Origin of the sequence: Enterobacter cloacae complex sp. IR5401 (assembly GCF_049238425.1) — a bacterium.
Taxonomy (GTDB): Bacteria; Pseudomonadota; Gammaproteobacteria; order Enterobacterales; family Enterobacteriaceae; genus Enterobacter; species Enterobacter hormaechei_C.
The window spans coordinates 1-56,123 of record NZ_JBMKHN010000013.1 but is presented as its reverse complement, the minus strand read 5'-3'; the positions used below and the strand labels follow the sequence as shown (position 1 = coordinate 56,123).

The following is a 56,123-nucleotide window of genomic DNA, read 5'->3' as shown; positions in this document are numbered from 1 at the left end:
GCCACTCTACCAAGGCGTTCGACCCAGCCAAAAAACTGACCGCAGAAGAAGCGGAAAAAATCAAAACGCTGCTGCAATACAGCCCGTCCAGCACCAACTCCCAGCCGTGGCACTTTATAGTTGCCAGCACTGAAGAGGGTAAAGCGCGCGTGGCAAAATCCGCGGCGGGCACCTATGTGTTTAACGAACGCAAAATGCTGGATGCCTCTCACGTGGTGGTGTTCTGCGCGAAAACCGCGATGGACGATGCCTGGCTTGAGCGCGTTGTCGATCAGGAAGAGGCTGACGGCCGTTTCGCCACGCCAGAAGCAAAAGCCGCGAACCACAAAGGCCGCTGCTATTTTGCCGACATGCACCGCGTGGATCTGAAAGATGACGACCAGTGGATGGCGAAGCAGGTTTACCTGAACGTCGGCAACTTCCTGCTGGGCGTGGCCGCGATGGGCCTGGATGCGGTACCCATCGAAGGATTTGACGCCGCGATCCTCGATGAAGAGTTTGGCCTGAAAGAGAAAGGCTTCACCAGCCTGGTGGTGGTCCCGGTCGGGCATCACAGCGTGGAAGATTTCAACGCCACGCTGCCGAAATCTCGCCTGCCGCTGAGCACGATTGTGACTGAGTGCTAAGCGCTTCTGGCACGCCGGCTATCGGCGTGCCCGTTTTCAGTAAAGCGTTATCTGCGGATGCTTTACCCCACACACCAGCGCATAACGCGTTAATGTATCGAGACTCGCCCGGGTAATATTTGCTTCCATTCTTGATACCGTCGGGGCGCTGACGCCCATCCGCTCCGCCACCTGGGCGCGCGTCAGACCAGCATGATTGCGCCATTGCGCCAGCATCTCCCGCAGACGCTCCTTGCGCTCTTCTGCATCAAAGGAAGCCTGAACTTCTGAATCGCTTAACAGTTCAGCTCTGAGTTCATCCCAGTCAATAATCTTCTTGCTCATCCAACATCTCCTGTTGTCCTTTCAGTGCCAGACGGAGTTCAGCAGAGGGCGTTTTTTGCGTCTTCTTGATAAACACCCGCAGGCAATGAGAGGATCTCCTCCCTGATTGCCGCATGAACGATAAGTCTGAACACTGTATTTCATCCCTGATAATATTAGCATGTAAGGCAATTTGCATTAAAGGCTAATTTTGCCTTTCGTGATTCACCTTACCAGCTTATTCCAGGCAGGACCGGATCAGCGTTGATTCCCTGAAAGCCCCTCGCAAAAATTTATATCCCCTGCTCCGCCAGCCACGCCATCGCCCTCTCCCCTGCCTCATCCACGGGTAAATAGACCAGCAGCCGCGATCCGTTTCGCGGGGCGGAGTACCAGTACATCTGCTGGAGATGAAAATCCCCCAGCTCGGGATGGGTGAACAGCTTGAGCTGGTTCTCCACGCCGCGCACGTCGTTACGCTGGTGCCACAGGGTTTTGAACTCTTCGGACACCGCAAAAAAACGCGCCAGCTTCGCTTCCCAGAGCGGGTCGCCACGGTGCTCAGCCATTGCCGCGCGGAAGTAGGAGACGAAAATCGGCAGCACGTCGTCACGTTTGCCGAGCCGCGCGCGCCACGCCGGATGGGTAAGGAACAGGTAAATACAGTTGCGATCTTCCGGCGGGATAGCGTTGAAATCGACGCCCATCAGGTGTCCGAAGCTGTCGTTCCACGCCACGATATCAAAGTTCGGTTTCTGAATGCTGGCGGGTTTCGGCATCAGGGTATCCAGCAGGCGACGCGTGCCTTCGCTGATCCCCTCGCAGCACACCGCCTGCGGGGCTTCGCCCGGCGGCAAACCGGCAAGCACAAAAAGATGCCGGGCTTCGGTCGGGGTGCATTGCAGCGCTTTTGCGATGGCGGCCATCACCGCGCTGGACGGATTGACGTCCCGGCCCTGTTCCAGCCAGGTGTACCAGGTCACGCCGACATCCGCGAGCATCGCCACCTCTTCCCGGCGCAGGCCCGGCGTGCGGCGGCGGCCGCTGCGCGGTAAGCCGAGGCGCTGCGGATCGAGGCTTTCGCGCCGGGCACGCAAAAACGCGCCCAGCTGCTTGCGGGTGTCATCCTGGAGAGAGGTGACAGGTTCAGACATCAGCGCCATAACATCTCCTGCATGGTAGTGCCAGTACCAGTATAAGTAAGAACTGGTACCCGTTTATCAGATGATTGATGCTACGACTCTACGCTGTTTGACGCAATGGAGTCACCATGAATACGTCAGTTGTTTCACCGGGTCGTGCGGGCCTGATATTGCTGTTAACCGGCCAGATGCTGCCGTTGATTGATACCTCAATCACCAACGTGGCGCTGGATTCCATCACCCATTCGTTACACGCCACCGCCACCGAACTGGAGCTGATCGTCGCCCTCTACGGCGTGGCCTTTGCCGTCTGCCTGGCACCCGGCAGCAAGCTGGGCGATAACCTTGGCCGCCGTCGCCTGTTTATGTGGGGCGTGGCGTGTTTTGGCCTGGCCTCACTGCTGTGCGGCATGGCGGGCAATATCGAACAGTTGCTTGGCGCGCGCATTATTCAGGGTGCGGGCGCCGCGCTGATCATGCCGCAAATTCTCGCGACGTTGCATGTGACGTTAAAAGGAACGGCACACGCCAAAGCGATCAGTCTGTTCGGCGGTATCGGCGGAATTGCGTTTATCGTCGGCCAGATGGGTGGCGGCTGGCTGGTGTCGGCGGACATCGCCGGGCTTGGCTGGCGCAACGCCTTCTTTATCAACGTGCCGATTTGTCTGGTGGTGCTGGCGCTGAGCCGTCGCTACGTGCCGGAAACCCGCCGCGACACGCCGTCGCGCATTGACTGGACCGGGACTGTCCTGCTGACGGCAATACTGTGCTGTCTGCTGTTCCCGATGGCGCTCGGCCCGCAGTGGCACTGGTCGTGGCCGCTGAAGGCCGCACTGCTGGCGATTGTGCCGCTGGTCTGTGTAATGGTGCTGAACGCGCGCAAAAAAGAGCGTGAGAATGCCCACCCGCTCATCGCGCCGCGCCTGTTGCAGCTGCGCAGCATCCGCTTTGGCGTGCTAATCGGGATACTCTTTTTCAGCGTCTGGTCCGGGTTCATGTTCTGTATGGCGCTGACCATGCAAAGCGGTCTGGGGATGGCGCCGTGGCAGTCCGGGAACAGCTTTATCGCGCTTGGCGTCACCTATTTTATTTCTGCCTGGTTCGCCCCACGCCTGATTGCCCGCTACAGCACCAGCGCCATCCTGCTGACCGGACTTGCGATTCAGCTTGTCGGTCTGGTGGCGTTGATCGCCACGTTCCGTCACTGGGGAATGCAGAATACCGCGCTGACGCTGGCCCCGGCCACCGGGCTGGTGGGTTACGGGCAGGCGCTGATTGTAAACAGCTTCTACCGTATCGGGATGCGTGATATTCAGCCTGACGACGCGGGGGCCGCGAGCGCGATTTTAAGCACGCTGCAACAGGCTGCGCTGGGGCTTGGCCCGGCCATTTTCGGCGCGATTTTGCTGCACGGGCTGCAAAATCATCACGGAGATTACACCCAGGCGGTCAATGTCTTCCTGATGGTGGAAACGGCCATGATGGTGGTGCTGGCGCTGGCCACGCTGCGTATGCGCCATCGTCTGTGTTTACCGGTCGTCAAGGCCTGTCCGGCGACAAAATAAAACTGCCTGAATTTGCATAATAGATCCGCAGCCGCCATTATGGGGCTGCATCAATACAGGAGACGTTATGCAGGAATTAATTGCTCAGGTTGAAGAGTTAGGGATTGAAATTAATCACACCACCTCTTTAGTGATTATCTTTGGTATTATTTTTCTTACGGCCATTATCGTTCATTTTATTCTGCACAAAGTGGTGCTGCGCGCATTCGAGAAACGCGCCCAGGCCAGCAGCCATTTATGGTTGCAGATCATTACGCAGAACAAGTTATTTCACCGTCTGGCGTTTACCCTCCAGGGGATAATCGTCAACGTTCAGGCGGTTCTGTGGCTGCAAAAAGGCAGCGAAGCGGCGGAATTACTTACCACCTGCGCGAAATTGTGGGTGATGGTTTATGCCCTGCTCTCCTTCTTCTCGTTGCTGGACGTGATTTTCAATCTGTCGCAGAAAATGGCCACCGCGTCACAGCTGCCGCTGAAGGGGATATTCCAGGGCATCAAGCTGGTAAGCGCCATTCTGGTGGGGATACTAATTATCTCCCTGCTGATCGGTCAGTCACCCGCCATTCTGATAAGCGGCCTGGGTGCGATGGCTGCCGTTCTGATGCTGGTCTTTAAAGACCCGATACTCGGCCTGGTGGCCGGTATTCAGCTCTCAGCCAACGACATGCTCAAGCTCGGCGACTGGCTGGAGATGCCGAAATACGGCGCCAACGGCACGGTGACCGACATCGGCCTGACCACCGTTAAAGTGCGCAACTTCGATAACACCATCACCACCATCCCGACCTGGGCGCTGGTGTCCGATGCGTTCATCAACTGGAGCGGCATGTCCGCCTCCGGTGGTCGCCGCATCAAGCGCAGCCTGAATATCGATACCACCAGCATTCATTTCCTCGACGAGCAGGAGCAGCAAAAACTGATTCAGGCGAAACTGCTGAAGCCGTATCTGGCGGCGCGTCATGAGGAAATTAACCTGTGGAATCAGCAGAACGGCGAAGGGGAATCGGTATTAAACCTGCGCAAGATGACCAATATCGGCACCTTCCGTGCCTACCTGAATGAATATCTGCGTAACCACCCGCGTATTCGTAAAGATATGACGCTGATGGTGCGCCAGCTCGCGCCGGATGCCAACGGGCTGCCGATTGAAATATATGCCTTTACCAACACGGTGATCTGGGCGGAATACGAAGATATTCAGGCCGACATCTTCGATCATATTTTCGCGGTGGTGGATGAATTTGGCCTGCGTATTCACCAGTCGCCAACCGGGAACGATATTCGCTCCCTGGCTGGCGTCATCGCGCAATAATCAGGTGCTGGCGCGGGAAATAAAGCGCCAGTCCATCATCACCCTTTCCGTGGGCGCGTCCGGGTTGTCGATCTTATTTAAGAGCAGATCGACCGCCTTGCGCCCGATATCCCGCGACGGCTGTTCGATGGTGGTGAGCGAAATCATGTCCGCCAGCTCCGTACCGTCAAAGCCGACCACGGCAATATCCTCCGGCACCCGAAGACCTGCCTGCTGAATGGCGCGCAGCGCGCCCGCCGCCAGCGTATCGGAAACGGCAAATACCGCATCCGGCGGATTATCTTTTAACAGGTTTTGCATCGCCGCCATACCCGCCCCGGAGCTGAGATCGCTGGCATACTCCACCGCCTGATAGTCCAGATCCCGCAGGTGGATCACGCTCTTGTAGCCGCGTTCGCGCAGGCGGGCATATTTGTAGCTGAGATCGTGGTTGATCATCGCGATACGCTTGCGGCCGCCGTCGGCCAGCTGGCTGACGGCATGCTGTGAAGCGTCCACATCATTGATGCCGACGCAGGAGACCGCGCCCGCATCGGCGTATTCAGCGCACTGTACCCACGGCGCGTTGCCAATCAGCGCGGCCAGTTCCGGCAGTTTCGAGAATGCATCCATGGTGATAATGCCGTCGACGATTTTGCCGGAGAGCAGGCTTAAGCCCGAGCGGGAGCGCTCAATATCCGAGCCGGAGTTGCACAGCAGAATGCGATAGCCGTTCTTTTCCGCCTCGGCTTCGATGCCCTTCACCACTTCGGCGCAGAACGGGTTGGCGATGTTCGAGACCATCACCAGGATCATATAGCTGCGGGCAGTGCGCAGCTGACGCGCCAGCAGATTGGGCTGGTAGTTACTCTCCTGGATCGCCTGCAAAACGCGCTCGCGGTTTTTCGCCTTTACGGTATCGCTGTTATTCAGTACGCGGGAGACCGTTGCCACGGATACCCCGGCCAGTTGAGCGATTTTCTGAATTGACATAGCGACGATACATCCTGCGGTTAGCGTTTTGTGCAGGCTACCATAAATTGATTGCCCGGCGAACCGGGCAATGCGTCAGTATTCCACGCGCACCCAGCGCTGCTGCTGATGACTTTTCACAATTGCATCAATGATATACATCACACTGGCGCCATCGTAAAAGGTGGCAAACTGCGGATTATCCGGCATCGCGCCCGCCTGCACGGCACGGTAAAACTGCGCCATCATATTTTTAAAGGCATCCGGCCACCCTTCAATGTGCCCGCCGGGGAAGTGGGCGCTGTCGGCCACGTCAGGGTTCATCAGGCCTGGATCGTCGGTGAGCGTCTGGTTTGCCCGGGCGCGATGGCCGATCCACAGCTGCTGCGGGATTTCCTGATCCCACGCCACCGACTGCTCGCTGCCGTTAATTTCAAAGGTCAGGCGGTTTTTTCGCCCCGCGCTCACCTGCGAGACGCTAAAGCTGCCCTTGCTGCCGTCGTCAAAACGGAACAGCACCGAGCCAAAATCTTCGGTGGTGACCGGTTTGACTTCATACTCCGCCTGCTCGTCATGGGAGAAGGTCTGGTGACCACCCGCGCTGGCCTTGCGCCTCGGCCAGACGATGGATAAATCAGCCATCACCTCGGTAATGCGCCTGCCTGTCACATACTGTACCGTATCGCACCAGTGGGAACCGATATCCGCCACCGCCCGCGACGCGCCGCCGAGCGCGGCCTCCACCCGCCAGTTGTAGTCGGTTTCCAGCAGCATCCAGTCCTGCAAATAGCTGCCGTGCGAGGCGAACAGCCGCCCGAGGGTGCCCGCGCGCATCATGCTCGCCGCCTGGCGCACCATCGCAAACTGACGATAGAGAAAGCTCACGCCATGCACCACGCCCGCCTGCTCTGCCAGCGCCACCAGCTCGCGCGCCTCGTCCGGCGTCATGCACAGCGGCTTTTCGGAAAACACGTGCTTGCCCGCGCGCAGGATCTGGCGGTTAATCTCCGCGTGCAGGTGGTTCGGCGTGCAGTTGTGCACCGCATGCAGATTGGGGTGCGCGAGCAGTTCTTCCACGCTGGCGTAAGCATGCGGGACATTTAGCTGGCGCGCCTTTTCCTGCGCCTTAACGAGCGAACCGTCGCAGAGCGCGACCACCTGCACAAACCCGAGACGCCTGAGCGCCTCGATGTGTGCCGGGCCAATAAACCCGCTGCCGATAATCCCGACGTTAATCATGGCTGCCCCCTGCGGCGAAATCATCAAACGCCCGTCCGGAAACGGGAATAATGTGGCGGCGGATAAATTCGCTGCCCTCACTCGCGCCGGTATCGCCATCCTTCAGGCAGCACTCCCACTCCAGCACCGCCCAGCCGTCGTAGTCGTACTGGGTCAGCTTGCTGAAGATGCCCTTAAAGTCGATTTGCCCGTCGCCGGGCGAGCGAAAGCGTCCGGCGCGGTTGATCCACGGCTGGTAGCCGCCGTAGACGCCGCTGCGCCCGCTGGGGCGGAACTCCGCGTCCTTCACGTGGAACGCTTTAATGCGCGCGTGGAAGATATCGATAAAGGCCAGATAGTCCATCTGCTGAAGCAGCATATGGCTCGGGTCGTAGAGAATGTTGCAGCGCGGATGGTTATCCACCAGCGCCAGAAAACGCTCGAAGGTCACGCCGTCGTGCAGATCTTCCCCGGGATGCAGCTCAAAGCAGACGTCCACCCCCTGCTCGCCAAAGGTATCCAGTATTGGCCGCCAGCGGGTTGCCAGCTCCTCGAATGCTTCCTGAAAACGCTGCTCGTTATGCGGCGGCCACGGATAGAAAAACGGCCACGCCAGCGAGCCGGAGAAGGTCGCGTGCGCCTTCAGCCCTAATCTGGCCGAAGCGACCGCCGCCTGCTTCAGCTTTTCCGTCGCCCACGCCCGGCGCGCCGCCTCGTTACCGCGCACGGCGGCGGGTGCGAAGTGGTCAAACGCCTCGCTGTAAACCGGATTCACCGCCACGAGCTGCCCTTCCAGATGGGTCGACAGCTCGCTGATAACCAGCCCGTGTGCGGCCAGCCTGGTGGTGATGTCGTCGCAGTAGGCCTGGCTCTCTGCGGCTTTCTCGACGTCAAAGATGTGCGGATGGTTGCAGGGGATCTGCACCGCCTTATAACCTTTACCTGCCGCCCATTCAGCAAGCCCGTCGAGCGAATTAAACGGCGCTTCTGCGCCAATAAACTGCGACAGAAAAATGCCCGGTCCTTTCATTGTCCTCATACCACCTCCTGAACGTTACGCCTTGTCATCGTCATACTTAAACGTGAGAAGGAAAATCAGCGCGATCGCCGCGGCAGCCACCGCCGGGATCCACCAGAATGTGACCCACGCCTGCGGCACGGTCTGTCCTGCCACCAGGCGGTTGTAGAGCGCGCCGGAAATCTGAGAGCCGAGCAGCATGCCGATGCCGTAGGTGAACATCACGATCATGCTCTGCGCCTGGCCTTTGACCTTTTCGCCCGCCACGCGGTCGGTATAGATAAAGCCGACGACAAAGAAGAAATCGTAGCAGACGCCGTGCAGCAGAATGCCGAGGTACAGCAGAATGCGCCCCTCTTCGCTGACGCCCAACGCGAACATGGCATAACGCACAAACCACGCCAGCATGCCGATCAGCAGCATGACTTTCACGCCCAGGCGGCGGAACAGCAGAGGAATAACCAACATGAAGACGATCTCAGACATCTGCCCGAAGGACATGGCGGTGCTGACGTCGGCAATGCCGGCATCCGCCAGATACGAGGCGGTGTAGGCGTAATAGGTGCCGAGCGGGACAGAGATCAGCATCGCGCAGACGGAGAAGACGAAGAAGTGGCGGGTTTTAAGCAGCGCGAAGGCGTCCGCGCAGAAGAGATCCCGCACCTTAACCGGCAGGCCTTTTGCCGGCGCTGGCGTGTGCGGCAGCGTCAGGCTGTAGACCGCCAGCAGCACGGAGCTGACCGCCGCCACCTGGAAGATGGTGACGCTGGACGCCACGCCGGTGACGCCGATGAAAATGCCCGCCGCGATCCAGCCGATTGTGCCGAACACGCGCACTACCGGGAAGGTTTTATCCACGTTCGCCAGGCTGTGAAACGCAATGTTGTTGGTCAGCGCCAGTGTCGGCATATAGCAGAGCGTGTAGCCAAACAGCAGGCCAATCAGCAGCGCGCCATTCTCAGCAATCAGCGCCCCCGGCACGAACCAGAGGATCACCGCGCCCGCGAGGTGCATCACCGCCATCACCTTCTGCGAGGCGAAGAAGCGGTCCACCAGCATCCCGAGCACGAACGGCGAAAGAATGGAAGCGATGGGCCCGGCAGAGAACGCGTCGCCAATCAGCAAAGACATGTTGTGCCGGGTCATCACCAGGCCAAGCGTGACCGACCAGCTACCCCAGATAAAAAATTGCAGAAACATCATCAGCGACAGACGCGGCACCAGCAGCCGGTGTTGCGTTATCGCCTTTTCACTACTCTCAGTTGACACCATGATAAGCCTCACCCGGAAAAAGTAATCGATTACAAAACAGTTCAGATAAAAAGTAATCGATTACAAAATAAAGATCCTGTGGATCGAAACGGAATTGGGAGGGGGGTCACGATAAAGGTGGAGTGATACTTTGTAGGCCCGGTAAGCGCAGCGCCACCGGGCGTGAAGGCAGGCAGTGTGGTGCGGTCTGGTTTGGTGCGGTCTGGTGCCCTCACCCCGTCCCTCTCCCACAGGGCGAGGGAGAAAACCGCGCTACTTTTTGCGCGAGAGCTTAAATGCAATAAACAGGAACACCACCCACACCGGCAGCAGCATCGCTGACAGGCGCATCTCATCCATGGTGCACATCAGCACCAGAATCAGGCCGAGGAAGGCGATACAGAGGTAGTTCCCCGCCGGATAGAGCAGCGCTTTAAACTGCGTCTCGCGCCCCTTGCGGCGCATCGCCGCGCGGAAGCGCAGGTGCGCCAGGCAGATCATGATCCAGTTAAGCAGCAGCGTGGCGACAACCAGCGCCATCAGCAGGCCAAATGCCTCTTTCGGCAGCAGATAGTTGATCAGCACCACCAGCGAGGTGATAGCGCCAGAAAGGAACAGCGAGTTGACCGGCACGCCGCGACGGCTGACGCGAGTGAGGAACTTCGGCGCGTTGCCCTGTACGGAGAGGCCAAACAGCATGCGGCTGTTGGAGTAAACCCCGCTGTTGTAGACCGACAGCGACGCCACAAGAATGACGAAGTTAAGCGCCGAAGCGACCACGTTGCTGTTCAAATCGTGGAAGATCATCACGAACGGGCTACTGTCAGATTTCACTTCCACCCACGGGTAGAGCGCCAGCAGCACCACCAGCGAGCCGATATAGAACAGCAGGATACGGTACACCACCTGGTTGACCGCTTTCGGGATGCTTTTGTGCGGATCGCGCGCTTCAGCCGCGGTGATGCCAATCAGCTCCAGCCCGCCGAAGGAGAACATAATGACCGCCAGCGAGAGGATCAGCCCTTTCCATCCAGTCGCCAGGAAGCCGCCGTGCTGCCACAGGTTATCGATCGTGGCGCGCTCGCCGCCGTGGCCGGAGAACAGCAGCCACAGGCCAAAGCCGATCATGCCGATAATCGCCAGCACCTTGATCAGCGCGAACCAGAACTCGGTCTCGCCATACAGGCGGACGTTAACAAGGTTAACGGCGTTAATGATGATGAAGAAGGCCGCGGCCCAAATCCACGTTGGCACGTCCGGGAGCCAGTACTGCATATAGATGCCGGCGGCGGTCAGCTCCGCCATCCCGACCAGCACGAACATCACCCAGTAGTTCCAGCCGGAGAGGAAACCTGCGAACGGCCCCCAGTATTTATAGGCAAAGTGTGCGAAGGAGCCGGATACCGGCTCTTCAACGACCATCTCGCCGAGCTGGCGCATGATCAGGAAGGCGATAATCCCGGCGATACCGTAACCCAGCAGAACCGCCGGGCCAGCCATTTGAATGGCGGGGCCGATGCCGAGAAAGAGCCCGGTACCGATCGCGCCGCCAAGGGCAATTAACTGAATATGTCGATTTTGCAAACCACGTTGCAGCGTCGGACTCTGATCCGACGAAGCTTCAGCGCTACCATGGCCTGAAGCGGATGACGCGTCTTTCACGCCCTACCCCTGTCTCTTTTTTAGAAGGGGCACGTTTTAACACTTCATGCTGGTGGTAGCAAGCTTAACGCCGGGCCAGCGCATGCGCCCGGCGGATAAACGTCACGACCCGATGATCCCGCCGTCCGCTTTGGTAATCACCACTGTTGACGATCGCGGACGCCCGTTCGGGCTGGCGTCTGGCCAGTTGGAAACAGCGCGCGGATTGGCCGGGTCGGTAATATCATCCCCGCCCTCCCCCGGATGCTGAATGTTGATAAACAGCGTGCGGTTGTCCGGCGTAAACGCAATGCCGGTGATTTCGCACCCGCGCGGCCCGGTCAGGAAACGGCGATACTCGTTGGTGCCCGGAATGGTGGCCACCATCTGGTTATTGCCCATCCCCTCGTAGGCTTTCTTATTGATGGTGCTGGAGGAAACGTCGGTCTGGATCCACAGCACGCCCTGGTGATCGAACGACAACCCATCCGGGCTGCCAAATGCCGCGCCCTGCATCGAGCCTTTGGCTTTGGGATCGTCGCCGTCGGTGCGCCCGGCCATGACCAGAATATCCCACTTAAAGCGTGCGGCGGCAGGATCGGCACCCTCTTCGTGCCAGTGCATGATGTGACCAAACACGTTATTAGCGCGCGGGTTGGCGGCATCCACCGGCGCCTTGCCCTCTTTACCGCGATCGCTGTTGTTGGTCAGCGTACAGTAGACGCTGCCGCTGGCGTGCGGATCGACGGCTATCCACTCCGGGCGATCCATTTTCGTCGCCCCCACCACGTCGGCCGCCAGACGGGTTTTAATCAGCAGATCGCCCTGGCTTGCAAAACCGTTGCTTTTATCCAGACCGTTTTGCCCGAAGATCAGCGGCAGCCAGTCGCCGCTGCCGTCCTCGTTGAACCTGGCGACGTACAGCGTGCCGGACGTCAGCAGCTGCATATTGGCTTCCCGGTTCGCGGGATCGTATTTTTTGTCGGAGACAAACTTATAGATGTACTCAAACTTCTGGTCGTCGCCCATGTAGACCACCACGCGATTATCGGCAGCGAGCGTGACGGCGGCCCCCTCATGCTTGAAGCGGCCGAGCGCGGTGTGCTTGCGCGGGGTGGAGGTCGGGTTGTAGGGATCGATCTCCACGACCCAGCCGAAACGGTTGGGTTCGTTAGGGGTTTTATCAACGCTGAACCGCTCATCCACCTCGTTCCAGCGGTACGATTCATCGCTGTCGCTGATGCCGTAGCGTTTTTCCAGCGGGTTGAGATCGGTTTTTTTGACAAAAATGTCCGACCAGTTCTCCTCGCAGGTGAGATAGGTGCCCCACAGCGTGTGGCCGTTGGCGCAGTTCTGCATGGTGCCCAGAACGCGTTCCCCCTGCGGGTCGGCGGCGGTTTTCATTAAATCCTGATGCCGCGCCGGGCCGGTAAGCTGCATCGGCGTATTGACGGTAATACGCCGGGCGAAGGAAGACGGACGCACCACCTCCCAGCCGCTGCCCGTTTTTTTCACTTCCACCACCGACACGCCCATCGCGTTCTGCCCCTTGCGGGCTTTGTCGAGACTCCAGTTCGCCGTACCGTCGGTAAACAGCATTCCGTTGTCGATGTACTCATGGTTCAGCGCCAGCAGTCCATGCTCCGGGTTTTGCGCCCCCTGCGGCAGGCTAAACCACGCCATGCCGTCGTGGTGCATGCCCGCCTGCACAGCCTGTTCGTCTGTGGTATTGCTGGCGTCCGGCTTAAAGGCCGGCATGTTGTCTTTGATCCCCGTCGGATCGCCCCAGCGATAGAACGGGCGGGCGATATAACCTTCCGGCACCCTGACCGTGTCTTCCGTAGAGACGTCGATGCTGGTAAAGCCCAGGGAAACCGCTTTTGCCAGCGCGGAAGGCTTCGATACCGCGGCAATGGCATTTTCGGGTGTGATCAGATACGGGAATGATACGGCAGCCCCCGCTACGGCCCCCATCTGGAGAAAACGGCGGCGCGAGAGGAACACTTCTGCAACCTCGGAGAATACCGGGTTAGCGCTGCGGTTACTGATATCGTCGCGATGTTCTTTTTTAAATACGGATTTGAGGGGTCTGCCCATAGCGGCTTCCTGTCATTGGCCAAGAGGTAAGGTTGTGGCGACCAGTGTAAGAAGCTTTTATTACAATTTTATAACACGACAACGAAGGGATTGGGGCGTCCCTGCCCCGGATAACGAGGTGGAACGCTTAGAACTCGTAGCCAACCGAGACCTTAAAGGTACGCGGCTCGCCCTGAGTAATGTAAGTACCGGAATCGTCCACGCTTGACCAGTAGTTCTCGTTGGTCACGTTGTCGATACCTGCCCGTACGGTCATCTGATTTTCATTGTGGTTCACCGCGAAGCGATAGCGCATGCCCAGATCCAGCGTGGTGTAGCTGTCCAGCTTTTTGCTGTTCGCAAGATCGGCATACTGCGTGCCGGAGTGGTTAACGCGCGCGGTCGCCGTCAGGCCTTCAATCGGCTTGATATCGTACTCTGCGCCCAGCACGGCGTAGAAGCTCGGAATACCGATCGCATCGTTGCCCTGATTGACGCCGTTTTTGGTTTTGGTCAGCTCGGCCTGCAACCAGGTGGCGCTGGCGTTCAGACGCATCCCGAGCATTGGCTCGCCGAAGACGTTCAGCTCCACGCCGCGGTTACGCTGTTCTGCATCCAGGCCGTAGTGACCGCTGTCGTCAAGGATCGCCGACGGCATTTTGATCTCAAACAGCGCCAGGGAGCCGCCCACGCGGCCAAAGTCCGCCTTTACGCCCACTTCGTTCTGCTTAGAGTGAACGATACCGGTGCTCTGGCCGTAGTTGTTTGCTGAGCGAGGCGCGGTTTCACCGGGCTGTAACGCCTCGGTGTGGTTGGCGTAGAGGGAAATTTCCTCCCACGCTTTATAGACTACGCCGTAGGTGGGCATCCAGCGGCTGCCGTCGAAACCGTCCGCGTCGTTTTCCGCACCGGTGATTTTGTTGTACCCGCGAATCACCACTTTCTGATGCCGCGCGCCTGCGGTGAACAGCAGCTTGTCGTCCAGCACGCCCAGGGTATCGCTCAGCAGCCAACCCTGCGTGCGGGTGCGCCCGCTGGTCAGCGGATCGCTGTATTTGCCGCCTGAGCCGTTGAGGTTGGAGCTGTCCGGCATATCGACGCCGGTGTTGTGGTAGATGTTGGTGGTCGGATTATCCTTCGTCGCCGACATTTTCCACGCGATCTTTTCGTTTTTGGTCATCGCCGAATAGCCAACATTGACCTTGTGCGAGACGAATCCGGTAGTGAAGTTACCGCGAATGCCCGCCATGCCGCTGACAGAATCGCTGATGCGGTTGGTATCAAGACGGCTGACCACCGCATTACCGCTCTTATCGAGGAGCTTCGGCGCGCTGTAGATCCCTTCTTCGTGCGCGTGCTGCGCGCCGAGACCGGTATACGCCGTCCAGCTATCGGTGATGTCATACTCGCTGCGCCACATCCCGAACTCGTTTTCGATATCGCTGTAGGCCCACTTCTGCGAGAAGTTGCGATCGTTCTTCGGCGGTTCAGGCACAAAATCCACCGCCGAGATGTTGACGCTGGTCGGGCTGCCGTGGAAGGTTTTTTTCTGGTAGCCCAGGTCCAGCGAGGTGCGGAAACGGTCGCCCTTGTAATCCAGGCCGGTGGAGAGCAGCGTGGTGCGGCGGCGGTCGTTCGGCACGCCGGTTTCCCCTTCGCGATGCACGAGGTTCACCCGCGCGCCAAACTGGTCGTTATCGCCAAAGCGGCGGCCCGCATCCAGCGTGGTGCCAATCTGGGAATCCGAGGTGTAGTCCACACCCACTTTCGCCTGCGGGGTGTCGCCCGCGTGTTTAGGCTCAAGGTTGATCATCCCGCCCACGCCCGAGCTTGCGGCACCGTTCATCAGGGAGTTGGCCCCTTTGAAGATCTCGATGCGGTCGACCATCTGGGCATCCACCACCTGACGCGGCAGCACCCCGGACAATCCGCCAAAGGTCATGTCGTCGCCGTCAAACTTCAGGCCGCGAATGCGGAAGGTTTCCGCGCTGTTGCCGTAACCCTGAACGAACTGCACGCCCGCGTCGTTGGCAACCACGTCAGCAATGGTTTTTGCCTGCTGATCTTCCACCAGCTTCGAGGTGTAGCTGATGATGTTGAACGGCACGTCCATGGCGTTCTGCTGACCGAGCATACCCATGCGCCCGCCGTTCGCCACCTGCCCGTCAAGGAAGGCGGGCACCAGCTGGTCGCCGCCGGGTTTGAAATCACTCCCCGCCGTGGACTGGACGACGATGGTGTCCTCTTTTTTCTCATCCGCCGCAAAAGCGGAGTGGGTTACCGCGCCGATGGCAATCGCCAGCAGCGTTTTGTGCATTGTGGTGTTGTTCATAATGAGCTCTTAACGTGCGCGCAAAAATGACCCGTTGTCGGGCCTTAAAAGTTATTAAAAGAAATGCAAATGAGAACTATACGCATTATGTATACGTAATCAAGTGTAAACGGCCTCTCTGAGCGAGAAGCGGCAAGAAACAATGTTGGGTGGGAGGTAGGGCGCGCAACCACCCCGAAACAGGGGTGGTTACTAAGGTATTATTTTTTCTTGTAAATATCGGCGGTGCCGTGAATTTTGTTGTTTGTATTACCGGAAGTCAGCACCAGTACATCAGCACCTTCTTTATCGGCCTTTTCGACCAGCTCTTTTTTCGCATCGTCGACAGAGACTTCGTTAGCCGTGCTCACGGTACCGATTTTTTCATACTGTGATTCAACTTTCTCAAACTCGTTTTTCGTCAGCAGTTCAGCCGCAAAGGTATTGGTGGTAAACAGAAATGCAGCGCCCATCAAAATAGCAGTCGTTTTTTTCATAACCTTTTTCCTTGAGATTAATCAGCAACTACAAAAAGCCCCACGAGTGAGAGTGAGGTGATATGAGCATGGTAGAGGAATAATAAAATTGCCACAGCGTAAGAAAAATACTGTTATAACAGTCAATTGTGCTGTGAAAAATGTGCGTTAACGCTACTTTCGCGATGGGTGTTTCATGAAGAAAATCAGGCTGGCTTGAAACTGGCGTAAGCGCCTGTTTTTAAATGGCACGCCCTGTAGGATTCGAACCTACGACCTACGGCTTAGAAGGCCGTTGCTCTATCCAACTGAGCTAAGGGCGCACGGAGAAGAGTGTACTTCGCGGTGGTGAAACGCCTGGAATTATACGGTCAATGCGTAGTGAGTCAATGCCTTTTCCGCCTTCTCTGGCGATAATGACTAGCTGATTGTAAATACGGCTGTTTTTTCAACATTTATCCCTCTTTTACGGGCTGCGAAAAGGCTTAGCCGCTTTTAAGTAACGCCTGCTGTTTTCCTGTTTACTTCACCTTCACACTGTCCTGCGGTATCCCGGCCGCCTGGAGGCTGGAAGTGAACAGGACGACGGAGTGACAGCGCCAGAGCAGACAGGTTTTCCCTCGTGCGTGCAGCACATCTCACACGACATTACAGGCATTAAGCTTGAACCTATTGTCGCCCTCTCCTCTTCACGCGCGGTGGGAGCCGAAGTGCTCAGCGTGCTGTCGCCGCATCAGCAAAGCGAAAGCTTTTTCCAGGACTGGTCAGCCACCCGGGCGCTTGTGTTGCTGGAAGCACAGATCGCCGCGTTAAAAAACCCCTTCCCTTGTGACAACCTTTTCATAAATTTGCCGATAACCGTTCTGACCATACCGGAAATGTTCCAGCGTTTACTGCAACTTAACAGCCCACCGCTGAACATTGAACTCGTGGAACCTGCCTCGTTCTTTTCACTCTCAGACCCGGTACGTCAGAGGGTGAGTTGTGCGCTTCAGCAGTTGACCGCGCGGGGACACCGGATCTGGCTGGACGATATTGATGAAGCGTCAGGGCAAGCATTTTTATCCTGTCGCCTGCCGTTATGCGGAATAAAAATCGATAAGATCGCTTTCTGGCGTTTACGTGAAACGCCGGCGCTGACACAGCTGGTCACCCTTTGTTCAAAAATTGCTGCGAATGTGCTTATTGAAGGCATTGAAACAGAACGGGACCGTACATGCGCGCTTCATGCTGGCGCGCGCTTCGGTCAGGGATATTATTGGCCATCCTGGAGATGGCAGGAGGACTGAACGGTCATCGCCAAGAGGGAAGCTATGCGAATGACAGTACGCCGTTACCGGCGTCGTCGGACAGGAAGTGATTCACTGGGTTCTACGCACTCGCCTTTTGCTCTCCCATTTTTTGATCGTCTCGAATATTTGAGCCAGTCAATCAACCAGACCCGCAAAACCGATGCTCCCTTTATCATTCTGGTCACACAGGATAATTATTTCCGTTCCGGTTTTCTGAGCGGGCAGTCGCCCCTGAGCAATTGCTGCGACTATTCCACGCTTGATGCCGCTCTCAGTGATTTAAATCACTGGCCTTCATCGCGTCTGGTAGTTGACATTGAAAGCCGCGCCTCGCCGCTCATTGACCTGCTGGACCGATTACGCCGCCACAGCCTGTTCGCCCCCTACCTGACACCCTACCTGCTCGTCCGCGCCGATGATTATGATGCTCGCCTGTTTTGTAAAGCGGCTGGCCCTTTTCATGTGCTTGAACGCCAGCTTACGGCGTTGGCTATGCAACAAACCTTGCTGGAAGCACCGGCACCCGCCGGCAACCGCAAAGAGTGGTTTTCACGGGATGAATGGCCGATCTTACAGGCGCTGTCACAGGGTAGCTCCTTGCGTCAGATCGCGCAGTTACAGAACCGCCCATATAGCCGCATTATTTACCGTCTCAGCTGCATCCTGGCGAAACTTGGACTGAATCATCGTCATGAGTTGCTACATCTTCTCAACAACCTCTCAGATTTCACGTATTAACGTATTCAGTAACTTCTTAATTCCTAAAGACCTTTAGGAAATTACTTAGGATGCATGTTAAATTTTTGTGTTTTTTAACAAAACTTTCGATTTTATAACTATTCCTAATTCTTGACCTTAAACCATGCGAAATGCTGCTGGTACGCTCAACGAGAGTGATTTTATCCATGCGTTAAGGTTCTGGCGCTTCCGTTAACAGGATGATAATGGTGTAAAAACAAGCGATTTACCTGTAAAAGAATGCGATGAGAGGTGAAGAAAACAGCAGATAGTGCTGTTCTGTTGTTGGGAACGGCAATTTGCCAGGAGACGTTTGAAACGGAGAGATGACGCACGAAATGGCGGATTTCAGGGATGGCGGGCAGGCGGGATGCTGGTTGTCACAGCCCGCTTACTGTTAACATTCATTTAACATACAGTAAAATCGTTTATTTTTTGTTATTACATAAAGATGAAAGTGTGTGGTAAATGCAATATCAGGACATTTTTGCTAATTTTAAAAAGTTAGTGATTCAGATCCAGAACATAATAATCAGCAATATATGGATATTAATTTACAGGCTTTTCGGACAATACTTAAACGGTATAATAAGACGTGTTTGACACGCGAATAAGAAAAATCATTTTGCCATAACCAGCCTTATGAGATAACTGCGCTGAGGCATTGATATCACCACTACGTAAACAAGGATGCTTTCGCTCTTCCCAGGGACATTTACCGTACAAGGATCTGCGCAATTATCCTTCCGGCTTTTCGAGAGTTTTAACAAAACTCAGCATAACGCTTTTAACAATCTGAGGCATAAAAAATGAAACCGGCATCCGTTATCATTATGGACGAACACCCTATCGTCAGAATGTCGATAGAAGTCCTGCTACAGAAAAATAAAAACATCCAGGTCAAACTGAAGTCAGGCGACAGCCACGAAGTGCTTGACTGTATACGCAACCACCCCATTGACCTAGTCATTCTCGATATTGAAATGACGGGCACGGATGGGTTCGTATTACTGAAAAGAATCAGGAACTTAAATAAAGACATTAAGGTTCTTTTCCTCTCTTCAAAATCTGAAGCCTTCTACGCAGGACGCGCCATCCGCGCCGGGGCAAATGGTTTTGTCAGTAAGCGAAAAGATCTGGGGGAAATTTATAACGCGGTGGAAATGATACTGACGGGCTATTCTTTCTTCCCTTCAGAAACATTAAGTTTTATAAACCATCTGGGGTCGCGGACGGGCGCCGCTGTGGATATGCCATTATCGAATCGTGAAGTGACGGTTCTGAGATATCTGGCGAACGGATTATCTAATAAGGAGATTGCGGATCAATTATTACTTAGCAACAAAACAATTAGTGCCCATAAGTCTAATATCTTTTCCAAGCTGGGCGTGCAAAGTATCGTTGAATTAATTGATTACGCGAAAGCGCACGAATTACTGTAATCCCTCTCTCTCCCTGCAACATATAATCGTCACAGGGAGAGTGGATACGATTAATTATAATTGATCATGAACGTTGCATCGGCGTCAGCCCGGCCCGGCTGCGGATTATCCGCCGTGGCGATATAATTGGCATAAAACGACAGTTCTGCATTTCCCTGCGCATCCACCGCCACCGTCTGGCTGGCCTGCTGCAACGCGAGGCGCGTTTTATCCCGGTCAAGGATCTCCACGGCCACGTTGCTGGCCGCGCTGGCATCATTCAGCGCCAGCAGGCTGTTATCATGCCCGTCCATCTTCCCCGTAAATGTGACCGAAGCTGCCCCCGGCGGGCATCCGGTCAGCTTCAGGGTGAACGGCACAGGCTGCGTCCGGCTCCCCGTTGTGCGGAGCTGTTTCGTGGGCCAGGTGCCGAGCGTGACGGTTTTATTGCTGTCGTCCCCCTCCGCCACGCAGGTAAAATCCACGATATTGCCGTAGAGCTGAATGTTAATTTCCCCAAGCGCCGTCTCTGCGTGTGCAGGGGAGCAAAGCGCAAAGAGCGCGACGGCTAAATACCGTATTCCGTTTCGCATATCTGCTCCTTAGTCGTAGTCGACGCGTAAATAGCCGCGAGAGGTAAAACGCCCCTCGGCAGGTTTTTTACCGGTCACGCTGACGGGCCACGCGCGGATCCCCACCTGTGCCTGAGCGCTGTCGTCCAGACGGAACGGGATTTTGCTGGTCAGGTTGTTGGGCGTCAGCGGCACGCCATTACTGTTGGCAATCACAAAACCCACATCCGCGTTATCGGAAACCAGCGTACTGCCTGAAACCTTCTCCGCTTCAACACGCATCGTGAGCATGGCGTTCGCCTCGACGTTGGTGCATTTTATGCCGATGGTTTTGCTTTGCGCTGAGATCCCCTCCGGCTTATTCCCGATGCCCGCTTTACTGAACAGGGAGGCGCCGATGTCTCCGAAATCGAACTCCACCACATTCCCGGCATTAATTTCACAGCTCTGAGGCACCTGAATGGTCCCGCTGTAGCTGATGGTATAAACCGGCGTGGTGAGCGGATCCGAGGAGGTCGTGGTGACGTAAACCCGGAACATGGTCGCCCGGGGGATCACCACCATATTAATAAAGCGTCGGGTCACCTTAAGCCGGAAGACGAGGCTGGAATCCTGTACACCAAACGGTTTGTTTTTAGACACGTTCGGATGGCTCCCCATCTGAATGTACTTTCTGGGTGGATAGAAGGTGCCAGCGTAGCTGTCGGTGATTTTCATCGCTCCGTCCAGATAGTCGTTAAGCTTCAGATACTGGTAGCCATCGCTGGTGCCCGTGACCGGGAAATCGGTAACATAGCTGCGCTTGGTGGTGTTCCCGGACGTTCCCTTAGGACAGACGGCGTTAACACCCACCCACTGAGACTTCTCGCTGAGTGTGACAATCTGCCCCACCTGGTTATTGGAGCTGTTGAATTTATCCGTCAGGTCGTAATACACCTCCGTCGGCACGCCATTTTCATTGACGCAGACGGTGGCGAACGCCTGAGATAGCGGCAAAAATGCCAGCAGGGATAGCCCCAGATAATGGATTTTATTCACAGCGGATCCCCTTAAGTGTGATCGCCTGTTGCAGGCTCTGTTCTGGCAGGCTGTAGGGCGCACGACACTGGGACTGCTTCCCGTCTCCCCACTGAATCAGCAGCTCCCCGCTCAGTGGCAGCCCGCTCAGGTAAATCTGACCGTCATCTCCCACCATGCTGGTTACGCCGCTCTGCGTCTCACGCACCACCGCCCCAAACGGCACAGGCTGGTTATCACGCTTAACGGTGAGCAACGCGCGCACGCCGATGCGGGTGTCAAAACTGGCGCGCACCAGCGCACCGTTCGTCGGCACGACGCTGGAAACGTTATTTTCAATGTCGGTGTTGTTGCTCATGGTGTTAGTGTCGAGCGCCACGCGGTTGTAACGGTACACCGTGGCGTACGGCATCACCGCATAGCCACGCCAGTCTGTTTTGACGCCGGTCTGGTTTTCGACGCTCACGCCTGACGCGCCCGGCGCTTTGATCAAGACGTTGGTATCGCCCAGCGGCTGACTGAATGTGATGCCGTCTGAATGCCCTACCACGCCGCCGGAAAGCTGCCAGTTGAGGTCGTGCTGATCCCGCGTGTAGTTGTAGCCCACGCCCAGCGTACCGTACGTTGCCTGCCAGTTAGCGCTGGCGCTGCCGCTGGCACCGTTATTGCTGGTGTGGCCCTGCGTAACGCTGTAGTTCAGGTTACGATCTTTTAGCAGCGTTCCGCTGATCCCGGTCTGCCAGCTGGTATCACCGTCGCTGTTACGGCTGGCAGAGGCCGTGGCATAGGCCCGATCGATCGCGTTATCGCGACGGTAGCCGTGACGGGTGAACAGGCTGAACGGGACGGAGACGTTGAACGAGGCGATCCGGTCGGTTCCATCAATGCCGACGGCCTTGTTCCACGACCAGGATAAGGCGTAGCTGACCCCTTTCACCCCGCCCGCGTAGCCGAGCTGATACCAGACGTTGGATTCGCTGGTGCCCCAGTAATTTTGCTGGCTGCCCGACACGTACACCGAGCCGTAATCGCCAAGAGACTGGGAGATATTGAGCTGGAAACGCCCTTTTTTATTCAGCGTCAGGTTGTGATAGCTCTGCACGTCCGGCACGCCGTCATCGTCCTGATCGTCGCCATACTGGTAGCCTTCCATTGTGCGCCAGGCCACATCGTCGAGGGTGTAGAAGCCTTTGGTCGAGTAGCGATAGCCCAGCAGCTGGAAGTTGGTGCCGAATCCGTTAAGGGATTTTGCGTACAGGAACCGCAGGGACTGCCCTTCATGGCGGCTATCATCGGCAAGCTGGCTGCGGGCATGGGTGAGATCAAGTGAAACCGCCCCCCAGTCACCGAGGTTTTTACCCGCGCCAATGGCGATGGCGGTATAGCGCGAGGCCAGCTGCGTTCCGCCGTACAGCGTGTAGCCGTCGGCAAGACCCGCAATCATCGTACCCTGAGTAAAGAACGGCGTTTCCTGCTCGCTGTTGCCGCTGCGATAGTCCCCTGCCACCAGATCGTATTTCCAGCGTCCTTCACGCTGGAGCAGCGGAACGGTGGAATACGGGACGGTGTAGCGCTGCTGGCTGCCGTCCTTCTCTTCCACCGTCACCTCCAGGTCACCGCTTGAGGAGGTCGGGTTAAGATCAGTTATCGCAAAAGCCCCCGGCTGCACATAGCTCTGGTAAATCACGTATCCGTTCTGGCGGATCACCACTTTGGCAGGGGTGCGGGCGATTCCGCGCACGGTAGGCGCGTAACCTTGCAGACTGTCCGGGTACATACTGTCGGACGAATAGAGGCGACCACCGCGAAAACCGACGCTGTCGAAGACATCGTTACCGGTGTTGCTGTCGCCAAGCACCAGCTCGCTTTTCAGCGGGATGATCGTACGCTGCGCCCAGGTACCAATATTTTGCCAGCTGCTGTGCCGCTGGCCGTTGCTTTCGGTATAACGCCACGCGCCGTTATTGCGTAATCGCCAGGCGCCATAGTTCAACCCGCTTTGCAGGTTCAGATAGTAGCTGTCGTCGTCGCTGCCCCGGTTGCCGGTAAAGCTGTAGTTCAGCAGCGCGGCAGGGATGCCTTCATCCCACTGTTCAGGCGGAATATATCCGCGGGCGCTGTTTTGCATCGCCACCTGAGGCAGGCTGACGTTCAGGCGCAACGAGGCGAAGTTGAACGCCGCTTCGCTGCCCGGAATAGCCGTTGTGAGCGGAACGCAGGTATCGCCCTGCACGTTGCTCAGTTCCGGGAAGGCGGCGATATTGACGCCAAAGCGATCGAGCATCGCGCGCGTAATGCACGGCGACAAACCGCCTGCGACCGGCGGCGTGTTGTCAGCTTGCTCAAACCGCACGTCCTGCGTGCCGATAAACTCATCGTTACGCCAGATATCGACGCGATAGACGCCCGGTGCCTGCTGGTGGCCTTTTTCAAAACGCGACAAATCCGCGACGTTCGCCGTGTCATCGGAGAGAAACGCCGGGTTAAAGTAGCTTTCGCCCCAGCCAGCGAGTGGCCAGAGCGTTGCCATCAGTGCCAGCGCAACCGGGCAGTAACGCCATTGAGTGTTCATCGCCCTGTCTCTGCTCACAGGCTGACGCTACGCGCCGGCGTAATGGCGCCATAGTCATTCACACTCTGCCAGGAGAGCGTGCCGCTCGTAGCGGCAGGCAGCACCTGCTGCGCCGAGCTTTTAGGAGCAACCATCAGGTTATCCAGCGTCTGTCCGCCGAGCTTCAGATTGACCAGCGTGACGTAATACGGTGAGGCATTGCTCACCTTAAGATGGTTGCCGACGCGCTCAAAGCGCAGCTGTGAGAGCGCCTCTTCCGGCGGCATCGCCAGGTTAGCCGGGCGAACAAACAGCTTGATACGTGACAGAATAGCCAGTTGCAGGACGTTGTTGCCGTCCTGATGTTTTTTGCTGACGGAGGGAATCGCTTTGACGTTCATGTAAAAGAGCGATTCGCGATCGGCAGGCAGCGCCGGGCCTGCGTAGATAATGCGCAGGGTGTTTTCGCTGGCCGGCTCGCTGACAAACAGCGGCGGCGTGACGGCAAAGGTTTTTTCCTTTTGCCCGTTGGCATTTTCTATCCACGCGTTAATTAAATAGCGCTCTTGTTTATTGCTGTTGGTGATCGCCAGCGACGTTTGTTTGGCATCGGCCGGATAAATAACGCGCGTCGCACCCAGCGCAATTCCGCCGGACGCATTCGTGCTGGCAGAAACCATCATCAAAATAAAAGATAAAAACAGTCCAGGTTTAATCAGGGTGTTCATCACAACCGTACCTTTAATAATTAGTTCGCAGGCGTCAGGGATAAATCAACGTAAACCAGACATTCGACTGAATAGTGCCTGGTACAAGGTGTTCGGAAATTGCCCGGTAGCGGGCGCTGAAATGAAATACCAGCTCGCGGGTGTTAATGGGTAACCAGCTCACCGCCGTCGCGTTCGGGATGATCTGACGTTGCTGTTCGTCAAAAAGCGCCAGCCCGACACCACTGCTGACCGCATTTTCCCCCGGCCGCGATGTCGCCAGGAAAACCTGCGGGTCTTCTGCCGGTGTCACTCCCTGGAACTGGATCCCCACGGTGCGGGAGACGTCCACGCTGCAATCCAGCAGACGTACGGTGAAAGGCACATTAACCGTGGAAAAGCTGCCGACGCCGGAAAAGGCGTTTGTGCGGTATTGCCCCATATCCACGCGCATATTCTGGCTGTCCGGGGCCACGGCGCAGCCGCCGTTAACCAGCTCTCCCCTGAGGTGTACTTTGCCGCCGTCAATAACCACGGTATGTGCGTTTACCGCTGGGGCAATCGCAAGGGCGCACAGCAGTATCCCAGTCCTTGTCATCCTTCGCTCCCGGTATAGGCGATCAAAAGACCTCTTCCCTGAGGCCAGCCACATCCCTGTACTCAGGCATTACTCGTATTTCATTACGAATGTTGCGTCCGCGTTTGCCTGGCCTGGCTCGGTGGTCGCCGCCGTGGCTTTATAGCGCGCGGTGAAGTTCAGGGTGTTAGTCCCTTCAATCAGGTTCTGCGCCGCAGAGAAGGTTGCGCCGTCCGGGGTCAGCGTGGAGGATTTGCTGTCGAGGATCTCAATACCTACGCCCTTCGCGGAGTTGTCGTTGTTACCGGAGCTTACCGCCAGCAGCGTTTTGTCGGTGGCGTCGATCTGGCCGGTAAACGCGACAGCAGCGGTTTTCGCTACCGCAGGATCGCAGTCGTTCAGTTCGATGGTGAACGGAATATTGGAGGTGGTGTCACCCACTTTAGTGAATTTCGCGGTACGGTACTGGCCAAGATTAACCGTCTGCTCTGAAGAGTCAGTATTCACTGAACACGCGGCATTCACTAATTCACCTTTAAAATGCACCGTACCACCGTTTACAGATACAGGCGCTACCGGATCTTCTGCGTGAGCGGCACCCGCGACCAGGGCCAGAGTTGCAATAACAGTAGAAGCAATGTTGCTGAGTTTCATGTCTATTCCTTTAAAATGTAAATAACCCTTCCCGCGCATATTCGGGAATAAGAAATACGTTCAATTAAAAAATTGAAGGCTTATTTCGGAGAGGACAAAGTAGCTCAGGAATCTATTTTGTAATATGTCAAAACGCTGCCATTTAGCCAGGTCACATCCTAATCACCTCTAAGAAATTGACCATGCCCTGAGAAGGGATTTTGCGGGACATCGATGAAATCTCGTAAAGGGTGACTGACAGCGGCGCTCGCTTCTGACAAAATACAGGCAATCCCCCCTTTCTAACGTTACAGACGGAATCTTCTCTCTGATGGCAGCAAAGATTATTGACGGTAAAACGATTGCGCAGCAGGTGCGCTCTGAGGTTGCGGAAAAAGTGAAGGCGCGTAAAGCCGCCGGATTTCGCGCCCCCGGGCTGGCCGTTGTGCTGGTTGGCAGCAACCCGGCTTCGCAAATTTATGTCGGCAGCAAACGCAAAGCGTGTGAAGAGGTGGGGTTCGTCTCCCGCTCTTACGATCTGCCGGAAACCACCAGCGAAGCGGAACTGCTGGAATTGATCGACACCCTGAATGCCGATAAAGAGATCGACGGTATCCTGGTTCAGCTGCCGCTGCCTGCGGGCATCGACAACGTGAAGGTGCTGGAGCGTATCGCGCCGGACAAAGACGTTGACGGTTTCCATCCGTATAACGTAGGCCGCCTGTGCCAGCGCGCGCCGCGCCTGCGTCCATGCACCCCGCGCGGCATCGTGACGCTGCTGGAGCGTTATAACATCGATACCTATGGCCTGAACGCCGTGGTGATTGGCGCCTCCAACATCGTGGGCCGTCCGATGAGCATGGAGCTGCTGCTGGCGGGCTGCACCACCACCGTCACCCACCGCTTCACTAAAAACCTGCGTCACCACGTCGAAAACGCCGATCTGCTGATCGTTGCGGTCGGCAAGCCGGGCTTTATTCCGGGCGAGTGGATCAAAGAGGGCGCAATCGTCGTGGACGTGGGTATTAATCGTCTGGAAAACGGCAAAGTGGTCGGCGACGTGGTGTATGAAGATGCCGCAGCGCGCGCATCCTATATTACTCCGGTCCCGGGCGGCGTTGGCCCGATGACGGTAGCAACACTGATTCAGAATACCTTGCAGGCGTGCGAGGAGTATCACGACGTAGAGGACGCGTAATCATGGCAATTTTTTCTTTAGGTAAACACCCGCACGTTGAGCTGTGCGATCTGCTGAAGCTGGAAGGCTGGAGCGAAAGCGGTGCGCAGGCGAAAATCGTCATCGCCGACGGACAGGTAACAGTAGACGGCGCGGTGGAAACCCGCAAGCGCTGCAAAATTGTCGCGGGTCAGACTGTGAGCTTCGCAGGTCAGAGCGTGACCGTGACGGCCTGAGCTGTCTGATGCCCTCACCCTAACCCTCTCCCACAGGGAGAGGGGATAAACATCCCCTCACACCCATCACGGTTAATTATCGATCAACTTCAAATAATCACTATTCCCTCTGGCGAAATGTGAAATTTAAGTTGCGCGATTTTCAGACTTTCCCCACGATAAGTAGAACGTTCTACTAAAACGTTCTACTTACAATAACAGCGCAAAAAAAGCGCTACTCGGGGGAAATCAGCATGAGCCTGATATCAGGGTTTGTTAAATCGCTGTCTAAGTTATCGATGATTGGTCGCGCCTTAATGCTGCCAATTTCACTGCTTCCCGCTGCGGGCCTGTTGCTGGCCTTCGGCGATAAGTTCCACTTGCCGCTGATGATGAACGCAGGCGGGGTTATCTTTGATAACCTGCCAATGCTCTTCGCCATCGGCTCTGCCGTCGGACTGGCTTCGGAATCCGGCATTGCCGCTCTCTCTGCGGCGGTCTCCGTGTTTGTCACTAATATCACCATCAGCACCGTGCTGAGCATTACGCCGGAAATGGCCTCCCAGGGCGGGAAATACGCCATGGTCGTCGGCATTCCGACGTTACAGATGGGCGTCTTTGGCGGCCTGATCTGCGGTATTCTTGCGGCCTGGTGTTACAACCGCTTCCACACCATGCAGCTGCCGGAATTCCTCGGCTTCTTCTCCGGCAAGCGCTTTGTGGCGATTGCGACGGCGTTTCTGTCGTTCCTGCTCGGCCTGCTGCTGCCGTACGTCTGGCAGCATATTCAGTCCGGCATCGACGCCCTGTCCGTGGTGGTGAACGGCGATAACCAGGCGGCCTCGACCTTTATCTTCGGGCTAGTGGAGCGCGCGCTGATCCCGCTCGGCCTGCACCACATCTGGTATCCCTCCTTCTGGTATTCGTTCGGGGATTACACTACCCAGGCGGGTCAGGTGATCCACGGCGACCAGACCATCTGGTTCAAGATGCTGGAAGAGGGAGTGAAATCCTTCAGCAGCGACACCTACCATAACGCCGGGAAATTCATGCAGGGCGAGTTCCCGCTGATGCTGTTCGCACTGCCCGCGGCGTGTCTGGCGATGTACCACGAAGCGCACACGAAGAATAAGAAAATCGCGGCCGGTATTCTCTTCTCCGCCGCCCTCACCTGCTTCCTGACGGGCATCACCGAGCCGGTAGAGTTCACCTTTATCTTCGTGGCGCCGATCCTTTACGTCTTCAACGCCATCATGGCAGGCCTGGCGTACATGACCATGTACCTGCTGCATGCGCATATCGCCAAGTCGTTCTCGGCGGGCTTTATCGACTACCTGTCGTTCGGGATCCTGCCGTCGTTTAACGGCTATCAGACCAACTTCCTGAGCGCCATTATCATCGGCATTCCGATGGCATTAATCTACTACTTCACCTTCCGCTTCGTGATCCGCCGTTTCGACGTGAAAACGCCGGGCCGCACCGAAGTGACCGCCAGCGCGAATGACAAGTCCGATTCCGAACTTGCCACCGAAATCATCGGCCTGCTGGGCGGTGCGCAGAACATTGATTCCGTCGGCTCCTGCATCACGCGTCTGCGTCTGGAAGTGGCGAAGAGCGAAGCGGTGGACCGGGACGGGCTGAATGGGCTTGGCGCGCGCGGCGTGGTGTTCGTGGGCGATAACGGGATACAGGTGATTTTCGGGGCCAGAGCACAGTTTATCGCCCAGACGATGTCCACGATGATTGGCAAATAATAAGATGCCTGAAGGAGGCGTCTCCTGTACGCTGGGGGTCGCCTCTTATCTGGCTGATAATCGGTAAATTTCAGGGAGCGGTTTTGAAGAAAGTCAGCATTATTGATGTCGCAAAGCATGCGGGCGTGTCGGTTTCTACCGTTTCGCTGGTGCTGCGCCAGAAAGGGAAGATCTCAGAGGCGACGATCGGGAAGGTCAATGCCGCCATCACAACGCTGGGCTATGTTCATAACGTCGCCGCTGCCAATCTTCGCGCCAACACCTCCAACTTAATCGGCCTGATCCTGCGCGACTTCAGCGACAGCTTTTCCATCAAGGTGATGGCGAGCATCGTTCAGGAGCTGGAGAAGCAGGGTTATATGGTGTTTCTCGGTCAGCCGCTGAATGACGGCGAACATCTTGAGCGTACCCTGCTCTCGTTTAAGCAGCAGGGCGTGGCGGGCGTCATCTACCTGGCGTCGGACACCCGCACCGCCTCTCTCCCGGAACACATTCGCCACTGCCCGCTGCCGCTTGTGGCGGTTTCGCAGTCGTTGCTGGAAGAGAAATGCAATCTGGTGATGCGCGATAACCGCCAGGCGGCGAACCTGGCCGCGCGTTATCTTATCGAGCGCGGGCACCGCACCATCGCCTACATTGGCGGGCGCGACGGGTGCCGTATCCGCGAGCAGCGCCTGCTTGGTTTTCGCAGCGCGATGACGCAGAACGGTCTGATCTGGCGTGAGGAATATTCTCCCGCCTGCACCGATGACACGCAGGCGGCGGCCATGGCGACTCGCCAGCTGCTGGAGAAGAACAACACGATTACCGCCCTGCTCTGCCATTCACCGGACGCGATGATCGGTTCGATCTCAGGTATTCACCAGGTGGGGCGCACGGTGGGTAAAGACGTGTTTTTAACCCAGCAGGTGGCGCTGATTGGTTTTGAAGATATGCTCCACGTTAATCTCACGTCGCCGTCACTGACTTACGTTTCGTCTGCCAGCGAAGAGACCGGCCGCCAGGCGGCAGGGCTGATGATCCGCAGGCTGAAAGAGCCGGACCTGCAAACGCAGCGCATAACCCTTTCCGGGCAGCTTATCGCGCGGGAATCGGCGTAAAATCAGAATTTAGCATGGGTCTTTTAGCGCGAGATGACTGCTATATTTCCATGATTTGCCATGGATAAATGCAATGCCTACCGTTATCACCCACGCTGCCGTACCTCTGTGTCTGGGCTTAGGGCTCGGAACCAACGTCATCTCACCCCGCCTGCTGTTTGCCGGGATCGTCCTCGCCATGCTGCCCGATGCCGACGTACTGGCGTTTAAATTCGGTGTTGCCTACGGGAATATTTTCGGCCATCGCGGTTTCACTCATTCGCTACTGTTTGCCCTGGTGGTGCCGATACTCTGCGTGCTGGCAGGCCGACGATGGTTCAGGGCCAGCCTGACGCGCTGCTGGCTGTTTTTAACCGTGTCGCTGCTGTCGCACAGCCTGCTGGATTCGATCACCACCGGCGGGAAAGGCGTCGGCTGGCTGTGGCCCTGGTCAGATGAGCGCTTCTTTGCGCCGTGGCAGGTGATCAAAGTCGCGCCGTTTGCGCTGTCGCGCTATACCACGCCATACGGGCATGAGGTCATTATCTCGGAACTGCTGTGGGTGTGGCTGCCGGGGATGGTGCTGATGGGGATGTTATGGTGGAGAAAACGTGCGCGCTGATGCCCTCACCCCGGCCCTCTCCCACGTAAAGAGGGAGAAAACCTAACAATTCCCTCTCCCTGTGGGAGAGGGTTAGAGTGAGGAGAAAATTACTTACGACGCCAGGTGGTTCCCTGCGGGCCATCTTCCAGAATAATGCCCATCTCGGTCAGACGGTTACGCGCCGCATCCGCCGCCGCCCAGTCTTTCGCCTGACGCGCTTCCAGACGCGCTTTAATCAGTGCTTCAATTTCCGCCACTTCGCCGTCGTCCGCCTGCGCGCCGCTTTGCAGGAACACATCCGGCTCCTGCTCCAGCAGGCCGAGCACGGAAGAGAGCTTACGCAGATGAGACGCCAGCGCATTGGCCGCCGCCATATCTTCTGACTTCAGGCGATTCACCTCACGCGCCATGTCGAACAGCACGGAATAGGCTTCAGGGGTGTTGAAGTCGTCGTTCATGACCTCAACGAAGCGGGCTTCGAACGCCTCGCCGCCTGCGGCTGGAACAGACTTGTCGGTGCCGCGCAGTGCGGTATACAGACGCTCCAGCGCAGCGCGCGCCTGCTTCAGGTTCTCTTCGCTGTAGTTCAGCTGGCTGCGATAGTGGCCAGACATCAGGAAGTAACGCACGGTTTCCGCGTCGTAATACTTCAGCACGTCGCGCACGGTGAAGAAGTTACCCAGCGATTTCGACATCTTCTCGCGGTCAACCATCACCATCCCGGAGTGCATCCAGTAGTTCACGTACTCGCCGCCGTGAGCACAGGTGGACTGCGCGATTTCGTTTTCGTGGTGCGGGAACATCAGATCCGAACCGCCGCCGTGGATGTCGAAATGGTTGCCCAGCTGCTTGCAGTTCATCGCGGAACATTCAATGTGCCAGCCCGGACGCCCTTCGCCCCACGGTGATGGCCAGCTTGGTTCGCCCGCTTTGGACATCTTCCACAGCACGAAGTCCATCGGATTACGCTTCACGTCAACCACGTCCACGCGCGCACCGGCCTGGAGCTGGTCCAGATCCTGGCGGGAAAGCGCACCGTAGGTTGGGTCCGTCGGCACCGAGAACATCACGTCGCCGTTGTCCGCCACATAGGCGTGACCGCGCTCGATCAGCTTTTGGGTGATATCAATGATTTCATGGATATGGTGGGTCGCACGCGGCTCGCTGTCCGGGCGCAGAATATTTAAGGCGTCAAAATCCTTGTGCATTTCGGCGATCATGCGATCCACCAGCGCGACAAAGCTTTCGCCATTTTCATTAGCACGTTTAATGATTTTGTCGTCGATGTCGGTGATATTGCGCACATACTTCAGGTTGTAGCCCAGGAAGCGCAGGTAGCGTGACACCACGTCGAACGCGACAAAGGTACGGCCATGGCCGATGTGACAGAGATCGTAAACCGTAATACCACACACGTACATGCCGACTTCCCCGGCATGGATAGGTTTAAATTCCTCTTTTTGGCGCGTCATTGTATTAAAGATTTTTAACATCGAAGATTCCATGTAAACACGTGTGTGGATTGTTTGTTCCTTATAATACCCATAATTCGGAGTACGGTCAGCACACAATGCAAGGTGATCGTGTCCTGTGGTTATGCTATAACAAGCCCCTATATGTGACCCGAGCACGGGTCGACGCACCACAATAACGGAACAGGATGCAAAAATGGTTACTTTCCACACTAATCATGGCGATATCGTAATCAAAACCTTTGATGACAAAGCGCCTGAAACAGTTAAAAACTTCCTGGACTACTGCCGCGAAGGTTTCTACAACAACACTATTTTCCACCGTGTGATCAACGGCTTTATGATCCAGGGCGGCGGTTTCGAGCCTGGCATGCGCCAGAAAGAGACGAAAGAAGCGATCAAAAACGAAGCGAACAACGGCCTGAAAAACACCCGTGGTACGCTGGCAATGGCCCGTACTCAGGCGCCACATTCTGCAACCGCACAGTTCTTCATCAACGTAGCGGACAACGACTTCCTGAACTTCTCTGGCGAAAGTCTGCAAGGCTGGGGCTACTGCGTATTCGCAGAAGTGGTTGAAGGGATGGACGTGGTCGACAAGATCAAAGCCGTTTCTACTGGCCGCAGCGGTATGCACCAGGACGTTCCTAAAGAAGACGTTGTGATTACAAGCGTGACCGTCAGCGAGTAATTCGTGGCGACACTCTTTATTGCGGATCTACATCTGCAAACAGAAGAACCGGCGATAACCGCCGGTTTTCTGCGTTTTTTACGCGGTGAAGCGAAAAACGCCGACGCGCTGTACATTCTGGGCGACCTGTTTGAGGCCTGGATTGGCGACGACGATCCGAACCCGCTGCACCGTGAGATGGCTGCGGCCATTAAAACGCTGGTGGATTCCGGCGTCCCCTGCTATTTCATTCACGGCAACCGTGATTTCCTGATCGGCCAGCGCTACGCCCGCGAGAGCGGCATGACGCTGCTGCCGGAAGAGCAGGTGCTAAACCTCTATGGCCGCAATATTCTGATCATGCACGGCGACACGCTCTGCACTGACGATACCGGCTACCTGGCGTTTCGCGCCAAAGTTCACACCCCGTGGATCCAGAAAGTGTTCCTCGCCCTGCCGCTGTTTATTCGCAACCGCATCGCCGCCAGAATGCGCGCGGGCAGCAAGGCCGCCAACAGCAGCAAATCGATGACCATCATGGACGTCAACCCGCAGGCGGTGGTGAAGGTGATGGAGAAGCATCGCGTTCAGTGGCTGATCCATGGCCATACCCATCGTCCCGATGTGCATTCCCTTATCGCCAACGGCGAGCCCGCCCATCGCGTGGTTTTAGGGGCCTGGCACAGCGAAGGATCGATGGTCAAAGTCACGCCGGAAGGTGTTGAACTGATCGCCTTCCCGTTTTAACCCTCCCCGTCTTTTCGCCCATTTCCCGACCACGCAACCGTTTTCCTTGCCGGTATTACATGCTATTCTCTGTGCCCTCGAAAGCAGTGTGTTCCGCACCACAGGAGTTTTAAGACGCATGTCTTCCCGCAATAATCCGGCGCGTGTCGCCATCGTGATGGGGTCCAAAAGCGACTGGGCTACCATGCAGTTCGCCGCCGAAATCTTTGAAATCCTGAATGTTCCGCACCACGTCGAAGTGGTTTCCGCGCACCGTACGCCGGATAAACTGTTCAGCTTCGCCGAAAGCGCCGAAGAGAACGGTTACGAGGTGATCATTGCCGGTGCGGGCGGCGCAGCACATCTGCCGGGCATGATTGCCGCCAAAACGCTGGTGCCGGTACTGGGTGTTCCTGTGCAAAGCGCCGCGTTAAGCGGGGTTGATAGCCTTTACTCTATCGTCCAGATGCCGCGCGGTATTCCTGTCGGTACGCTGGCGATTGGTAAAGCGGGTGCGGCAAATGCCGCCCTGCTGGCCGCGCAGATCCTGGCGACGCATGATAAAGAGTTACATCAGCGTCTGGCGGAGTGGCGTAAAGCCCAGACCGACGAGGTGCTGGATAACCCGGATCCGCGGGGTGCAGCATGAAGCAGGTTTGCGTTCTTGGTAATGGTCAGCTTGGCCGGATGCTGCGTCAGGCCGGTGAGCCGCTGGGTATTGCCGTCTGGCCCGTCGGGCTGGATGCCGAGCCGGAAGCCGTGCCGTTCCATCAGAGCGTGATCACCGCCGAAATTGAACGCTGGCCGGAAACCGCCCTGACCCGCGAGCTGGCGCGTCATAACGCCTTTGTAAACCGCGACGTCTTCCCGATCATTGCCGACCGTCTCACGCAAAAACAGCTTTTCGACAAGCTCGGCCTCGCGACCGCGCCGTGGCAGCTGCTTTCCGATAAGCGCGAATGGGATGACGTCTTTGCGATGCTGGGAGACCTGGCGATTGTGAAGCGTCGCGTCGGCGGCTACGACGGCCGCGGGCAGTGGCGCCTGCGCGCGAACGACACCGCCGAGCTGCCGGATGACTGCTACGGCGAGTGCATCGTTGAGCAGGGCATTAACTTTAGCGGTGAAGTGTCGCTGGTTGGCGCGCGCGGGCATGACGGGCACACCGTTTTTTACCCGCTAACGCATAACCTGCATCAGGACGGGATTCTGCGCACCAGCGTCGCCTTCCCGCAGGCCAATGCTGACCAGCAGGCGCAGGCGGAAGAAATGCTCTCTGCCATCATGCATGAGCTGGGCTATGTGGGCGTAATGGCGATGGAGTGTTTCGTCACGCCGTCGGGTCTGCTGATCAACGAACTTGCGCCGCGCGTGCACAACAGCGGTCACTGGACGCAAAACGGCGCCTCCATCAGCCAGTTCGAGCTGCACCTGCGCGCCATCACTGACCTGCCGCTGCCGCAGCCGGTGGTGACCAGCCCGTCGGTGATGATCAACCTGATCGGTACCGATCTGAACTACAACTGGCTGAAGCTGCCGCTGGTGCACCTGCACTGGTACGACAAAGAGGTACGTCCGGGGCGTAAGGTCGGTCACCTGAACCTGAACGATACCGACACGGACCGCCTGAGCGCTACGCTGGAAGCGATTGTTCCCCTGCTGCCGCCAGAATACGCGAGCGGCATTGTCTGGGCGCAGTCAAAACTGAAGTAAGTATCCCCCGCCGGGGAGTTGACCTTCCCCTTCCCCGGCGTACAATTCCCGCCCATTGCTGCTCAGTTTTCTTCTGGAATCACCATGAACGATGGAACGGACTATCGCGCGATCCTCGCGTCCGATACCCCTTTAATCGACGTTCGCGCGCCGATCGAATTTGCCCAGGGTGCGATGCCCGCCGCACTCAACCTGCCCTTAATGAACGACGACGAGCGTGCCGCCGTCGGCACCTGCTATAAACGCCAGGGTCCGGACGCCGCGCTGGCGCTCGGCCATAGCCTGGTCAACGGCGAGACGCGAGAGGCGCGCATCAACGCCTGGCGGGAAGCCAGCCTGGCCCATCCTGAGGGCTACCTTTGCTGCGCGCGCGGTGGCCAGCGCTCACACATCTCCCAGGCCTGGCTGAAAGAGGCGGGAATCGATTATCCGCTGATCCGCGGCGGCTATAAGGCCCTGCGTCAGACGGCGATTCAGGTGACCATTGAGCAGTCACAAAAACCGATGGTGCTTATCGGCGGCTGTACCGGAAACGGTAAAACGCTGCTGGTTAAGCAGCATGCGCAGGGCATCGATCTGGAAGGGCTGGCGCACCATCGCGGCTCATCATTTGGTCGCACGCTCACCCCGCAGCTTTCCCAGGCCAGTTTTGAAAATCACCTTGCCGTCGAACTGCTAAAAAAAGACGCCGCGCGCTGGGTGCTGGAAGATGAAGGCCGGATGATTGGCTCTAACCACCTGCCGGAATGCCTGCGCGACCGCATGGTTTACGCCCCTGTCGTTGTCGTCGAAGACCCCTTTGAAGTCCGCCTGGAGCGCCTGCGCGAAGAGTATTTCGACCATATGTGGGCCGATTTTTCTGCTGCCTACGGCGAGAAAGCGGGCTGGAAAGCGTATAGCGAATATCTGCATCACGGCCTGTACGCCATTCGTCGCCGTCTGGGGCTGCAACGCTTCGCGGAATTTACCGCCCTGCTGGATGCCGCGCTTGTCGAGCAACAGCGTACTGGCAGCACTGACGCGCACTTCAGCTGGCTTGTGCCGCTGCTGAAGGATTATTACGACCCGATGTACGGCTATCAGCTGGAGAAAAAGGCGGAGAAGATTGTGTATCGCGGGACGTACGAAGAAATTGCTGAGTGGCTCGATCGCTGAAAAATAAAGCCGGGTGGCGAGGTAAAAGCAAAACGGCAACCTGGGTTGCCGTTTTTAATGTTTTTTCCCTCTCCCCGTGGGAGAGGGTCAGGGTGAGGGCATCAGGCCGCACCCTACATGACAACTTAGAAGTCGTAACGCAGACGCACCAGGTTCATGTCGCCCAGGTTGTCGGTGCTGGAGGTGAACACGTGTTCGTAATCCACGCGGAAACCGTAATCCAGCTGGAAGCTGATACCCACACCGTTGTCGATGCGCTGGTAGTTACGGCCATTCACGTACTCGATACGGTCGCCCATGAAGTACGGCTGGATGGATTTCACCGCATACTGACCAACAGGGAACTTGTAACCCGCAAAGTATTCAATACCCCATGCATCACCGGCGAAGTAGTCGTTAACGGACACTTTTTTGGTGGTCAGGAAGTTTTGATACCAGCCGCCGCCTGCGGAGAAGGTCCAGTTATCCGGCGTCCAGCTCAGGGCGGTACCAAGGATGTTCTGGTCGTAGGATTTGCTGTCGCCGTTGTCCGGGTTACGCATGTCCGCGCGGGTGTAGTTCCACGCTGCGCCCCAGGTCAGATCGGTGGTCAGGTGATAATCGATACCCAGTGAACCGCCGCCTTTACGCTTGTAGCGCAGGCCGTTGCCCGGCAGGTATTCGCTGTCTTCAAACAGGTAAGAGGCGTAGATGTCAGCATCGCCCACGGTTTTCTTGTACTTCAGCATCTGGCGTGAACGGTAAGAGCCGTCGTAGTCGCCATTAATCCCGTTACCTGGCGCCTGACCAATCATGTCGTAGTCCCAGATATCGGTTTTTGCGCCCACCACGTCATAGTACACGCTGTTCTGCTGGCCGAAGGTCAGCGTACCCCAGGTGTCGCTCTTCAGACCGGTGTAGAGCATACGGCGTGAAGTATCGTGCGCGCCGTCGGCGTAGTGGTTATCCCAGTTAAACTGCGCCGGAATGTTCACACCCAGCTCGTAGTAAGTGATCCAGCTGATGTCATCGAACAGGTAGTAGTCTGCCGCGAAACGGAAGCGGGTACCGCCGTCAAAGCCGTTGCGCTTGTAACCGTTTTTGCCGTCATCGCCGGTCATGTTCTGGAACTGAGGACGAATACTACCGCCAACGGTGAAGTTCAGGCGGCTCAGCGGGTTACCCGCCTGCGGATCCTGTTTCAGAAGGGTGATTTCCGCCTGGGATGCGAAAGAAGCCAATGCCACTGCTGCGCCGATCGTTGTCGCCAGCGCTGTTTTTCTTATAGTCATTCTTTTTCCTTGATAGACACGCTGCTAAATATTTAGCTGGTGAATATTAACCGGAAAAATTCGGGCTGTGTGGGCGGGTTTTTAATGTTTTGCGCTACTAAATGCAGGGACATTAACGATTTGTGCCGTTAAGCAATGACGCACCAGCAGAAATGCCGGTGCGTCATCATCACGTCAGTAAACTAGCTGACAAACTGGCGGAATAGCGCTTTACCTTTCAACAGCCGGGATCCGAGCCAGCCGCCGCACAGGGACAGCAGCACGGCGCCGCAGACGGGCAGCGTGAGCCACAGCCGCCAGTCGGGCTCCCACGGGAAGTCGAAGACTTTGCTCTGGAGTACCGCCAGCGCCGTTTCCGCCCCGATGGCCGCCACCAGGCCCGCCACCAGCCCGAGCAGGGCAAATTCGCTCCACAGCGTGGCGCGCAGCAGCCGTTTACTGGCCCCCAGCGTGCGGTAGACAACCAGCTCCTGATGACGCTGACGCATGCCGACCTGCACCTGCGCCAGCAGCAGCAATATGCCACAGATCGTCACCAGCACCACCATCACCTCCAGCGCGCGGCTTACCTGCTCCAGCACCTGCCCGACCTGTTTAAGGATCGCGCCGATATCCAGCAGGCTCACCGTCGGAAATTCCCGGTTAAGCTGCGTCAGCATGCCGTTGCCGTTTTCCCAGCGGAAGCTGGTGAGCCAGCTCTGGGGCTGTCCGTCCAGCGCACCCGGCGGGAAGATGAAGAAGAAGTTTGGCCGCAGGCTTTCCCAGTCCACTTTACGCAGGCTGGTAACTTTGGCGGTGAAATCCTGGGTATCACCGGTGAAGGTCACGCTGTCGCCGAGGTTCACGTTCAGGCGTGTCGCCAGCCCCTCCTCCATCGACACTTCCCCCGCTTTCGGCGGCCAGGTGCCAGCAACGATCGGGTTATGGTCCGGACGTTTCGCCTGCCAGGTCAGGTTGAGTTCGCGGTTGAGCGATTCATCCTTATTTCCCTCCGTCGACTGGCCGTTGATCTGCGTCAGTCGGGCGCGCACGATCGGATAGAACGACTCGGGAATAATGTGATGCTCGGACAGGAAGCCCTTCAGCGGCGTCACCTGCTCGGGCGCGATGTTGATCAGGAAATAGTTCGGGCTTTCTGGCGGAAGCTGCTGCTGCCAGCGATCCAGCAGATCCCCGCGCAGCACCAGCAGAAGCGCCAGCAGCATAAACGACAGCGAAAATGCCGAGAGCTGGCTGAGGGTAGACCACGGCTGGTGCAGCAGTCGGTTAACCGCTAACCGTATGGGAAGTGATTTAACTGTCAGCTTTCTCAGCACATTAAGCAGTATCCAGCCCACTACGCCGCACAGCAGCGCCAGCACCACCGCGCCCGCCAGCACCGCCCACAGCAGCGTACTACCGCCCATCAGCCAGGCCAGCAGCCCGACCGCCACCGCAATAATCACCGGCAGGTAGAACTTCAGCGGCCAAACGCTGGCCACCACATCGCGGCGCAGCACGCGCAGCGGCTGGGTGGCGAGCAGCAGTCGGTACGGGCGTAACCCCACCAGCAGGGAGATCGTCGTCATCGCGCCGATTGCCCACAGCCACGGCCAGAGGCTGGCAGGCGGTAATGCGGCGGGCAGTACCGGTTTGAGCAGCACCATCAGCAGCTTTTCAAACAGCAGCCCTATCGCCCCGCCGGTCAGAGCCGACAGCGCCAGCACCATCAGCCACTGGCCGACAATCAGCTTGCGCAGTTGCGCGCGGCCCGCGCCGAGGGTTTTGAGGATCGCCACCAGATCGTAACGGCTGCGGCAGTAGTGCCCCATCGCCACGGCAACCGCCGCAATGGCTAGCAGCAGGGTTAACAGCGCCGACAGCAGCAGGAACTGCTGAGAACGCTCAAGAGATTTGCCGAGCGCCCCGTCATCCTGCTCCAGTCCGTACCAGCGGTGTTCCGGCTTGAGCTGCGGCAGGAGCCATTTTTCGTACGCCTCCAGTTGAGCGGGCGTTCCGCCAAACTTATACCGCCAGGTGACACGGCTTCCCGGCTGGACGGCGTGGGTTTTCGCCACATCCGCGGTGTTCATCAGCAGGCGCGGCGCAAGCTGGAACGGATTAAATCCGGAGTCGGGCTCCTGCACCACTTCCCCGGCAATTTTGAGTGTCGCGTCGCCGACGTCGATACTGTCGCCGGGTTTCAGGTTCAGCAGCGCCATCAGTCGCGATGCCAGCAGGACCGTACCGGCCGTCGGTTTTAGCCCCGGCGGGCTGGTTTGTAAGTCACCGTACATCGGGTAGATGTCATCCACGGCTTTTACGCTGGCAAGCTGCGGCGTGTCGCCCGCAAAGGTCATGGTCTGAAAGGTGATCTGCTCCCCTACTTTCAGCCCCTCTTTGCGCGCTTCCTCTATCCAGCCCGGCGGCACGGGGCGAGAACTTTGCAGAGCCCGGTCTCCGGCCATAAATTCCCGACTCTGCTGGCTAAGCCCTTTCTCCATACGATCGCTGACGCTACCGAGCGCCAGCACGCAGGCCACCGCCAGGCTCAACGCCAGCCAGACAATCAGCAGCGAGGGCGAGCGCCACTCGCGCCAGAACCAGCGGGCAATCATGCTTCCTCCTGAAGAATACCGTTCACCAGCCGCAGGCGGCGGTCGCAGCGGGCGGCCAGCTGCGGGTCGTGGGTAACCAGAATCAGCGTGGTGCCGTGCTCGCGGTTGAGGGAAAACAGCAGATCGGCAATTTTGTCCCCGGTTTTACGGTCGAGATTGCCCGTTGGCTCATCGGCAAACAGCACTTCCGGGCGCCCGTTAAACGCCCTGGCCAGCGCCACGCGCTGCTGCTCACCGCCGGAAAGCTGTGCCGGAAGGTGGTCGAGACGTTTTCCCAGCCCCAGCTGTTCCAGTAACGCCTTCGCGTGATCGCGGCTTTCACGGGTATTTTCACCGCGCAGCAGGCCAGGTAGCTCAACGTTTTCCAGCGCGTTCAGCGTCGGGATCAGCATGAATGACTGAAAGACAAACCCGATATGCCGGGCTCGCAGCGCGGCGCGGGCCTCTTCATCAAGCGCGTGGAGGGGCTGGCCGACCAGGTTCACTTCTCCACTGCTGCCATCGTCCAGACCGGCGAGAATGGCCAGCAGCGTGGACTTACCGGAACCGGATTCACCAATCAGGGCGATGGTTTCGGCACGTTTGACAACGAGTTCAACTCCGGTGAGGATGGAAAGCTCGTGTTCCCCCTGACCGACGGACTTCTTAAGACGATGAACTTCAACAATGTTTTCCGCTGGCATTTGCCCTTCCTGTTTTTGATGCTGATGACCTTCCGCGCGGCGGCTGCGGACACGTTATTGATTCTGGGCGACAGCCTGAGCGCGGGCTATCGTATGGCCGCCAGTGCGGCCTGGCCCGCCCTGCTCAATGATAAATGGCAGTCCCGGGCCTCTGTCGTGAACGGCAGCATCAGCGGCGATACGTCGCAGCAAGGCTTATCGCGCCTGCCTGCCCTGCTTAAGCAGCATCAACCGCGTTGGGTGCTGGTCGAACTGGGCGGTAATGATGGTTTGCGCGGCTTCCAGCCTCAGCAAACGGAGCAAACGCTGCGGACCATTTTGCAAACCATTAAGGCCGCCAATGCCCAGCCGCTGCTGATGCAAATTCGCCTGCCCGCTAACTACGGCCGTCGGTATAATGAGGCGTTTAGCGCGATCTATCCTAAGCTTGCCAAAGAGTTTGATATTCCGCTGCTGCCATTTTTCATGGAAGAGGTCTATCTGAAACCCCAGTGGATGCAGGATGATGGCATTCACCCCAATCGCGATGCCCAGCCGTTTATTGCCGACTGGATGGCAACCCGGCTGGCTCCTTTAGTAAAACATGACTCGTCAAACAGCTGAGAACCTGACAGGTAAAGTTATGCAAAAATCGGTCTTAATAACAGGATGTTCCAGCGGAATTGGCCTTGAAAGCGCCCTTGAACTGAAACGTCAGGGGTTTTGGGTGCTGGCAGCCTGCCGCAAACCCGAGGATGTCGAACGCATGCGAGGGCTGGGATTTACCGGCATTCTGCTGGATCTCGATTCGCCAGAGAGCGTAGAGCAGGCCGCCGATGAGGTTATCGCCCTGACCAACAACCGTCTTTACGGTCTGTTCAACAATGCGGGCTACGGCGTGTACGGCCCGCTACAGACTCTCTCACGGGAACAGCTGGAGCAGCAGTTCTCCGCAAACTTTTTCGGGGCGCATCAGCTTACCATGCGCCTTCTCCCGGCCATGCTGCCGCACGGCGAAGGGCGGATTGTCATGACCTCCTCGGTGATGGGCCTGATCTCCACACCGGGCCGCGGGGCTTACGCTGCCAGTAAATATGCGCTTGAAGCCTGGTCCGATGCGTTGCGCATGGAGCTGCGCCACAGCGGTATTAAGGTCAGCCTGATTGAACCCGGCCCGATCCGCACCCGCTTTACGGAAAACGTTAACCAGACGCAGGCGGACAAACCGGTCGAAAATCCCGGCATCGCGGCGCGTTTTACGCTTGGGCCAGAAGCCGTCGTTGCCAAAGTGCGCCACGCGTTTGAGAGCGATACCCCTAAAATGCGCTATCCGGTCACGCTGGTGACCCATGCCGTCGGCTGGTTGAAACGTCTGCTGCCGGGGCGGATGATGGACAAAATTTTGCAGGGTTGAGTTGAAGCGACCACGCTTACCCCCATGTAAAGAGTAAACCGATAAAAGAGAATGCCGCATGTCCGTACAGAATATCGTCAACATAACTGAAGCTAACCTGCAACAGACGCTCGAACAGTCAATGACTAAACCGGTGCTGTTCTACTTCTGGTCTGAACGCAGCCAACACTGCCTGCAACTGACGCCGGTCCTGGAAAGCCTTGCCGCGCAGTACAACGGTCAGTTCATTCTGGCGAAGCTGGATTGTGACGCCGAACCGATGGTGGCTTCCCAGTTTGGCCTGCGCGCGATCCCAACCGTCTACCTGTTCCAGAACGGTCAGCCGGTGGATGGCTTCCAGGGGCCGCAGCCGGAAGAGGCGATCCGCGCTCTGCTGGATAAAGTCCTGCCGCGCGAAGAAGAGCTGAAAGCGCAGGAAGCCATGGCGCTGATGCAGGAAGGCAAGTACGACGAGGCGCTGCCGCTGTTAAAAGACGCGTGGCAGCTGTCAAACCAGAACAGCCAGATTGGTCTGCTGCTGGCAGAGACCCAGATTGCACTGCACCGCCCTGAAGACGCGGAAGCCGTGCTGAAAACGGTGCCGATGCAGGATCAGGATACCCGTTATCAGGGTCTGGTGGCGCAGATTGACCTGCTTAAACAGGCGGCCGATACCCCTGAAATTCAACAGCTTCAGCAGCAGGTTGCGGACAACCCGCAGGATGCCGCGCTGGCAAGCCAGCTGGCGCTTCAGCTGCATCAGGTGGGGCGTAACGAAGAGGCGCTGGAGCTGCTGTTTAGCCATCTTCAGAAGGACCTGGGCGCCGCAGACGGACAGGCGCGGAAGATGTTCCAGGAGATCCTGGCCGCGCTGGGTACCGGTGACGCGCTGGCGTCGAAATATCGTCGTCAGCTGTACGCGTTGCTCTACTAGCAAAAAAATGCCCGGTGGCGCTAACGCTTACCGGGCCTACAAAAGCAGATATTACCCCGTCTTTTTCAACTGCGTCACCACCAGCTGGTGGCGCGCGTTGTAAAACTTCCGATAGGTCAGGTAGCAGGCAATGATGGTGGACAGGCTCGCCGTAGAGAGCAGCATAAACGTCACCATAATCTGGTATTTAATGGCTTTTACCGGATCGATACCGGCAAAAATCAGCCCCGACATCATGCCCGGCAGGCTCACCAGACCCACTGTTTTGGCGGAATCCACCGTTGGGATTAGCGAAGAGCGAATGCTGTCGCGGATCAACCTCGCCGAGGCCACCTTCGGCGTCGCGCCAAGGCTTAGCTTCTCCTGAAGCTGCTGCTGTTCACTGCTGAACCGTTGCCCCAGATTGTTGTAGCACAACCCGACCGCCACCATCGCATTGCCCGCAATCATCCCGGAAATGGGGATCACCTGCATCGGCGTAAATTCTATCGAGCCGGAAAGCACCAGCACAGCCAGCGTTAACGCGGTCCCGGTAGTGATGGCGATCAACGACGAAATGAACGCTTTATCGATGTATTTACTGCGTTTCTGCGCGTTCCATGCCGCGTTAAAGCAGATAAACAGCACCATCAACAGGGTCAGCACGGCATGATTGACGTTGAAGATGTATTTCAGCACATAGCCGACGATGATGAGCTGAATGACCGCGCGGGCGATACTCCAAAGAATATCTTTTTCCAGCCCCAGCTTTTCCCGGTAGCTGACCACAATCGCCACCAGCACCAGGACCATCGACAGCGCCAGCGATTCGTTAGTTATGTTATGTTCACCCACGGTGAGCCTCCTCCATTTTCCCGCCCTGCGGCCTGAGCGTGATGACATCATCCGCATGGGTAATTTCATTTGAATCATGCGTCACCCACAGCACGGCAATATTCTGCTCCCGGGCGTAGCGATGGATAATGTCATTGACGTTGCGCTTGTTAGCGTCATCCAGCGCGCTGGTGATTTCGTCCAGCAACAGCGCCTTCGGCAAGAATTGCAGGTTACGGATCAGCGAGACGCGCTGCTTTTCCCCTCCCGACAGTTCGGCGATCGATTTGGTCAGCGTCTCCGGCGAAAGCCCGAACCGGGTCAGATCGTCGGTAAACTTTTTCGGATCAGGCGTTTGGTTGCGGATGTGCCAGGGGAAAACCAGATTGTCGTACACCGTGTCGCCAAACAGGGACGGCGTTTGCACGCAGTATGACACCTGCTGGCGATAGCTTTCCGGTGAAAGCGTGGCGATATCTTTTCCTGCAAACAGGATGGTTCCCTCCGTTGGGCTCAGTAGCGAAGCCACGATTTTCAGGAGGGTGCTTTTGCCGCAGCCGGAGGGACCGGTTATCAGTTTAAATTCGCCCGGAGAGAGACAAAAATCGACGTGCTGAAGGATGGTGTTATCACCCACACGAAAGCCAACATCCCTGATATCCAGAAGATTTTTTTTATTATTCATTCCGATTCCATTAACCGCTGTGATAAGAAGAGCCTTTAGCATAATCCTTTCCGCTACGCAGCGCGAATAGCCTTAACCTATAGCAAGTGTTAAACTTTTTGCCTGTTTATTGTCACCTCTATCACTACAGGAAGTCAGCAACATGACACATATCTTTTATGAGTTCTCCTCCCTGAAGCCTGGTGTTCCTGATGTGGAAACATTAATGGAAGTCATCAATTCTTCTGAACTCACGCGTTTTGTCATGGGTGCAGAGGTGGTCGATTTTGTTAAGAAGGCGCTCATCGTTAACACCACAATCGGTAGCTTTAAAAACTGCTATTTTGCTTTTGATGATGGGGCTTACTTTCTCGAGTTTGACGGCAAGGGTAAATCCAGACGCTTTACTGAGGTGCCTGACTGGTTCGTTTCCCCTGCGGAATTTGCCCGCTCGCAATGGCTGATTAACCATGACCTGGCCGATGTGAAGGCGACGGCGTTTATTGACGTGCTGATGTCCTACCCGCTTAAAGAGCGCCGGGCGCACTGCAATCTGCTGTTTGGTCTGGATCTGCATAAGGTCAATGTGGTTCCGGCACTTACAGCCCCTGCCGGAAAAATGGGCAATAAAAATGGAAAAACTACCAAGCCTCGCGTTACGGATCTCGGCTCTTTTGAGCTTTTTACCGCGTTCTTTGCGCGTATGAAAACCGCCGTCAATGCTAATGAATTCCCTACCCTACAGGTGCTGACCGGCCAGGAGGATCTTACAAAAGCGCCGCACAACTTAAAGCAAGGGATCAGAACCTGGTTTAAAGCGATTACTGGCGATCTGCCGCCGAACAACAAACGTGTCGGGGCGGGCAATGCGGTATTGTTCTGCGCTCCCGTTCGCGAGCAGATCCAGCAGATAGAGGCCATCGGCCTGGAAAAATACTATCAGGGCTTATCAAAAGCCATCGCTGACGCCGGGGATGGGTTTATCACTGACTTCAGCTATACCTGGTCTGAAAAGTAACGCTTTGCGCCCCGCATCCCGAACGGGGCGTTTTATTTCTGCCAGTCCGGTTCCCACCTCTTTACAGGGGCGAAATCCTGTTCGTTAGCCGATATACTTACGTTCAACAAATACGCAGTTTTCTCGTTACGGCATGCAAAACAGGAGGTTTTTATGCTCATCGTTGTTCCTGTCCTTATTTTCGTTGCGCTGGTTATCGTGGGCGCAGGCGTCAAAATTGTCCCGCAGGGTTACCAGTGGACCGTCGAACGCTTCGGTCGCTACACCAATACCCTTCAGCCGGGTTTAAGCCTGATCGTCCCGTTCATGGACAGAATTGGGCGCAAGATCAACATGATGGAGCAGGTGCTGGATATCCCTTCTCAGGAAGTCATCTCCAAGGATAACGCCAACGTCACCATCGATGCGGTGTGCTTTATTCAGGTGATTGATGCGCCAAAAGCGGCCTATGAGGTGAGCAACCTGGAGCTGGCGATCGTCAACCTGACCATGACCAACATCCGTACCGTGCTTGGCTCGATGGAGCTGGATGAAATGCTCTCCCAGCGCGACAGCATTAATACCCGCCTGCTGCACATTGTGGATGAAGCCACCAATCCGTGGGGGATCAAAGTGACACGCATTGAGATCCGCGACGTGCGCCCACCGGCAGAGCTGATTGCTTCCATGAACGCGCAGATGAAGGCCGAGCGTACCAAGCGTGCCTATATTCTTGAAGCCGAAGGGGTGCGTCAGGCTGAAATCCTGAAAGCGGAAGGGGAAAAACAGTCGCAGATCCTGAAAGCCGAGGGCGACCGTCAGTCTGCCTTCCTCCAGGCGGAAGCGCGTGAACGTTCGGCAGAAGCGGAAGCCCGCGCGACGCAAATGGTCTCCGAGGCGATTGCCGCCGGGGATATCCAGGCCGTGAACTACTTCGTCGCACAAAAATATACCGATGCGCTGAAGGAGATCGGCTCCGCGAACAACAGCAAAGTGGTGATGATGCCGCTGGATGCCAGCAGCCTGATGGGGTCTATCGCCGGAATTGCCGAACTGATCAAAGACGGCGGAAACGAGCGTAAAAAATGATTGAGCTCATCGTTGCACATCCTCATGCGTTCTGGCTAAGCCTTGGCGGACTGCTGCTGGCCGCCGAGATGCTTGGCGGCAACGGTTATCTGCTGTGGAGCGGGGTTGCCGCGGTGATTACCGGGCTGGTCGTCTGGCTGCTGCCTGTCGGCTGGGAGTGGCAGGGCGCGCTGTTTGCCGTGCTGACGCTGCTGGCCGCCTGGCTGTGGTGGCGCTGGCTGAACAAACGGGTGAAGGCGCAGAAGCCGGTCGACGCGCATCTCAACCAGCGTGGGCAGCAGATCGTGGGTAAACGCTTTACGCTTGATAACACGCTAATAAACGGACGCGGTCATATGCGCGTGGGGGACAGTTCGTGGCCGGTGGTGGCCGATGATGACCTCAGCGCCGGCACGCGGGTTGAGGTCATCGCGGTGGAAGGTATTACCCTGCGGGTTAAAGCCTGTTAGGCGTGGGTTTTACGGTGGCAGCAGCCGGAAAGATTGTCGATAATCGGGCACTCGGCGCTGTCATCTCCCGGGCAGGATTCTGCCAGCTGTAACAGTTGCTCACGCATCGCCTGTAATTCGATGATATGGCGTTCGATCTCCGCCACTTTTTCCAGCGTACGTTTTTTCACGTCGGCACTGTGGCGTTTCGGATCGTTAAACAGGTTAACCAGCTCGCCGCACTCTTCAAGGTTAAATCCTACCTGTCTTGCCTGGCGCAGTAACGTCAGTTCATCAAGATGCAGCTGCGTATAGCTGCGGTAGCCGTTCTCACTGCGCAACGGTGGCGTCACCAGCCCTTTTTCCTCATAAAAGCGAATCGCTTTGCTGGTTAAGCCGGTTTTTTTCGCAACATCGCTGATATTCACATTTCCCCCTTGACCTTCCCCTTGATGGTGGGATTCTGACAGGCGCAGCCCCGTAAAGTACTGCGCCGAATCAGTATTTTACAGACTTAACTAACCCGCAAATCCCCCGCTTTGCCTCCAGAGTGTGGACACAATGTGGACATTCCACTGAGAGGATTATAGCTCACAGCGTCCAGTAAATAGTCTGGTGCAAAGTGTGCGTAAACCATCGTTTGCGAAATATCCGCATGACCCAAAATTCGCTGTAAGGCAATGATGTTGCCCCCCTTCATCATGAAGTGCGTTGCGAACGTATGCCGCAAAGCGTGGGCCGCCTGTCCATCTGGCAAGTTGGGTTTTGCTTCTTTCATCCTCAAACGGAATGTCTTGTAACTGACTCGGAAAAGCCGCCCTGATTCCCTGTGTTTAATTATCCTGGCGATATCATCCGATATCGGAACAACGCGCCTTTCGCCGTTTTTTGTCAGGGTAAACATGACTCTGTTACCGACAATGTTTTCCGCTTTCAGATTGTATGCCTCCCCCCACCTCGCACCGGTAGCCAACAGCAAAATTGCTATGCGGTAGTAATCACCCGTACATAACGACAAAAGCCGATCAACTTCGGTCTGAGTGAGATATGACATTTCGGTTTTGGGTTCTTTCAACGCGGCAACAGACGTTACGGGGTTTTCTCCGTGGAACTCGTCGATCTCCGCCATTGACTTGAAAATCCCACTCAAGGCGAAAAGGTCATGATTTATCGTTGAAGCCTTGATCCCCTGCTCCAGCCGGTATGCCCGGTAATCAATAATGCATCGTGCATCAAGCTGGTAAAGCATAGGGTCACCCATATCTTGGCAAATACAGTTAACCGCACTCAATCTGCGATTTGCATAGTTTTTGTTTCGTCCGATCAACTGCCACCAGAGCGCAATAAACTCGCTTAGTTTTCGTTTATCTGCCGGTTTGTTCAGGTAATCATGATTCTGAAATTTGGCAATGATACTGCGTTCAAATGCGTGGGCATCTGCCTTTCTATCAAACTTCCGCCGAATGCGTTTTCCATCGCGCCCGCGCGGCCTTACATCAACTTCGTAGCGTCCATCTTCGAGCTTCTTAACTGACATAGTGAAGCCCTCCAATGGTGAATTCACTATCCTGGTAACAAATAGTGAAAATGTAATGTTTATATAAAGTTAACCAATCTGTTTCCCGGAGTGGTCTGATTGAGTTGTTTCGTGCCCATAGTGTGCGAGAGCCGGTGCGATCTGGCCCCGACTTGGGTCGATCCGATCGTACATGAACCAGTCTTGATATTTGTTGAATCTGGGATGTCCGAAGATTTTTACAGCTGCCTCTAAAGTCATTTTGGATTTATTGCGTTCATATCCGTGATAAGTCGTGTAGTTAAGCCCAACTAAATCAACAAGTTGTTGTTTTGTTAGCCTTTCAGAGTCACGGATCAGGGCTAGTTTTTCGCCTTGGGAAATTGACACGATTACGAGTTCTCCATATAGTTACCTACATACGAGACATTTAGCTCAAGTCGAGACAATGTCATACAAGCCATAAATGAACTTAGTAAGCCTCATAAATGGTTAACTTAGGAGTCTAACAAATGACAGAATCACGAGAAATCAATTTAACTTCGGGATCTCAACATTTACGCCAATTCCCGTTAGACAATGCCCGCGTTGCTCGCACGTGCAAAATGACCACCGCGCAGGCTGAAAGCATCCGGGATATGAATACCGAAGAATTGCAAAAACAAATCTTCGTCACGCCAGTTGAGTTTGCTTATCTGACTGGGCGCACGTTAAAGAGCGTTCGCAACCTGATGGACCGCGCACAATTGCCAGTACATCGTGAAGGCATGCCTGGTTCGAAGCGCCCTAAGCGTTTCATCATGCTGCAAGAATATTGGGATGCAGTGGCACACTGCCGCGCCCTGATTACCCCGGAAGAAAAGCACTTCATTGATCGATTGATGCGAGATAAGAAAACATATCGCCGTGTAACTGGTAACCAGCATTCAACGCACAAGCGGCACAGTCACAGCCAGCAACGCCGCATTGCATGACAACAGCGGGTATACAGGTACAGGGATTAAAATGCTTATCCAGATCAACAGCAAAACAGCAATCTATCGCGGCTTCACAATCCTGAAGCTGCCACGCAAAAAGCCGTATTCACGTCAGCGTTATCAAATAACCAAAGATGGTAATTATCTGGGGCTGGACTTCGGATTGTCTCAAGCTCGACAGACTATCGATCAGCTACATCGGAGGCACTAATGGCAACTTCAACAGCGGCAGTTATCGAAGCTCGAAACCGTTTGAATGCGACAAGGCAAAATGGTGCGCGCACTTTATCGCGTAGTGGTTACGGCCCCGATCATCAATACAGCAGATCACGTAATGTTGTTCAGGGTATGGCTCTTTCCGATATTGCGCGAAATGGTTTTGAGGTACGTTGTAAAGAAACAGGCATTCAATTTTCAATTCTTCCAGGCGGTTCGATTTGCGAATTATTTTCCGCAGAATTAGAAGCGTATTGGAATAACAGCACGCGCTGATTTAATAACGACACTTTGAACTGATCTATATACGGCATTTTTGCCGGGGCTTCGCTTTATCTTTTTTCAGAGGATTGAACATGACCATTCAAACAAATGACCGCGCACACCTGCTTGGGTTGTTGCGTATCAAATTAAACCTGATGAAGAAAGAAAAGCTTTCCACTAATGAAATTTACCGCTGCCTGGAAGATTGGATCGTCAACAGAGAACAGGTCGCAGTAAACAAGGAGCGTAAAAATGTTTAACTCCCCTCTTATCTGGGCGGGCGGCAAGTCTCGCGCTATGTCACATGTGGTTGATGCTTTGCCCCAAGGTGATTGCCTGGTTGAGCCTTTCGTGGGCAGTGGCAGTGTTTTCCTGAATACTGACTATAAGACTTATATTCTGTGCGATAGCAATGCCGCGCTTATCAATTTTTATTCGATTCTGAAAAGTAACACTGAAGGTTTGTTGAATGCCGCCGCTGAACTTTTTGAAGGCGGAAATAATAAAGAATCATATTATCAGTATCGAAATGAATTTAATGTATTCAATCGTGATTTTCGTTCTTGCACTGATAATAAAGGGCGCGATGACAGGCTGTATTATCCTGAAGAATTTATAAGATTCGCCGCCCTATTCCTTTATCTGAATCGTCACTGCTATAACGGTTTGTATCGTGTAAATGCAAAGAATGAATTCAATGTACCTTTTGGACATCGCCGCAAGCCAATTTTCCCTGTGGCGGAGATTCAGCACTTTGCTAAAAGGGCATATCAGAAAGGCGCTCAGTTTCTTTGTGCGGATTTCCGCTACACCATTCCTGTTGCCAGCCGTGTATTTGAAAACACAGTAATTTACTGTGATCCGCCATACCTGCCAGCCAGCGCAACGGCTGATTTCACAGCTTATGGAAAGCTCTTCACGGCAACTGATCACCGTGACCTGGTTGGGGCATTAATCGCCGCTCATAACAATGAAGGTTGTGTGTCCGTTTTTTCAGGTAGTGACACCGCGGACACGCGCCAAATTTATTACCCGTTCACCCTTAAGCCTTTTGAAGTTCGGCGCTCAGTTGGGGCTAAAACTCGTAATCTGGCTGGCGAGGTGATTGGCACTCTGCGTGTCTGTGATTGCTGTGGGCGCGTAGGCGGTGGCTGTCCTGATTGTGGTGCTGTAATGGGCGATACGACTTATTCAGAAATGGTGGCTTCTGGTGCTTTTGAAGATCAGGAGGTGTTCTGATGAATACAGTTGAGGCGGTAGTAACTAAGGTTCTGGACGTGCGCCCATACCGTAATTTCTGGATCACGCGCGTTGAGGTTCTTAGTGAGGGTGGTTACAGCAACACCGAGATAATCAGTTATTCCGAACGTGACGCGCGGGAAGTAAAGCCCGGCGACACTGTGACAATCTAGGGTGAGCCGGTGACTCAGGCGCGTCGTGTTCACTCTATGACTACGGATAAACCGGGCAGCTTTAACGAGGCGACCCGGTACGCCTATCCGTGGAATGAACCCAAACAAGCCATCGCTGTCGATAAGACTCCCGCTGTTGATCTATATGAACTGGGTCAAGAGCAGGAGTTTTTCGCGTGGGTTGAAGATACCCTCAAGCCACTACCTACATTTATCCGCCGCCGCGTTTCCTCCCGCATAAATGCCGTACACGCTGACAAAGGGCGTCACATCGCAAAGTTAACCCTTCGCAATATCGTGGCACGCGACCTTCCCCACGTGCGAGCAGTTACAGAGCAATACGCCGTGCCTGTTGGCAGCGACTGGATCATTTCTTCCGAATTAAACCCACTGTTTCATACGTTTGAAAACCTTCGTGAGCTAACGCGCCGGTTCAATCAGTTGGCTGACAGCACGGACGAAGATATTGATTTACTTGCTCAGGATATCGCTATTTATGCAAATGCTGCCTTAGCTGAAGTGAGTGAAACCTATGCTGTACTTAGCCCTGTGGATTACAGCAAACGAATGCTGCGTGAAGGCTCAAGGCTAATTGCTTACTTCGGGCTAATCGCGCCCTGGGCTTCACGGCGCAAAATGCCACTTGATGAAATGGCCGCTTCAATTCGAAAAATTCTTGATGATCGTTTTTGGTCACGCCTGCTGCGAAAGTACGCGCGCCGCTGGCGTGAACATCTGCATATTGCCTTTGGTGATGTGCGCCGCGATGTTTCCCCCTATTGCAGCAAAAATCACGTTAAACAGTGGGATGCGCGCCGCAAACGTAGCAGGGAAATCATGAGCCGCCTGGAACTTGAAGATCAGGTTACTGGTGAGCGCATGTCGCTGATAGAGCAGATTGATAAAAGCGTATCGAACCCTGAAAAACGCCGTGTAGAACTTATGACGCGTATTGGTGGTTTTGAGAAGGTGGCAACGGAAAGCGGTTATGCCGGAAGTTTCTTCACGCTCACGGCCCCATCTAAATATCATGCCTATACCGCGTTTGGACACCGTAACCACAAGTGGAACGGAGCAAGCCCACGCCGTTCACAGCGGTATCTCAATCAAATTTGGCAACAGATTCGCGCTGAACTCGCACGCCGCGAAATTCCTGTTTTCGGTCTTCGTGTAGCTGAATCCCATCATGACGGTACTCCGCACTGGCATGGCCTGCTGTTTACAGCCCCAGAGCACACTGGGGAGTTGAAAGAGGTTATGGAAGACTACGCAACGCGTGAGGATGCGGAAGAGCTAACTGGCAAGTCTGGTAAGCAGCCCCGCTTTGAACTTAAGCCGATTGATCCAGCTCTTGGTAGCGCTACGGGTTATGTCGTCAAATACATCTCAAAAAACATTGATGGTTACGCTCTTGACGGCGAGAGCGATCATGAAAGTGGACGCCCTCTGAAGGAAACCGCTAAGCACGCAACAGCCTGGGCGTCATGCTGGGGTATACGGCAATTCCAGTTTGTAGGGGGAGCGCCAGTGTCAGTCTGGCGTGAGCTGCGTCGCCTGAGAAATCAGGAGTTAGCTGACAAAGTTAGCCCTGTCTTTGGAGAGCTGCATCGCGCGGCTCATGCGGGAGATTGGCAGGGTTACATCACTTTGCAGGGTGGCCCTTTTGTTTCCCGCTCCAGGCTTGTCCTCCGCGCCTGGTATCAATACAAAAACGAGCCGACCAGCTATGGCGAATATCAGAAATCTATTAAGGGTTTGGTTATGCCTGCTTCCAGCATTCCGCCCGTAGAAACGCGCCTCCATTCTTATCGAATTATGAAGATGAAACCTAAATCTTCAGACCACGCCGATCCGGATTTTGACCTTAAGGGCGCGTCTGCGCCCTCTTGGACTCGTGTCAATAACTGTACCGAGTATAAAAAACACACAGATTCACCGCCTATTTATCCGCTAGATCTGACTATGCCATCTGGCGAAGTACAGCCAGAACAATTTGAAATCGGTCAATTAAGCCGAGAACAGAGAAAACAGATTGCGGAAGACATCAGAAACCACAAATCAAATCAGCGTGTTTCACCTGCTGATCAATTTGAGGCGCTCGCTTTAAGCATTACTGTCGGTGATTGTTCCGACTATGACAGAACAAGAGCCGAAAGCTATATGAAAGCCGCACATGCTATACGTCAGGAACAAAGTGCAGTGAGCGATGAAGTTGAATCTCTAGCTAAAGAAATCTTGAGCTGGGCGAGGTTAAGAAAGCTACAAATCAATCCTGTTCAAGCATTAAAACTGGCTCAAGGTGGAGAGGTTACAGTACTTGATACGACATATCGGGCCAATCTCGTAACAGGTGAATTGAGTGTGACTGGTGCAGATATGCACTGGAGGAAGGCGCTGGCTCGTCACAAAGCAGAAACCTTGATCAGCCGCTGGCGTCAGGCAGCAAGCAACGTATGAGTAGACAACATGAATTTAAGTGATTGATATTAATGAAATTAATATAAATTCAAGTAGTTTTTCTTGGTTGGTTAGAATTTTATGGAATTAGCACAATATTGACTATGATTTTTGTGACTCTGCATCCATAATGTTAGCAATAATTAACCTATATCATCTTAGAAGAGCCACCGTTGTTAAACGAAGGTGACATATGAACATTCAACAACGTATAGCCGAACGCTTAGTACAAGCCAGAAACGACGCAGGAATGAGCGCAATTGCTGTCGCAGATGCGATCGGTGTTGTCCGTCAAACCTACAGCAAGTTTGAGCAAGCTCAGGGCGTTCCAAGCGTTACTCAACTCATCTTGCTCTGCAAGATTTTCGATAAGCCTATCGGGTATTTTTATGATCAAGATGATGGCGAGTTTCGTTTTGCAATGCGAGCAGATAGCCCAGATTTGTTGGACGCGAAACTCCGCAATGAGTTGATTGAAAAGTTGAAAAACATCAACGCAATTGAGGAGGCTGCTGAGGCGAATTTGCCTGAAGATCTTCCTAACTCAATGCCTATCTTCACTGCAAGAGAAGAAGACTTGCGAAGAGTAGAAGATAAGGCTATGGAAGAGCGTTTCCGTCTCGGTATCGGTAACGCTACCTGCGTTGGTGATATTGTAGCTATTCTGGAAGCGTCTGATATCCGTGTTATTCCTTTCAATCGCGAGGAAAGTGATAAGGGAATGGTGTTCGGATTTTCTGCGTTTTCGAACAATTACGGCACTGCAATATATGTGAATGTTCATGACAGTATTTCAGTAGAGCGCCAAATTTTCAGTATTTGCCATGAATATGCACATCTTATATTCCATCGTGAAGAGTATGACGGCCCTGCCAAAAGTTATAAAACCAAAGGTAGAGCGACTTCTCCAGAAGAGAAAGTTGCAAACCACTTTGCAGCTTGTTTCTTGGTGCCAGAAAGCGCATTAAGAAAACAGTTTGTCATGCAAGGTGGTGGTTGGGCTTATGAAGAAACCGTTTTACGGCTAAAAAGCATTTTTAGAGTTTCGGCTACTTGCATCATTGATCGCCTCAGTAAATGCAAGTTAATCACTCAACAAAACACTGGTTATCTATGGGCAACTGCCAATCGTAAAGGTTGGATGAGGTATGAACCGAGTCCAATTAGAGAAGCACTAAATTATAAAGGCCGTTTAACCGTATTGTCGCGTAAAGCTTGGGAAGCCGGTTCCGCGTCGGAGACCTTCATATCTGAACTTTTAGAACTGGATAGAAAAGCTCTCAGTAGTCTTCTGGATGAGTGGTACGACGAACAGGAGGCTGGAGAGGATGCCGTTTGAATGCCCTAGATGTGTTATCGACACGAATGTGTTATCTGATTTCTACGAAGGCGGATGTTTAGGGCTTATTTGGCAAATTTATCCGGGAGGCGTATGGATTGATCCCTATGTTTGCGAGGAACTAAAAGCAAAGTACAATCTTAATGTCCAAGAAGAGTTGGCCAGGCTTCAACTCGCTTACAATTTTACCAACGATTATGAACCAGAGCATTTAGTTGAGATGGCAGAAATCAAAACCAGACGAAGAGCTTTGAAATATGCTGATATAAGTTGCGTTGTTAATGCAAGTATTCATGATGCTACATGCTTATCCGCTGATAATGCCGTATATAAAACATGTGAAGAACGCGGAGTTAAAGCCGCTCGTCATGGTGGATTACTGCAAGAGGCTGTTCGCCGTGGAATTATAGACAAACAACAGGCTCTTACATATTTTCAGTTTTTCTTGGACAATGGATTAACGATGAAAGCAACAGTTCGCCAACAAGTTATAGCTAGCTTTTCATAATATGAACTCCCTATCTTTCTATAGAAAAAAGAATCGTTATTGCGATTCTTTTTTCTTAACTTAGAAGTATACCTAAAGGATAGGGAGAGTATCATCAAAACCTTCATACTTACGATTAGATGGCTCACTAAGATGTGGGTGTCTGTAAGTGCACCAAATTAAGCTATCACTCCAACCTTTTGCATGAGCGATAACTTAAGTAATATGTTGCCCCCCCCCTAACTCATAAAATCAACTCGAGCCTTTAACTTATTGTCATATTATTTATTGATTTAGCGATATCACCAATGTGATTACACTCCCAGCCAAAATCACCTTCAATTTGTTGAACGAAACTTCCTTTTTCACTTCTTAATCTAACTAAATTATCTTTATCAAGATAATGGTAATTTAGAAGATGTTTAAGAACTTTGCCTTCTGGCTTAAGTTGAAACTCTTGATTATTTGCGTTCAACAAATCTAAGATATCCTGAGTTTTACCTTCCTTCCTCAACAACTTGTAAAGTATTCCTGATGGGCTTTGTTGAATAAATCGAACTTTTGCTGAGTTGAAGGATCAGATCACGCATCTTCCCGACAACGCAGACCGTTCCGTGGCAAAGCAAAAGTTCAAAATAACCAAC

At 55.1% G+C, this 56,123-nt stretch carries 56 protein-coding genes, 1 tRNA gene and 1 pseudogene (1 of these 58 running past the window's edge); 30 read left to right on the top strand and 28 right to left on the bottom strand.

What is annotated here, in order from left to right:
• A protein-coding gene (gene nfsB / locus ACOTX1_RS17750) for an oxygen-insensitive NAD(P)H nitroreductase (protein WP_003858884.1) crosses the window boundary here: on the top strand, positions 1-626 show its 3' portion. 28 nt of this gene lie to the left of the window's left edge; the window shows 626 of its 654 coding nt (coding positions 29-654); its start codon lies beyond the left edge, outside the window; it ends in the stop codon at positions 624-626.
• 36 nt (positions 627-662) lie between these two features.
• On the opposite strand, the gene ACOTX1_RS17745 is transcribed toward nfsB, so the two are convergent.
• The 3 genes and pseudogenes from ACOTX1_RS17745 to ACOTX1_RS17735 form a co-directional block, all read right to left on the bottom strand.
• Positions 663-950, bottom strand: coding sequence for a helix-turn-helix domain-containing protein (locus ACOTX1_RS17745; RefSeq protein WP_015571209.1), 288 nt, complete (start codon positions 948-950; stop codon positions 663-665).
• Positions 931-1,032, bottom strand: a pseudogene (locus ACOTX1_RS17740) (type II toxin-antitoxin system RelE/ParE family toxin); the annotation flags it as partial. The pseudogene ACOTX1_RS17740 and the gene ACOTX1_RS17745, both read right to left, overlap by 20 nt.
• A 190-nt stretch (positions 1,033-1,222) precedes the next feature.
• The gene (locus ACOTX1_RS17735; RefSeq protein WP_003858886.1) at positions 1,223-2,092 is read right to left on the bottom strand and encodes a helix-turn-helix transcriptional regulator; all 870 of its coding nucleotides are present in this window, start codon (positions 2,090-2,092) and stop codon (positions 1,223-1,225) included.
• 107 nt (positions 2,093-2,199) lie between these two features.
• Between ACOTX1_RS17735 and ACOTX1_RS17730 the strand changes: the two genes are divergently transcribed.
• Both ACOTX1_RS17730 and ACOTX1_RS17725 read left to right on the top strand, forming a co-directional pair.
• Positions 2,200-3,636, top strand: a complete 1,437-nt coding sequence (locus ACOTX1_RS17730; protein WP_032667137.1) for an MFS transporter — start codon at positions 2,200-2,202, stop codon at positions 3,634-3,636.
• A gap of 67 nt (positions 3,637-3,703) precedes the next feature.
• Positions 3,704-4,948, top strand: a complete 1,245-nt coding sequence (locus tag ACOTX1_RS17725) for a mechanosensitive ion channel family protein (protein ID WP_023315564.1) — start codon at positions 3,704-3,706, stop codon at positions 4,946-4,948.
• Here the strand turns inward: ACOTX1_RS17725 and ACOTX1_RS17720 are convergent, their stop codons facing one another.
• The 9 genes from ACOTX1_RS17720 to ACOTX1_RS17680 all read right to left on the bottom strand — a co-directional run bounded on the left by ACOTX1_RS17720 (position 4,949) and on the right by ACOTX1_RS17680 (position 16,213).
• Entirely contained in the window at positions 4,949-5,920 is a 972-nt protein-coding gene (locus ACOTX1_RS17720) for a LacI family DNA-binding transcriptional regulator (RefSeq protein WP_023315563.1), read from the bottom strand.
• A gap of 75 nt (positions 5,921-5,995) precedes the next feature.
• Positions 5,996-7,138, bottom strand: a complete 1,143-nt coding sequence (locus ACOTX1_RS17715) for a Gfo/Idh/MocA family protein (RefSeq protein WP_032634431.1) — start codon at positions 7,136-7,138, stop codon at positions 5,996-5,998.
• Positions 7,131-8,156: a sugar phosphate isomerase/epimerase family protein gene (locus ACOTX1_RS17710; protein ID WP_023315561.1), complete on the bottom strand. Its 1,026-nt coding sequence runs from the start codon at positions 8,154-8,156 to the stop codon at positions 7,131-7,133. Before ACOTX1_RS17710 ends, ACOTX1_RS17715 begins: the two co-directional genes overlap by 8 nt.
• A 15-nt stretch (positions 8,157-8,171) precedes the next feature.
• Positions 8,172-9,407 carry an MFS transporter gene (locus ACOTX1_RS17705; protein WP_023315560.1) on the bottom strand — a complete coding sequence of 412 codons (1,236 nt, stop codon included), beginning with the start codon at positions 9,405-9,407 and terminating at the stop codon, positions 8,172-8,174.
• Between the two features lie 252 nt (positions 9,408-9,659).
• Complete coding sequence (pheP, locus tag ACOTX1_RS17700; RefSeq protein WP_023315559.1) at positions 9,660-11,048, bottom strand: phenylalanine transporter; 1,389 nt, start codon at positions 11,046-11,048, stop codon at positions 9,660-9,662.
• Between the two features lie 102 nt (positions 11,049-11,150).
• A complete protein-coding gene (locus ACOTX1_RS17695; RefSeq protein WP_023315558.1) occupies positions 11,151-13,124 on the bottom strand; it encodes a PhoX family protein in 1,974 nt (657 codons plus the stop codon).
• A 127-nt stretch (positions 13,125-13,251) separates the two neighbouring features.
• Positions 13,252-15,435 (bottom strand): TonB-dependent receptor, encoded by a 2,184-nt coding sequence (locus ACOTX1_RS17690; RefSeq protein WP_023315557.1) that lies wholly within the window; start codon positions 15,433-15,435, stop codon positions 13,252-13,254.
• A 200-nt stretch (positions 15,436-15,635) separates the two neighbouring features.
• The gene (gene yahO / locus ACOTX1_RS17685) at positions 15,636-15,911 is read right to left on the bottom strand and encodes a DUF1471 family periplasmic protein YahO (protein WP_003858898.1); all 276 of its coding nucleotides are present in this window, start codon (positions 15,909-15,911) and stop codon (positions 15,636-15,638) included.
• A gap of 225 nt (positions 15,912-16,136) precedes the next feature.
• Positions 16,137-16,213 (bottom strand) — tRNA-Arg (locus tag ACOTX1_RS17680).
• Between the two features lie 303 nt (positions 16,214-16,516).
• Here ACOTX1_RS17680 and ACOTX1_RS17675 point away from each other — a divergent pair.
• The 3 genes from ACOTX1_RS17675 (at position 16,517) to fimZ (ending at position 19,362) form a co-directional block, all read left to right on the top strand.
• A complete protein-coding gene (locus ACOTX1_RS17675; protein ID WP_032608685.1) occupies positions 16,517-17,179 on the top strand; it encodes an EAL domain-containing protein in 663 nt (220 codons plus the stop codon).
• A 24-nt stretch (positions 17,180-17,203) separates the two neighbouring features.
• Complete coding sequence (locus ACOTX1_RS17670; RefSeq protein WP_022650524.1) at positions 17,204-17,920, top strand: helix-turn-helix transcriptional regulator; 717 nt, start codon at positions 17,204-17,206, stop codon at positions 17,918-17,920.
• Positions 17,921-18,729: 809 nt separating this feature from the next.
• A complete protein-coding gene (gene fimZ / locus ACOTX1_RS17665; protein WP_003858901.1) occupies positions 18,730-19,362 on the top strand; it encodes a fimbria biosynthesis transcriptional regulator FimZ in 633 nt (210 codons plus the stop codon).
• Positions 19,363-19,412: 50 nt separating this feature from the next.
• Here the strand turns inward: fimZ and sfmF are convergent, their stop codons facing one another.
• From sfmF to fimA, 6 genes are all read right to left on the bottom strand, one after another.
• On the bottom strand, positions 19,413-19,934 hold the full coding sequence (gene sfmF / locus ACOTX1_RS17660; protein WP_023315556.1) for a fimbria assembly protein: 522 nt from the start codon (positions 19,932-19,934) through the stop codon (positions 19,413-19,415).
• 9 nt (positions 19,935-19,943) lie between these two features.
• The gene (fimH, locus tag ACOTX1_RS17655; RefSeq protein WP_003858903.1) at positions 19,944-20,951 is read right to left on the bottom strand and encodes a type 1 fimbria D-mannose specific adhesin FimH; all 1,008 of its coding nucleotides are present in this window, start codon (positions 20,949-20,951) and stop codon (positions 19,944-19,946) included.
• Positions 20,944-23,502 (bottom strand): fimbrial biogenesis usher protein, encoded by a 2,559-nt coding sequence (locus ACOTX1_RS17650; protein WP_023315555.1) that lies wholly within the window; start codon positions 23,500-23,502, stop codon positions 20,944-20,946. Before ACOTX1_RS17650 ends, fimH begins: the two co-directional genes overlap by 8 nt.
• Before the next feature lie 14 nt (positions 23,503-23,516).
• Complete coding sequence (fimC, locus tag ACOTX1_RS17645) at positions 23,517-24,209, bottom strand: type 1 fimbria chaperone FimC (RefSeq protein WP_023315554.1); 693 nt, start codon at positions 24,207-24,209, stop codon at positions 23,517-23,519.
• A 34-nt stretch (positions 24,210-24,243) separates the two neighbouring features.
• Positions 24,244-24,786 carry a type 1 fimbrial protein subunit FimI gene (gene fimI, locus ACOTX1_RS17640; protein WP_003858910.1) on the bottom strand — a complete coding sequence of 181 codons (543 nt, stop codon included), beginning with the start codon at positions 24,784-24,786 and terminating at the stop codon, positions 24,244-24,246.
• 69 nt (positions 24,787-24,855) lie between these two features.
• On the bottom strand, positions 24,856-25,419 hold the full coding sequence (gene fimA, locus ACOTX1_RS17635) for a type 1 fimbrial major subunit FimA (protein ID WP_003858911.1): 564 nt from the start codon (positions 25,417-25,419) through the stop codon (positions 24,856-24,858).
• A 310-nt stretch (positions 25,420-25,729) separates the two neighbouring features.
• On the opposite strand from fimA, the gene folD reads away from it, so the two are divergent.
• The 5 genes from folD to ACOTX1_RS17610 all read left to right on the top strand — a co-directional run bounded on the left by folD (position 25,730) and on the right by ACOTX1_RS17610 (position 30,245).
• Complete coding sequence (folD, locus tag ACOTX1_RS17630; RefSeq protein ID WP_006809817.1) at positions 25,730-26,596, top strand: bifunctional methylenetetrahydrofolate dehydrogenase/methenyltetrahydrofolate cyclohydrolase FolD; 867 nt, start codon at positions 25,730-25,732, stop codon at positions 26,594-26,596.
• 2 nt (positions 26,597-26,598) lie between these two features.
• Positions 26,599-26,811 carry a ribosome-associated protein YbcJ gene (gene ybcJ, locus ACOTX1_RS17625; protein ID WP_023315553.1) on the top strand — a complete coding sequence of 71 codons (213 nt, stop codon included), beginning with the start codon at positions 26,599-26,601 and terminating at the stop codon, positions 26,809-26,811.
• A 233-nt stretch (positions 26,812-27,044) separates the two neighbouring features.
• On the top strand, positions 27,045-28,544 hold the full coding sequence (locus ACOTX1_RS17620) for a PTS transporter subunit EIIC (protein ID WP_023315552.1): 1,500 nt from the start codon (positions 27,045-27,047) through the stop codon (positions 28,542-28,544).
• A gap of 83 nt (positions 28,545-28,627) precedes the next feature.
• Positions 28,628-29,644 carry a Mal regulon transcriptional regulator MalI gene (gene malI / locus ACOTX1_RS17615; protein ID WP_022650520.1) on the top strand — a complete coding sequence of 339 codons (1,017 nt, stop codon included), beginning with the start codon at positions 28,628-28,630 and terminating at the stop codon, positions 29,642-29,644.
• A gap of 73 nt (positions 29,645-29,717) precedes the next feature.
• Positions 29,718-30,245: a metal-dependent hydrolase gene (locus ACOTX1_RS17610; RefSeq protein ID WP_023315551.1), complete on the top strand. Its 528-nt coding sequence runs from the start codon at positions 29,718-29,720 to the stop codon at positions 30,243-30,245.
• Positions 30,246-30,334: 89 nt separating this feature from the next.
• On the opposite strand, the gene cysS is transcribed toward ACOTX1_RS17610, so the two are convergent.
• Positions 30,335-31,720, bottom strand: a complete 1,386-nt coding sequence (gene cysS, locus ACOTX1_RS17605; protein WP_022650518.1) for a cysteine--tRNA ligase — start codon at positions 31,718-31,720, stop codon at positions 30,335-30,337.
• A gap of 175 nt (positions 31,721-31,895) precedes the next feature.
• On the opposite strand from cysS, the gene ppiB reads away from it, so the two are divergent.
• The 5 genes from ppiB to mnmH all read left to right on the top strand — a co-directional run bounded on the left by ppiB (position 31,896) and on the right by mnmH (position 35,963).
• Positions 31,896-32,390 (top strand): peptidylprolyl isomerase B, encoded by a 495-nt coding sequence (gene ppiB, locus ACOTX1_RS17600; RefSeq protein WP_000256009.1) that lies wholly within the window; start codon positions 31,896-31,898, stop codon positions 32,388-32,390.
• Between the two features lie 3 nt (positions 32,391-32,393).
• Complete coding sequence (gene lpxH / locus ACOTX1_RS17595) at positions 32,394-33,116, top strand: UDP-2,3-diacylglucosamine diphosphatase (protein ID WP_022650517.1); 723 nt, start codon at positions 32,394-32,396, stop codon at positions 33,114-33,116.
• Positions 33,117-33,234: 118 nt separating this feature from the next.
• Positions 33,235-33,744 carry a 5-(carboxyamino)imidazole ribonucleotide mutase gene (gene purE, locus ACOTX1_RS17590; protein ID WP_003858921.1) on the top strand — a complete coding sequence of 170 codons (510 nt, stop codon included), beginning with the start codon at positions 33,235-33,237 and terminating at the stop codon, positions 33,742-33,744.
• Entirely contained in the window at positions 33,741-34,808 is a 1,068-nt protein-coding gene (purK, locus tag ACOTX1_RS17585; protein ID WP_003858922.1) for a 5-(carboxyamino)imidazole ribonucleotide synthase, read from the top strand. Before purE ends, purK begins: the two co-directional genes overlap by 4 nt.
• Before the next feature lie 84 nt (positions 34,809-34,892).
• A complete protein-coding gene (gene mnmH, locus ACOTX1_RS17580; RefSeq protein ID WP_023315550.1) occupies positions 34,893-35,963 on the top strand; it encodes a tRNA 2-selenouridine(34) synthase MnmH in 1,071 nt (356 codons plus the stop codon).
• A gap of 125 nt (positions 35,964-36,088) precedes the next feature.
• On the opposite strand, the gene ACOTX1_RS17575 is transcribed toward mnmH, so the two are convergent.
• From ACOTX1_RS17575 to ybbA, 3 genes are all read right to left on the bottom strand, one after another.
• On the bottom strand, positions 36,089-37,234 hold the full coding sequence (locus tag ACOTX1_RS17575; protein WP_022650515.1) for a porin: 1,146 nt from the start codon (positions 37,232-37,234) through the stop codon (positions 36,089-36,091).
• 182 nt (positions 37,235-37,416) lie between these two features.
• Positions 37,417-39,831 carry a putative ABC transporter permease subunit YbbP gene (gene ybbP, locus ACOTX1_RS17570; RefSeq protein ID WP_023315549.1) on the bottom strand — a complete coding sequence of 805 codons (2,415 nt, stop codon included), beginning with the start codon at positions 39,829-39,831 and terminating at the stop codon, positions 37,417-37,419.
• Positions 39,828-40,514, bottom strand: a complete 687-nt coding sequence (ybbA, locus tag ACOTX1_RS17565; RefSeq protein ID WP_023315548.1) for a putative ABC transporter ATP-binding protein YbbA — start codon at positions 40,512-40,514, stop codon at positions 39,828-39,830. Before ybbA ends, ybbP begins: the two co-directional genes overlap by 4 nt.
• Here ybbA and tesA point away from each other — a divergent pair.
• From tesA to ACOTX1_RS17550, 3 genes are read left to right on the top strand one after another with little or no spacing between them, the layout of a single operon-like run.
• Complete coding sequence (gene tesA / locus ACOTX1_RS17560; RefSeq protein WP_003858933.1) at positions 40,485-41,117, top strand: multifunctional acyl-CoA thioesterase I/protease I/lysophospholipase L1; 633 nt, start codon at positions 40,485-40,487, stop codon at positions 41,115-41,117. The two genes, ybbA and tesA, sit on opposite strands and share 30 nt — an antisense overlap.
• Positions 41,098-41,907, top strand: a complete 810-nt coding sequence (locus tag ACOTX1_RS17555) for an SDR family oxidoreductase (protein ID WP_006809829.1) — start codon at positions 41,098-41,100, stop codon at positions 41,905-41,907. The genes tesA and ACOTX1_RS17555 overlap by 20 nt, the downstream gene beginning before the upstream one ends.
• Positions 41,908-41,965: 58 nt before the next feature.
• Positions 41,966-42,820, top strand: a complete 855-nt coding sequence (locus ACOTX1_RS17550) for a co-chaperone YbbN (RefSeq protein ID WP_003858935.1) — start codon at positions 41,966-41,968, stop codon at positions 42,818-42,820.
• A gap of 51 nt (positions 42,821-42,871) precedes the next feature.
• On the opposite strand, the gene fetB is transcribed toward ACOTX1_RS17550, so the two are convergent.
• Both fetB and fetA read right to left on the bottom strand, forming a co-directional pair.
• Entirely contained in the window at positions 42,872-43,654 is a 783-nt protein-coding gene (gene fetB / locus ACOTX1_RS17545) for an iron efflux ABC transporter permease subunit FetB (protein ID WP_017383223.1), read from the bottom strand.
• On the bottom strand, positions 43,647-44,318 hold the full coding sequence (gene fetA / locus ACOTX1_RS17540; RefSeq protein ID WP_015571235.1) for an iron efflux ABC transporter ATP-binding subunit FetA: 672 nt from the start codon (positions 44,316-44,318) through the stop codon (positions 43,647-43,649). Before fetA ends, fetB begins: the two co-directional genes overlap by 8 nt.
• A gap of 142 nt (positions 44,319-44,460) precedes the next feature.
• Here fetA and ACOTX1_RS17535 point away from each other — a divergent pair, with 142 nt between their 5' ends.
• From ACOTX1_RS17535 to ACOTX1_RS17525, 3 genes are all read left to right on the top strand, one after another.
• Positions 44,461-45,315 (top strand): hypothetical protein, encoded by an 855-nt coding sequence (locus ACOTX1_RS17535; RefSeq protein WP_023315547.1) that lies wholly within the window; start codon positions 44,461-44,463, stop codon positions 45,313-45,315.
• Positions 45,316-45,468: 153 nt separating this feature from the next.
• On the top strand, positions 45,469-46,383 hold the full coding sequence (locus ACOTX1_RS17530) for an SPFH domain-containing protein (RefSeq protein WP_003858941.1): 915 nt from the start codon (positions 45,469-45,471) through the stop codon (positions 46,381-46,383).
• Complete coding sequence (locus ACOTX1_RS17525) at positions 46,380-46,832, top strand: NfeD family protein (protein WP_022650512.1); 453 nt, start codon at positions 46,380-46,382, stop codon at positions 46,830-46,832. Before ACOTX1_RS17530 ends, ACOTX1_RS17525 begins: the two co-directional genes overlap by 4 nt.
• Here the strand turns inward: ACOTX1_RS17525 and cueR are convergent.
• The 3 genes from cueR to ACOTX1_RS17510 all read right to left on the bottom strand — a co-directional run bounded on the left by cueR (position 46,829) and on the right by ACOTX1_RS17510 (position 48,717).
• Positions 46,829-47,239, bottom strand: coding sequence for a Cu(I)-responsive transcriptional regulator (cueR, locus tag ACOTX1_RS17520; RefSeq protein WP_017383222.1), 411 nt, complete (start codon positions 47,237-47,239; stop codon positions 46,829-46,831). The genes ACOTX1_RS17525 and cueR overlap by 4 nt on opposite strands.
• A gap of 86 nt (positions 47,240-47,325) precedes the next feature.
• The gene (locus ACOTX1_RS17515; RefSeq protein WP_045346979.1) at positions 47,326-48,348 is read right to left on the bottom strand and encodes a phage integrase; all 1,023 of its coding nucleotides are present in this window, start codon (positions 48,346-48,348) and stop codon (positions 47,326-47,328) included.
• Between the two features lie 69 nt (positions 48,349-48,417).
• Entirely contained in the window at positions 48,418-48,717 is a 300-nt protein-coding gene (locus ACOTX1_RS17510) for a helix-turn-helix transcriptional regulator (protein WP_045346978.1), read from the bottom strand.
• A gap of 122 nt (positions 48,718-48,839) precedes the next feature.
• Here ACOTX1_RS17510 and ACOTX1_RS17505 point away from each other — a divergent pair, with 122 nt between their 5' ends.
• The 7 genes from ACOTX1_RS17505 (at position 48,840) to ACOTX1_RS17475 (ending at position 55,500) form a co-directional block, all read left to right on the top strand.
• A complete protein-coding gene (locus tag ACOTX1_RS17505; protein ID WP_226874311.1) occupies positions 48,840-49,301 on the top strand; it encodes a hypothetical protein in 462 nt (153 codons plus the stop codon).
• Positions 49,302-49,514: 213 nt separating this feature from the next.
• The gene (locus ACOTX1_RS17500) at positions 49,515-49,796 is read left to right on the top strand and encodes a hypothetical protein (RefSeq protein ID WP_127353156.1); all 282 of its coding nucleotides are present in this window, start codon (positions 49,515-49,517) and stop codon (positions 49,794-49,796) included.
• An 80-nt stretch (positions 49,797-49,876) separates the two neighbouring features.
• Positions 49,877-50,044, top strand: coding sequence for a hypothetical protein (locus ACOTX1_RS17495; protein ID WP_155738256.1), 168 nt, complete (start codon positions 49,877-49,879; stop codon positions 50,042-50,044).
• A complete protein-coding gene (locus ACOTX1_RS17490) occupies positions 50,037-51,023 on the top strand; it encodes a Dam family site-specific DNA-(adenine-N6)-methyltransferase (RefSeq protein ID WP_421766834.1) in 987 nt (328 codons plus the stop codon). The genes ACOTX1_RS17495 and ACOTX1_RS17490 overlap by 8 nt, the downstream gene beginning before the upstream one ends.
• A gap of 209 nt (positions 51,024-51,232) precedes the next feature.
• Positions 51,233-53,653, top strand: a complete 2,421-nt coding sequence (locus ACOTX1_RS17485) for a replication endonuclease (protein ID WP_263521485.1) — start codon at positions 51,233-51,235, stop codon at positions 53,651-53,653.
• Between the two features lie 193 nt (positions 53,654-53,846).
• The gene (locus ACOTX1_RS17480) at positions 53,847-54,992 is read left to right on the top strand and encodes a helix-turn-helix domain-containing protein (protein WP_045346969.1); all 1,146 of its coding nucleotides are present in this window, start codon (positions 53,847-53,849) and stop codon (positions 54,990-54,992) included.
• Positions 54,982-55,500 carry a PIN domain-containing protein gene (locus ACOTX1_RS17475; RefSeq protein WP_045346965.1) on the top strand — a complete coding sequence of 173 codons (519 nt, stop codon included), beginning with the start codon at positions 54,982-54,984 and terminating at the stop codon, positions 55,498-55,500. Before ACOTX1_RS17480 ends, ACOTX1_RS17475 begins: the two co-directional genes overlap by 11 nt.
• A gap of 244 nt (positions 55,501-55,744) precedes the next feature.
• On the opposite strand, the gene ACOTX1_RS17470 is transcribed toward ACOTX1_RS17475, so the two are convergent.
• On the bottom strand, positions 55,745-55,957 hold the full coding sequence (locus tag ACOTX1_RS17470; protein ID WP_421766833.1) for a hypothetical protein: 213 nt from the start codon (positions 55,955-55,957) through the stop codon (positions 55,745-55,747).
• Between the two features lie 91 nt (positions 55,958-56,048).
• On the opposite strand from ACOTX1_RS17470, the gene ACOTX1_RS17465 reads away from it, so the two are divergent.
• The coding region (locus tag ACOTX1_RS17465) for a hypothetical protein (protein WP_224261798.1) at positions 56,049-56,123 on the top strand (75 nt) is incomplete at its 3' end.

Excerpts from the sequence above, each read along its gene's own strand:
- fimC (WP_023315554.1), bottom strand. The coding sequence starts at position 24,209 with ATGAACACCCTGATTAAACCTGGACTGTTTTTATCTTTTATTTTGATG.
- purE (WP_003858921.1), top strand. The coding sequence starts at position 33,235 with ATGTCTTCCCGCAATAATCCGGCGCGTGTCGCCATCGTGATGGGGTCC.
- tesA (WP_003858933.1), top strand. The coding sequence starts at position 40,485 with ATGAACTTCAACAATGTTTTCCGCTGGCATTTGCCCTTCCTGTTTTTG.
- ACOTX1_RS17475 (WP_045346965.1), top strand. The coding sequence starts at position 54,982 with ATGCCGTTTGAATGCCCTAGATGTGTTATCGACACGAATGTGTTATCT.
- ybbA (WP_023315548.1), bottom strand. The coding sequence starts at position 40,514 with ATGCCAGCGGAAAACATTGTTGAAGTTCATCGTCTTAAGAAGTCCGTC.
- ACOTX1_RS17745 (WP_015571209.1), bottom strand. The coding sequence starts at position 950 with ATGAGCAAGAAGATTATTGACTGGGATGAACTCAGAGCTGAACTGTTA.
- ACOTX1_RS17555 (WP_006809829.1), top strand. The coding sequence starts at position 41,098 with ATGACTCGTCAAACAGCTGAGAACCTGACAGGTAAAGTTATGCAAAAA.
- folD (WP_006809817.1), top strand. The coding sequence starts at position 25,730 with ATGGCAGCAAAGATTATTGACGGTAAAACGATTGCGCAGCAGGTGCGC.
- ACOTX1_RS17535 (WP_023315547.1), top strand. The coding sequence starts at position 44,461 with ATGACACATATCTTTTATGAGTTCTCCTCCCTGAAGCCTGGTGTTCCT.
- ACOTX1_RS17670 (WP_022650524.1), top strand. The coding sequence starts at position 17,204 with ATGCGAATGACAGTACGCCGTTACCGGCGTCGTCGGACAGGAAGTGAT.
- ACOTX1_RS17620 (WP_023315552.1), top strand. The coding sequence starts at position 27,045 with ATGAGCCTGATATCAGGGTTTGTTAAATCGCTGTCTAAGTTATCGATG.
- ACOTX1_RS17515 (WP_045346979.1), bottom strand. The coding sequence starts at position 48,348 with ATGTCAGTTAAGAAGCTCGAAGATGGACGCTACGAAGTTGATGTAAGG.
- ACOTX1_RS17490 (WP_421766834.1), top strand. The coding sequence starts at position 50,037 with ATGTTTAACTCCCCTCTTATCTGGGCGGGCGGCAAGTCTCGCGCTATG.
- purK (WP_003858922.1), top strand. The coding sequence starts at position 33,741 with ATGAAGCAGGTTTGCGTTCTTGGTAATGGTCAGCTTGGCCGGATGCTG.
- ACOTX1_RS17650 (WP_023315555.1), bottom strand. The coding sequence starts at position 23,502 with ATGAACACTCAATGGCGTTACTGCCCGGTTGCGCTGGCACTGATGGCA.
- ACOTX1_RS17550 (WP_003858935.1), top strand. The coding sequence starts at position 41,966 with ATGTCCGTACAGAATATCGTCAACATAACTGAAGCTAACCTGCAACAG.
- ACOTX1_RS17480 (WP_045346969.1), top strand. The coding sequence starts at position 53,847 with ATGAACATTCAACAACGTATAGCCGAACGCTTAGTACAAGCCAGAAAC.
- yahO (WP_003858898.1), bottom strand. The coding sequence starts at position 15,911 with ATGAAAAAAACGACTGCTATTTTGATGGGCGCTGCATTTCTGTTTACC.
- ACOTX1_RS17730 (WP_032667137.1), top strand. The coding sequence starts at position 2,200 with ATGAATACGTCAGTTGTTTCACCGGGTCGTGCGGGCCTGATATTGCTG.
- fimA (WP_003858911.1), bottom strand. The coding sequence starts at position 25,419 with ATGAAACTCAGCAACATTGCTTCTACTGTTATTGCAACTCTGGCCCTG.
- ACOTX1_RS17705 (WP_023315560.1), bottom strand. The coding sequence starts at position 9,407 with ATGGTGTCAACTGAGAGTAGTGAAAAGGCGATAACGCAACACCGGCTG.
- ACOTX1_RS17610 (WP_023315551.1), top strand. The coding sequence starts at position 29,718 with ATGCCTACCGTTATCACCCACGCTGCCGTACCTCTGTGTCTGGGCTTA.
- ACOTX1_RS17715 (WP_032634431.1), bottom strand. The coding sequence starts at position 7,138 with ATGATTAACGTCGGGATTATCGGCAGCGGGTTTATTGGCCCGGCACAC.
- sfmF (WP_023315556.1), bottom strand. The coding sequence starts at position 19,934 with ATGCGAAACGGAATACGGTATTTAGCCGTCGCGCTCTTTGCGCTTTGC.
- ppiB (WP_000256009.1), top strand. The coding sequence starts at position 31,896 with ATGGTTACTTTCCACACTAATCATGGCGATATCGTAATCAAAACCTTT.
- ACOTX1_RS17525 (WP_022650512.1), top strand. The coding sequence starts at position 46,380 with ATGATTGAGCTCATCGTTGCACATCCTCATGCGTTCTGGCTAAGCCTT.
- ACOTX1_RS17725 (WP_023315564.1), top strand. The coding sequence starts at position 3,704 with ATGCAGGAATTAATTGCTCAGGTTGAAGAGTTAGGGATTGAAATTAAT.
- cysS (WP_022650518.1), bottom strand. The coding sequence starts at position 31,720 with ATGTTAAAAATCTTTAATACAATGACGCGCCAAAAAGAGGAATTTAAA.
- fimZ (WP_003858901.1), top strand. The coding sequence starts at position 18,730 with ATGAAACCGGCATCCGTTATCATTATGGACGAACACCCTATCGTCAGA.
- mnmH (WP_023315550.1), top strand. The coding sequence starts at position 34,893 with ATGAACGATGGAACGGACTATCGCGCGATCCTCGCGTCCGATACCCCT.
- ACOTX1_RS17690 (WP_023315557.1), bottom strand. The coding sequence starts at position 15,435 with ATGAACAACACCACAATGCACAAAACGCTGCTGGCGATTGCCATCGGC.
- ACOTX1_RS17710 (WP_023315561.1), bottom strand. The coding sequence starts at position 8,156 with ATGAGGACAATGAAAGGACCGGGCATTTTTCTGTCGCAGTTTATTGGC.
- ACOTX1_RS17505 (WP_226874311.1), top strand. The coding sequence starts at position 48,840 with ATGACAGAATCACGAGAAATCAATTTAACTTCGGGATCTCAACATTTA.
- ACOTX1_RS17720 (WP_023315563.1), bottom strand. The coding sequence starts at position 5,920 with ATGTCAATTCAGAAAATCGCTCAACTGGCCGGGGTATCCGTGGCAACG.
- ybbP (WP_023315549.1), bottom strand. The coding sequence starts at position 39,831 with ATGATTGCCCGCTGGTTCTGGCGCGAGTGGCGCTCGCCCTCGCTGCTG.
- ACOTX1_RS17695 (WP_023315558.1), bottom strand. The coding sequence starts at position 13,124 with ATGGGCAGACCCCTCAAATCCGTATTTAAAAAAGAACATCGCGACGAT.
- ACOTX1_RS17575 (WP_022650515.1), bottom strand. The coding sequence starts at position 37,234 with ATGACTATAAGAAAAACAGCGCTGGCGACAACGATCGGCGCAGCAGTG.
- ACOTX1_RS17500 (WP_127353156.1), top strand. The coding sequence starts at position 49,515 with ATGGCAACTTCAACAGCGGCAGTTATCGAAGCTCGAAACCGTTTGAAT.
- fimI (WP_003858910.1), bottom strand. The coding sequence starts at position 24,786 with ATGACAAGGACTGGGATACTGCTGTGCGCCCTTGCGATTGCCCCAGCG.
- ACOTX1_RS17485 (WP_263521485.1), top strand. The coding sequence starts at position 51,233 with ATGACTACGGATAAACCGGGCAGCTTTAACGAGGCGACCCGGTACGCC.
- ACOTX1_RS17735 (WP_003858886.1), bottom strand. The coding sequence starts at position 2,092 with ATGGCGCTGATGTCTGAACCTGTCACCTCTCTCCAGGATGACACCCGC.
- ACOTX1_RS17530 (WP_003858941.1), top strand. The coding sequence starts at position 45,469 with ATGCTCATCGTTGTTCCTGTCCTTATTTTCGTTGCGCTGGTTATCGTG.
- ybcJ (WP_023315553.1), top strand. The coding sequence starts at position 26,599 with ATGGCAATTTTTTCTTTAGGTAAACACCCGCACGTTGAGCTGTGCGAT.
- fetA (WP_015571235.1), bottom strand. The coding sequence starts at position 44,318 with ATGAATAATAAAAAAAATCTTCTGGATATCAGGGATGTTGGCTTTCGT.
- ACOTX1_RS17495 (WP_155738256.1), top strand. The coding sequence starts at position 49,877 with ATGACCATTCAAACAAATGACCGCGCACACCTGCTTGGGTTGTTGCGT.